The 55,342-nt window shown below is 71.2% G+C and carries 54 protein-coding genes and 1 riboswitch (2 of these 55 cut by a window edge); of the genes, 21 read left to right on the forward strand and 33 right to left on the reverse strand.

What is annotated here, in order from left to right:
- The 7 genes in view from IS481_RS16430 to IS481_RS16460 are tightly spaced (at most 38 nt apart) and all read right to left on the reverse strand, a layout consistent with a single transcriptional unit that may run on beyond the window.
- Positions 1-471, reverse strand: the 5' portion of a protein-coding gene (locus IS481_RS16430; RefSeq protein WP_104356247.1) for a LysE family translocator. 159 nt of this gene lie to the left of the window's left edge; the window shows 471 of its 630 coding nt (coding positions 1-471); the start codon lies at positions 469-471; its stop codon lies off the left edge, out of view.
- A gap of 38 nt (positions 472-509) precedes the next feature.
- The gene (locus IS481_RS16435) at positions 510-1,181 is read right to left on the reverse strand and encodes a VOC family protein (protein WP_104356248.1); all 672 of its coding nucleotides are present in this window, start codon (positions 1,179-1,181) and stop codon (positions 510-512) included.
- Positions 1,178-2,014 (reverse strand): PhzF family phenazine biosynthesis protein, encoded by an 837-nt coding sequence (locus IS481_RS16440; RefSeq protein WP_104356249.1) that lies wholly within the window; start codon positions 2,012-2,014, stop codon positions 1,178-1,180. Before IS481_RS16440 ends, IS481_RS16435 begins: the two co-directional genes overlap by 4 nt.
- Positions 2,011-3,198 (reverse strand): aminotransferase-like domain-containing protein, encoded by a 1,188-nt coding sequence (locus IS481_RS16445; protein WP_104356250.1) that lies wholly within the window; start codon positions 3,196-3,198, stop codon positions 2,011-2,013. The genes IS481_RS16440 and IS481_RS16445 overlap by 4 nt, the downstream gene beginning before the upstream one ends.
- Positions 3,195-3,524 (reverse strand): cupin domain-containing protein, encoded by a 330-nt coding sequence (locus IS481_RS16450; protein ID WP_104356251.1) that lies wholly within the window; start codon positions 3,522-3,524, stop codon positions 3,195-3,197. The genes IS481_RS16445 and IS481_RS16450 overlap by 4 nt, the downstream gene beginning before the upstream one ends.
- A complete protein-coding gene (locus tag IS481_RS16455) occupies positions 3,521-4,459 on the reverse strand; it encodes a DMT family transporter (RefSeq protein WP_104356252.1) in 939 nt (312 codons plus the stop codon). The genes IS481_RS16450 and IS481_RS16455 overlap by 4 nt, the downstream gene beginning before the upstream one ends.
- On the reverse strand, positions 4,456-5,070 hold the full coding sequence (locus IS481_RS16460) for a LysE family translocator (protein ID WP_104356253.1): 615 nt from the start codon (positions 5,068-5,070) through the stop codon (positions 4,456-4,458). Before IS481_RS16460 ends, IS481_RS16455 begins: the two co-directional genes overlap by 4 nt.
- A 98-nt stretch (positions 5,071-5,168) precedes the next feature.
- Between IS481_RS16460 and IS481_RS16465 the strand changes: the two genes are divergently transcribed.
- Together IS481_RS16465 and IS481_RS16470 are read left to right on the forward strand one after the other, a co-directional pair.
- The gene (locus IS481_RS16465) at positions 5,169-6,623 is read left to right on the forward strand and encodes an aminotransferase-like domain-containing protein (RefSeq protein ID WP_104356254.1); all 1,455 of its coding nucleotides are present in this window, start codon (positions 5,169-5,171) and stop codon (positions 6,621-6,623) included.
- 188 nt (positions 6,624-6,811) lie between these two features.
- Entirely contained in the window at positions 6,812-7,567 is a 756-nt protein-coding gene (locus IS481_RS16470; RefSeq protein WP_104356255.1) for a hypothetical protein, read from the forward strand.
- A gap of 12 nt (positions 7,568-7,579) precedes the next feature.
- On the opposite strand, the gene IS481_RS16475 is transcribed toward IS481_RS16470, so the two are convergent.
- The 6 genes from IS481_RS16475 to IS481_RS16500 all read right to left on the reverse strand — a co-directional run bounded on the left by IS481_RS16475 (position 7,580) and on the right by IS481_RS16500 (position 15,166).
- Entirely contained in the window at positions 7,580-9,457 is a 1,878-nt protein-coding gene (locus IS481_RS16475) for an ATP-binding cassette domain-containing protein (RefSeq protein WP_104356423.1), read from the reverse strand.
- Positions 9,458-9,869: 412 nt separating this feature from the next.
- A complete protein-coding gene (locus IS481_RS16480) occupies positions 9,870-10,682 on the reverse strand; it encodes an arylamine N-acetyltransferase family protein (RefSeq protein WP_104356256.1) in 813 nt (270 codons plus the stop codon).
- On the reverse strand, positions 10,679-11,635 hold the full coding sequence (gene gshB, locus IS481_RS16485) for a glutathione synthase (RefSeq protein ID WP_104356257.1): 957 nt from the start codon (positions 11,633-11,635) through the stop codon (positions 10,679-10,681). The genes IS481_RS16480 and gshB overlap by 4 nt, the downstream gene beginning before the upstream one ends.
- Entirely contained in the window at positions 11,632-12,819 is a 1,188-nt protein-coding gene (locus tag IS481_RS16490) for a benzoate/H(+) symporter BenE family transporter (protein ID WP_104356258.1), read from the reverse strand. Before IS481_RS16490 ends, gshB begins: the two co-directional genes overlap by 4 nt.
- Positions 12,820-12,918: 99 nt before the next feature.
- Complete coding sequence (gshA, locus tag IS481_RS16495; protein ID WP_104356259.1) at positions 12,919-14,214, reverse strand: glutamate--cysteine ligase; 1,296 nt, start codon at positions 14,212-14,214, stop codon at positions 12,919-12,921.
- Positions 14,215-14,443: 229 nt separating this feature from the next.
- A complete protein-coding gene (locus tag IS481_RS16500) occupies positions 14,444-15,166 on the reverse strand; it encodes a Crp/Fnr family transcriptional regulator (RefSeq protein ID WP_104356260.1) in 723 nt (240 codons plus the stop codon).
- Positions 15,167-15,234: 68 nt separating this feature from the next.
- Between IS481_RS16500 and IS481_RS16505 the strand changes: the two genes are divergently transcribed.
- Together IS481_RS16505 and IS481_RS16510 are read left to right on the forward strand one after the other, a co-directional pair.
- Positions 15,235-15,663: a cupin domain-containing protein gene (locus IS481_RS16505; RefSeq protein WP_165908668.1), complete on the forward strand. Its 429-nt coding sequence runs from the start codon at positions 15,235-15,237 to the stop codon at positions 15,661-15,663.
- Positions 15,653-16,087: a hypothetical protein gene (locus IS481_RS16510; protein WP_104356262.1), complete on the forward strand. Its 435-nt coding sequence runs from the start codon at positions 15,653-15,655 to the stop codon at positions 16,085-16,087. The genes IS481_RS16505 and IS481_RS16510 overlap by 11 nt, the downstream gene beginning before the upstream one ends.
- A gap of 54 nt (positions 16,088-16,141) precedes the next feature.
- Here IS481_RS16510 and IS481_RS16515 read toward each other — a convergent pair whose 3' ends face one another.
- From IS481_RS16515 to IS481_RS16525, 3 genes are read right to left on the reverse strand one after another with little or no spacing between them, the layout of a single operon-like run.
- Positions 16,142-17,518: an ammonium transporter gene (locus IS481_RS16515; protein ID WP_104356263.1), complete on the reverse strand. Its 1,377-nt coding sequence runs from the start codon at positions 17,516-17,518 to the stop codon at positions 16,142-16,144.
- Between the two features lie 23 nt (positions 17,519-17,541).
- The gene (locus IS481_RS16520; RefSeq protein ID WP_104356264.1) at positions 17,542-17,880 is read right to left on the reverse strand and encodes a P-II family nitrogen regulator; all 339 of its coding nucleotides are present in this window, start codon (positions 17,878-17,880) and stop codon (positions 17,542-17,544) included.
- A gap of 54 nt (positions 17,881-17,934) precedes the next feature.
- Complete coding sequence (locus tag IS481_RS16525; RefSeq protein WP_104356265.1) at positions 17,935-18,621, reverse strand: TorF family putative porin; 687 nt, start codon at positions 18,619-18,621, stop codon at positions 17,935-17,937.
- 335 nt (positions 18,622-18,956) lie between these two features.
- Between IS481_RS16525 and IS481_RS16530 the strand changes: the two genes are divergently transcribed.
- Positions 18,957-20,495, forward strand: a complete 1,539-nt coding sequence (locus IS481_RS16530) for a YifB family Mg chelatase-like AAA ATPase (RefSeq protein WP_104356266.1) — start codon at positions 18,957-18,959, stop codon at positions 20,493-20,495.
- 3 nt (positions 20,496-20,498) lie between these two features.
- Here the strand turns inward: IS481_RS16530 and IS481_RS16535 are convergent, their stop codons facing one another.
- The 4 genes from IS481_RS16535 to IS481_RS16550 form a co-directional block, all read right to left on the reverse strand.
- Complete coding sequence (locus IS481_RS16535) at positions 20,499-21,158, reverse strand: LysE family translocator (RefSeq protein ID WP_104356267.1); 660 nt, start codon at positions 21,156-21,158, stop codon at positions 20,499-20,501.
- A gap of 123 nt (positions 21,159-21,281) precedes the next feature.
- Positions 21,282-22,715, reverse strand: a complete 1,434-nt coding sequence (locus IS481_RS16540) for an efflux transporter outer membrane subunit (protein WP_198425435.1) — start codon at positions 22,713-22,715, stop codon at positions 21,282-21,284.
- A complete protein-coding gene (locus tag IS481_RS16545) occupies positions 22,712-25,855 on the reverse strand; it encodes an efflux RND transporter permease subunit (RefSeq protein ID WP_104356269.1) in 3,144 nt (1,047 codons plus the stop codon). The genes IS481_RS16540 and IS481_RS16545 overlap by 4 nt, the downstream gene beginning before the upstream one ends.
- Positions 25,856-25,872: 17 nt before the next feature.
- Positions 25,873-27,087: an efflux RND transporter periplasmic adaptor subunit gene (locus IS481_RS16550; protein WP_104356270.1), complete on the reverse strand. Its 1,215-nt coding sequence runs from the start codon at positions 27,085-27,087 to the stop codon at positions 25,873-25,875.
- Between the two features lie 143 nt (positions 27,088-27,230).
- Between IS481_RS16550 and IS481_RS16555 the strand changes: the two genes are divergently transcribed.
- Entirely contained in the window at positions 27,231-27,857 is a 627-nt protein-coding gene (locus tag IS481_RS16555; RefSeq protein WP_104356271.1) for a TetR family transcriptional regulator, read from the forward strand.
- Positions 27,858-27,876: 19 nt separating this feature from the next.
- On the opposite strand, the gene metH is transcribed toward IS481_RS16555, so the two are convergent.
- A complete protein-coding gene (metH, locus tag IS481_RS16560) occupies positions 27,877-30,615 on the reverse strand; it encodes a methionine synthase (RefSeq protein WP_104356424.1) in 2,739 nt (912 codons plus the stop codon).
- A 38-nt stretch (positions 30,616-30,653) separates the two neighbouring features.
- A riboswitch (S-adenosyl-L-homocysteine riboswitch) is annotated at positions 30,654-30,744 on the reverse strand.
- A gap of 254 nt (positions 30,745-30,998) precedes the next feature.
- Between metH and IS481_RS16565 the strand changes: the two genes are divergently transcribed.
- Complete coding sequence (locus IS481_RS16565; protein WP_104356272.1) at positions 30,999-31,670, forward strand: YiaD family glycine zipper/OmpA-like lipoprotein; 672 nt, start codon at positions 30,999-31,001, stop codon at positions 31,668-31,670.
- Positions 31,671-31,692: 22 nt separating this feature from the next.
- Positions 31,693-32,178 (forward strand): OmpA family protein, encoded by a 486-nt coding sequence (locus IS481_RS16570; RefSeq protein ID WP_165908669.1) that lies wholly within the window; start codon positions 31,693-31,695, stop codon positions 32,176-32,178.
- 50 nt (positions 32,179-32,228) lie between these two features.
- On the opposite strand, the gene IS481_RS16575 is transcribed toward IS481_RS16570, so the two are convergent.
- Complete coding sequence (locus IS481_RS16575) at positions 32,229-33,281, reverse strand: homocysteine S-methyltransferase family protein (protein ID WP_104356274.1); 1,053 nt, start codon at positions 33,279-33,281, stop codon at positions 32,229-32,231.
- A 98-nt stretch (positions 33,282-33,379) separates the two neighbouring features.
- On the opposite strand from IS481_RS16575, the gene IS481_RS16580 reads away from it, so the two are divergent.
- A complete protein-coding gene (locus IS481_RS16580; RefSeq protein ID WP_104356275.1) occupies positions 33,380-33,772 on the forward strand; it encodes a rhodanese-like domain-containing protein in 393 nt (130 codons plus the stop codon).
- A 31-nt stretch (positions 33,773-33,803) separates the two neighbouring features.
- Here IS481_RS16580 and IS481_RS16585 read toward each other — a convergent pair whose 3' ends face one another.
- The 3 genes from IS481_RS16585 to IS481_RS16595 form a co-directional block, all read right to left on the reverse strand.
- Positions 33,804-36,107, reverse strand: coding sequence for an ATP-binding protein (locus IS481_RS16585; protein WP_104356276.1), 2,304 nt, complete (start codon positions 36,105-36,107; stop codon positions 33,804-33,806).
- Positions 36,108-36,277: 170 nt separating this feature from the next.
- Positions 36,278-36,556, reverse strand: a complete 279-nt coding sequence (locus tag IS481_RS16590) for a BTH_I0359 family protein (RefSeq protein ID WP_104356277.1) — start codon at positions 36,554-36,556, stop codon at positions 36,278-36,280.
- 163 nt (positions 36,557-36,719) lie between these two features.
- Positions 36,720-37,520: a DUF3108 domain-containing protein gene (locus IS481_RS16595; RefSeq protein ID WP_104356278.1), complete on the reverse strand. Its 801-nt coding sequence runs from the start codon at positions 37,518-37,520 to the stop codon at positions 36,720-36,722.
- Between IS481_RS16595 and IS481_RS16600 the strand changes: the two genes are divergently transcribed.
- Positions 37,519-38,502 (forward strand): fumarylacetoacetate hydrolase family protein, encoded by a 984-nt coding sequence (locus IS481_RS16600; RefSeq protein ID WP_104356279.1) that lies wholly within the window; start codon positions 37,519-37,521, stop codon positions 38,500-38,502. The genes IS481_RS16595 and IS481_RS16600 overlap by 2 nt on opposite strands.
- Before the next feature lie 197 nt (positions 38,503-38,699).
- On the forward strand, positions 38,700-39,647 hold the full coding sequence (locus IS481_RS16605; RefSeq protein ID WP_104356280.1) for a porin: 948 nt from the start codon (positions 38,700-38,702) through the stop codon (positions 39,645-39,647).
- Between the two features lie 81 nt (positions 39,648-39,728).
- On the opposite strand, the gene IS481_RS16610 is transcribed toward IS481_RS16605, so the two are convergent.
- On the reverse strand, positions 39,729-40,619 hold the full coding sequence (locus IS481_RS16610) for a pirin family protein (RefSeq protein WP_104356281.1): 891 nt from the start codon (positions 40,617-40,619) through the stop codon (positions 39,729-39,731).
- A gap of 60 nt (positions 40,620-40,679) precedes the next feature.
- Between IS481_RS16610 and IS481_RS16615 the strand changes: the two genes are divergently transcribed.
- The 3 genes from IS481_RS16615 (at position 40,680) to IS481_RS16625 (ending at position 43,194) form a co-directional block, all read left to right on the forward strand.
- Positions 40,680-41,162, forward strand: coding sequence for a retropepsin-like aspartic protease family protein (locus tag IS481_RS16615; protein ID WP_104356282.1), 483 nt, complete (start codon positions 40,680-40,682; stop codon positions 41,160-41,162).
- Positions 41,163-41,228: 66 nt separating this feature from the next.
- Entirely contained in the window at positions 41,229-41,906 is a 678-nt protein-coding gene (locus IS481_RS16620; protein WP_104356283.1) for a PhaM family polyhydroxyalkanoate granule multifunctional regulatory protein, read from the forward strand.
- 52 nt (positions 41,907-41,958) lie between these two features.
- Positions 41,959-43,194: an FIST signal transduction protein gene (locus IS481_RS16625; RefSeq protein ID WP_104356284.1), complete on the forward strand. Its 1,236-nt coding sequence runs from the start codon at positions 41,959-41,961 to the stop codon at positions 43,192-43,194.
- 16 nt (positions 43,195-43,210) lie between these two features.
- On the opposite strand, the gene IS481_RS16630 is transcribed toward IS481_RS16625, so the two are convergent.
- Positions 43,211-43,861, reverse strand: a complete 651-nt coding sequence (locus tag IS481_RS16630; protein WP_104356285.1) for a hypothetical protein — start codon at positions 43,859-43,861, stop codon at positions 43,211-43,213.
- A gap of 102 nt (positions 43,862-43,963) precedes the next feature.
- Here IS481_RS16630 and IS481_RS16635 point away from each other — a divergent pair, with 102 nt between their 5' ends.
- The 7 genes from IS481_RS16635 (at position 43,964) to IS481_RS16665 (ending at position 49,656) form a co-directional block, all read left to right on the forward strand.
- Entirely contained in the window at positions 43,964-44,467 is a 504-nt protein-coding gene (locus tag IS481_RS16635) for a hypothetical protein (RefSeq protein ID WP_104356286.1), read from the forward strand.
- Positions 44,468-44,595: 128 nt separating this feature from the next.
- The gene (locus IS481_RS16640) at positions 44,596-46,131 is read left to right on the forward strand and encodes an FAD-linked oxidase C-terminal domain-containing protein (RefSeq protein ID WP_104356287.1); all 1,536 of its coding nucleotides are present in this window, start codon (positions 44,596-44,598) and stop codon (positions 46,129-46,131) included.
- Between the two features lie 123 nt (positions 46,132-46,254).
- Positions 46,255-47,346, forward strand: a complete 1,092-nt coding sequence (gene glcE / locus IS481_RS16645) for a glycolate oxidase subunit GlcE (RefSeq protein ID WP_104356288.1) — start codon at positions 46,255-46,257, stop codon at positions 47,344-47,346.
- Positions 47,347-47,351: 5 nt separating this feature from the next.
- Positions 47,352-48,593: a glycolate oxidase subunit GlcF gene (gene glcF / locus IS481_RS16650; RefSeq protein ID WP_104356289.1), complete on the forward strand. Its 1,242-nt coding sequence runs from the start codon at positions 47,352-47,354 to the stop codon at positions 48,591-48,593.
- A 123-nt stretch (positions 48,594-48,716) separates the two neighbouring features.
- Entirely contained in the window at positions 48,717-48,905 is a 189-nt protein-coding gene (locus tag IS481_RS16655; RefSeq protein WP_104356290.1) for a CsbD family protein, read from the forward strand.
- 13 nt (positions 48,906-48,918) lie between these two features.
- Positions 48,919-49,113, forward strand: a complete 195-nt coding sequence (locus IS481_RS16660) for a hypothetical protein (protein WP_132764735.1) — start codon at positions 48,919-48,921, stop codon at positions 49,111-49,113.
- Between the two features lie 24 nt (positions 49,114-49,137).
- A complete protein-coding gene (locus IS481_RS16665) occupies positions 49,138-49,656 on the forward strand; it encodes a pyridoxamine 5'-phosphate oxidase family protein (protein ID WP_104356292.1) in 519 nt (172 codons plus the stop codon).
- Between the two features lie 125 nt (positions 49,657-49,781).
- Here the strand turns inward: IS481_RS16665 and IS481_RS16670 are convergent, their stop codons facing one another.
- The 6 genes from IS481_RS16670 to IS481_RS16695 form a co-directional block, all read right to left on the reverse strand.
- Entirely contained in the window at positions 49,782-51,515 is a 1,734-nt protein-coding gene (locus tag IS481_RS16670; protein WP_104356293.1) for an ABC transporter substrate-binding protein, read from the reverse strand.
- 119 nt (positions 51,516-51,634) lie between these two features.
- Positions 51,635-51,943, reverse strand: coding sequence for a DUF2160 domain-containing protein (locus tag IS481_RS16675; RefSeq protein WP_104356294.1), 309 nt, complete (start codon positions 51,941-51,943; stop codon positions 51,635-51,637).
- Between the two features lie 16 nt (positions 51,944-51,959).
- On the reverse strand, positions 51,960-52,835 hold the full coding sequence (locus tag IS481_RS16680) for a carbohydrate ABC transporter permease (RefSeq protein WP_232529344.1): 876 nt from the start codon (positions 52,833-52,835) through the stop codon (positions 51,960-51,962).
- Entirely contained in the window at positions 52,828-53,712 is an 885-nt protein-coding gene (locus tag IS481_RS16685; RefSeq protein WP_104356295.1) for a carbohydrate ABC transporter permease, read from the reverse strand. Before IS481_RS16685 ends, IS481_RS16680 begins: the two co-directional genes overlap by 8 nt.
- A 31-nt stretch (positions 53,713-53,743) precedes the next feature.
- Positions 53,744-54,841: an ABC transporter ATP-binding protein gene (locus IS481_RS16690; protein ID WP_104356296.1), complete on the reverse strand. Its 1,098-nt coding sequence runs from the start codon at positions 54,839-54,841 to the stop codon at positions 53,744-53,746.
- Positions 54,842-54,845: 4 nt separating this feature from the next.
- Positions 54,846-55,342 carry the 3' end of an ABC transporter ATP-binding protein gene (locus tag IS481_RS16695; protein WP_104356297.1) on the reverse strand. The gene runs 571 nt beyond the window's last position, so only the last 497 of its 1,068 coding nucleotides appear in the window; the start codon falls outside the window, past its right edge — the gene reads right to left on this strand; the stop codon is at positions 54,846-54,848.

Here is a 55,342-nt window from a genome sequence, read left to right on the forward strand (position 1 = left end):
CTGCACGCCGCCCAGCAGGAAGCTCTGCAGCAGCACGTCGCCACGCTCGGGGTGCAGGAACTGCGGGAAGAACGAGAGGTAGAACACCGCCACCTTGGGGTTGAGCAGGTTGGTGAGCAGGCCCATGCGGAACAGCACCGCCGGCCGGTCGTGCGGCAGCTCGCGCGGCTCGAACGGCGAGCCGCCGCCGGGGCGCACGGCCTGCCAGGCCATCCACAACAGGTAGGCCGCACCGGCGAGCTTGATCACCTCGAAGGCGTAAGGCACGGCCAGCAGCACCGCGGTCAGCCCGAGCGCGGCCATGGTCAGGTGGAACAGGAAGCCCACCAGCACCCCGGCCAGCGACAGCAGGCCGGCCGCGCGTCCCTGGCACAGGGTGCGCGAGACGTTGTAGACCATGTTGGGTCCGGGCGTCAGCGCCAGCACGGCGGCCGCGAGTGCGAACAACCCGATTTCCTGCAGCGAGAACATGTCGTGGGTCCTCCGGTGTCGGTGCGGGGCGGATGGGCTCAGCCGAGGCCGGTCAGCACGACCTCGCCGCGCGGCGTGCTCAAGGTGGCGCGCAGCGCCGGCAGGCCCGAGCGCAGCTCGAAGCCCTGGGCATCGACCGCGTGCAGCGCCCGGCCCAGCACGGGCGAATCGCCGCCGCCCAACACCAGGGACCCGAGCGCGACGCCGCTGACAGGCAGGCGGTCGGCCGGGTGGGCGTCGCCCCACTGGATCAGCGTCGGCAGCGCCCCGCCCAGCAGCAGCGCGCCGTCGTCGCGCACCGTCAGGCGCCAGCGCAGCAGGCCGTGCGGGGTGTCGCGCTCGGCCGCGACGACCGGGCCCGGGTCCAGCCCGAGCCGCTGCCAGGCCGCAGCGGCCTGGGCCACGTCGTCCACGCGCGCCACCCAGTGCAGCAGCCGCGGCTGCTGCGCGAGCGCAGCCTGCACCTCGGGCTCGTCGAGGCCGAACCAGCGGCGCCGGCCGGGCGGCGGGGCCTGCGGGTCGATCGCGATCAGCTCCAGGTAGGCGTGCGACGAAGCGGCGGCGGCCAGCGCCAGCAGCCGGTTGTGCGTGCCCATGAAGGCGTGCCGGCCACCGGCTGCCGGGGTGACGCCGAGGTTCGCCTCGCACCAGGCCACGCCCTGCTCCAGCGAGGCGCAGCCGATCACGAGGTGGTCGAGCCGCGCGCTCACAGCGACAGGCTCCCGTCGATGCAGGTGCGGCAGGCACCGCCGACCCAGACGGTGTCGCCGTCGGCCTCGATGTGCACGCGCCCGGCGCGCTGCAGCCGGGTGCCCTGGGCGGCGACGTAGCGGCGCGGCGCCACGCCCGCGCCGATCAGCCACTGGGCCAGGCTGGCGTTGAGGCTGCCGGTGACCGGGTCCTCCGGGATGCCGTCGCCCGGCACGAAGGCGCGCACCTCGTACTGCGCCTCGCTGCCGGGCGGGTACGCGCCGATCGCGCCCACGAAGGCCAGCTTCGCCAGCGCGGAGAAGTCCGGCTCGATGGCCAGCACCTCGCGCGCCGAGGCCAGGTGCAGGGCTAGCCACTTCGGGCCGTTGTCCAGCCAGCGCGCAGCCAGCACCTGGGCAGCGTCCAGACCCAGCGCCGCGAGCACCTGGCGCAGCAGCGCCGGCTCGACCTCGCGCGCGGCCATCGGCGGCGCGGCAAAGGCCAGGCGCGCGCCGTCCTGCCTGATCGTCACCCGCCCGACGCCGCATTCCTGCACCGCCTGGCCAGGCGTCTGGGGACGGCCGCCCGCTTCCAGCCAGGCGTGGCAGCTGCCCAGCGTCGGGTGTCCGGCAAACGGCAGCTCGCTGCCAGGCGTGAAGATGCGCAGCCGGTAGTCGGCGCCGGGCTGCGTGGGCCGCAGCAGGAAGGTGGTCTCCGACAGGTTGGTCCAGCGCGCGAAGGCCTGCATCTGCGCGTCGCTCAGGTCGTCGGCACCGAACACCACGGCCACCGGGTTGCCCTTGAGGGCCTCGGTGGTGAAGACATCGACCTGCTTGAAGGCATGGCGGGTCATGGGGATCTCCTCGGGTCAGCGGTGGCACGCAGCACCTGCACCAGCGTCGCGATGCCGCGTTCGATCTGTTCCGGTGTCAGCGTCACGAAGGACAGCCGCAGCGTCCCGGGCTGCGGGTCGCGGGCGTAGAAGGCCGCGCCCGGCACGAAGGCGACGCCCGCCTCGACCGCATGCTCGAGCAGGGCCATCGCGTCCATGCCGTCGGGCAGGCGCATCCAGAAGAACATGCCGCCCACCGGGGTGTTCCAGCGGCAGCCCTCGGGCATGTGGCGTTCCAGCGCCGCGCGCATCGCGTCGCGCTGCGCCGCATAGCGGGCGCGCACCGCGGGCAGGTGCCGGTCGAGGAAGCCGTCGCGCACCACCTCGTGGACGATGCGCTGGTTGAACACCGGGGTGTGCAGGTCGGCCGCCTGCTTGGCCTGCAGCAGCTTGGGGTACAGCGCCTGCGGCGCGACCACGTAGCCCAGCCGCAGGCCGGGCGCCAGCACCTTGGAGAACGAGCCGAGGTAGATCGTCTGCTCCGGATCCCGCGCGACCAGCGGCGCGGGCGGCGGCGCGTCGAACCACAGGTCGCCGTAGGGGTTGTCCTCGACCAGCGGCAGGCCCAGGCGCTGCGCCTCGCGGGCCAGCGCGGCCCGCCGCGCTTCGCTCATGCAGCGGCCGCTCGGGTTCTGGTAGTTCGGCAGCACGTAGAAGAAGCGCGCACCGCGGGCACAGTCGCCCAGCGCCTCGGGCAGCGGCCCGTCGTCGTCCGAGGGCACCGGCACGAACTCGGGCTCGAACGGCGCGAAGGCCTGCAAGGCGCCGAGGTAGGTCGGCGTCTCGACCAGCACGCGGCTGCCCGCGTCGAGCAGCACCTTGCCGACCAGGTCCAGCCCCTGCTGCGAGCCGGCGGTGATCAGTACCTGGGAAGGCTGCACGCGCAGGCCGTGGCGGGCCAGGTGGTCGGCGACCCACTCGCGCAGCGGGCCGTAGCCTTCGCTGGCGGCGTACTGCAGGGCCTCGCGCGGTGCCTCGCGCAGCACCTTCTGCGTGGCGGCCTGCACCGCCTCGACCGGGAAGCTGTCGGGCGACGGCAGGCCGCCGGCCATCGAGAGGATGCCGGGGCGTTCGGTCACCTTCAGGATCTCGCGGATGATCGACGGGTTCATGCGCTCGGCGCGCCGAGCCAGGGTCCAGGTCACGCCATCTCTCCCTCGCCGCCCTCGGGTCCCCAGAAGACCACCCAGGTGACGAAATCGTCGGAAAAGGACTCGAAGCGGTGCTCGCGCCCGGCCGGCACGAACAGGCAGTCGCCCGGGCCGAATGCATGGCGCGTCTCGCCGTTGCGGAACACGCCGTGGCCGCTGACGACCAGGTACAGCTCGTCCTGCGCGTGCGGCTGCTGTGCATCGGTGCCGCGCGGCGCGTACACCTCCACGCGCATCGAGCCGTGCGCCAGCACCTGCCGGTAGCGCTCGCCGTGCCCGCCGGGCAGCTGCGCCAGCGCCTCGTGCAGGCTTGCCTTCATCGGCCGGCTCCCCGGGTGTCGACCGAGGCCCGCTTGCCGAGGAAGACGGTGGCGATCACCGCCAGGCCGAAGCCCAGCGTCAGCGCATCCAGCCGCTCGCCGAGCAGCGGCACCGCCGACACCATCGACAGGAAGGGCTGGAGCAGCTGTACCTGGCTGACGCGCACCGGCCCGCCCAGCGCCAGCCCCCGGTACCAGGCGAAGAAGCCCAGCCACATCGAGAACAGCGCCACGTACAGGAACCCCACCCAGGCCGAGGCCTGCACCGGCTGCGCCGGCGCGGTCAGCCCTGCGGCCGGCAGCGTGAACGGCAGCGACATCACCAGCACCCAGCAGATCACGCGCGGGGCCCCCAGCTGCGCGGTCACGCGCGCGCCGCAGACGTAGCCGAGCGCGGCCGACAGCACCGCGAGCACCAGCAGGCCGTCGGCCCACTGCACGTGCAGGCCGGCCTGCAGCGACGAGCCGGCCTTCAGCAGCGCGTAGGCGACCACCAGCGCCGTGCCGAGCACCGCGCAGGCCCAGAACGCCCAGGAGGGACGCTGCCGCCAGGCCACCGCCGCGACCACCGCGGTGACCAGCGGCAGCAGGCCCATGATGACCGCGGCGTGCACCGCCTCGACCTGGCGCAGCCCGAGCGCCAGGAACAGCGGAAAGCCCAGCACCGTGCCGGAGGCGGAGGCCGCCAGCCACCCCCACTGGCGCCCCTGCGGCCTGGGGCCCCGCACCCAGGCGAGGTAGCCCAGCGACAGCAGCCCGGCCAGCGCGGCACGCCCGAAGGTGACGAACCACGGCGACAGCTGCGGCGCCTCGGCCGGCCCGGTGGCCAGCCGCGTCATCGGCAGCGTCAGCGCGAAGATCGCCACGCCGAGCACGCCGAACCACAGCCCGCGCGTCTCGTCGGAGCCGGCCAGGCGCAAGGCGGCCGTGCTCATACCTTCACCATCCACAGGGCGGTGGCGGCGAGCACGACCGCCATCACGCGGTTGAAGACCAGCAGCCGCGCCCCCTGCGCGAGCCACTGTCGCAGCAGCGAGCCGACCAGCGCATAGGTGAAGTTGCTGGCGAAGGCGTACACCGCCATCACCGCCAGCACGATCACCAGGCGCTCGCCGGGGTTGGCCGCCGGCTGCCCGCCCTGGCTGACCACCCAGCCGCCGGTGAGCGCGAGCGCCAGCATCCAGGCCTTGATGTTGACGAACTGCAGCGCCACGCCCTGCAGGAAGCCGACGTTCAGGCGCGCACCGTCGGTCTGCGCCAGCACGCGCACCTGGCACAGCCGCCAGGCGAGGTACAGCATGTAGCCGATGCCGACGGCCTTGACCGCGCCGCGCAGCAGCGGCGCGGTGGTCACGACCGCCCCCAGCCCCAGCCCGCAGGCCAGCATCAGCACGGTCCAGCCGGCCGGCACCGCGAGGCAGAAGCGCAGCGCCGACTTCAGCCCGCCGTTGGCGGCCAGCGCGGTCGACAGGGTGGTGTTCGGCCCGGGGGTGAAGCTCATCACCGTCGCCAGGACCAGCAGGGCGAGGAATTCTTGCAGCGTCATTCCGGGCAGTCTATGCTTGCCGCCAATACACTGCCAATACAGTTAACCCTGCCACTTGGCACGCTGTATCGGTCCCCTTGCCAGCACAGAGGCCGCCCATGCTGACCCGCTCTCCTGCCGAGACGCTGACCGCCCAGCTGGCCCACCGCTTCGCCGAGCGCATCCGCAACCGGCTGCTGCCGCCCGGTTCGCGCCTGCCCTCGGTGCGCGAATGCGCGCGCCGGCATGGCGTCAGCCCCTACACCGTGGTGGCCGCCTACGACCAGCTGCTCGCCCAGGGCCTGATCGAGGCCCGCCGCAACCGCGGCTTCTTCGTGCGCGAATCGCGGGCCGAGATGGCCGAGCCTGCCGCGCCCGCGCCGGCCCGCCCGGCGCCCCGGCCCGGCGCGGACGGCCGCACCCAGCCCCCGGTCGACGCCGCGACCCTGATCCGCGGCATGTTCCGCCAGGTGCATGGCCTGGACGGCGTGACCAAGGCGGTGCCCGGCATGGGCGTGCTGCCGCCGGGCTGGCTGGAAGCGCCCTTCATGAGCACGGCGGTGCGGCGCGTCAGCGGCGCGACCAACCTGTTCTCGCTGTCGCTGCAGTACGGCGAGCCGGCGGGCGAACTGGTGTTGCGGCGGGCGCTGTCGCACAAGCTGGCCGCCCTGGAGATCGAGGCGGCGCCCGAGCAGATCGTCACCACGGTGGGCGCGACGCACGCGCTGGACATCATCTGCCGCACGCTGCTGCGCCCGGGCGATGCGGTGATGGTCGACGAGCCCGGCTGGGCCGTGGAGTTCGCGCGGCTGACGCTGATGGGCATGCGCATCCTGCCGGTGCCGCGCCGCGAGCACGGCCCGGACCTGGACGTGATGGCCCGCTACTGCGAGGCCTACGAGCCGGCGCAGCGGCCCAAGCTCTTCATCAGCGTGAGCGTGCTGCACAACCCGACCGGCCAGTGCCTGAGCCCGAGCAGCGCGCACCGGGTGCTGCAGCTGGCGCAGCAGTACGGCTTCCTGATCGTCGAGGACGACACCTACTCGCACCTCGCCCAGCAGCACGCGGTACGCATGTGCGCGCTCGACGGGCTGCGCCGCACGATCTACGTCAGCGGCTTCGCGAAGATCCTCGCGCCCAACTGGCGCGTGGGCTACCTGGCGGCCGCGCCCGACCTGGTCGAGCGCTTCATCGACACCAAGCTGCTGGGCACGCTGACCACGCCCTCGCTGTTCGAGCAGGCGCTGGCGCACTGCCTGGAGCAGGGGCAGATCCGCCGCCATGCGGAGCGCGTGCGTGCCCGGCTCGGCGCGGCGCGGGCACGCACCGTGCAGCTGGCCCTGCAGGCGGGCTGCCGCTTCGTCACCGAGCCGGCCGGGCTGTTCGGCTGGGTGGACACCGGGGTGGACACCGACCGGCTGGCGCAGGTGATGATGGACGACGGCTACCTGCTGGCCCCCGGCTCGCTGTTCCATGCCGTGCGCCGGCCCAGCTCGCTGATGCGCATCAACTTCGCGACCACCCAGGACGCAGGCTTCTGGCGCGATTTCGAACGGGCCCGGCGCCAGCTGTGACGGCCCCGGGCGTGAGAAAAGACCAGATCGCGGCAGATATCCCTCGTCCGGATGGGTTTGCGACTGTCTTTGCGGCGGGCGGTCAAGTAAAGTCACCAACACTTACCAATGCAAGGCTTGGTTGCCGCTGTGCGCGGCATGCTTTGCGCCTTCACCCGGCTGCAGTCCTCCGGGCCCCTGCCCCAGCCATGGACGAGACCACCATCCCCTTCGGCGAACCGGAACTGATGCGCGCCAGCGCCTTCCAGCATTACCTGGACGAGCTGGCGGGCACGGGTGCGGCTGCACCGGTGGGGCCGGCGTCGCTGAGCCCGTCGCTGCTGGCCGACCTGCAGCGCTTCGAGCACAGCCCCAACGGCACCGAGGTGGTGGAAGTGCTGGCCGCCTGCCTGCGCCATGCGCAAAGCGTGGTGGTGCACTGCCAGACCGAAGGCTACGTGGTGCCGATCACGGTGTTCCCGCGCCAGCGGCTCTACCACTGCCCGGCCGAGCCCGAGGTGTACCTGATGCAGCGCCTGGCCTACCTGAAGGTGCTGCGCATCGAGCCGGCCGTGCTGCGCCCGCCGGGCGACCCCGAAAGCGCCCTGGTCGCGCCGGCCGAGCACTACCACCCGATCGCCCCGCTGCTGTGGGCGATGGCGATCGACGGCGCGCGCCACGAGCTGCTGCCCGAGATCGCCGGCACCGCCTGCTACCGCACCGCCCCCGGCCTGGACCTGCAGGCGCTGCCGCTGAACAAGCTGCAGCGCGCGGTGATCCGCCACATGCGGCTGCAGCCGGTGTCGCTGCGCGAGCTGGCCGAGCTGCTGGGCAGCCGCGACGGCGCGGTGCGCCTGCTCAACGCGCTGTACCTGCAGTCGGGCCTGATCATCAGCCGCGCGTTGCCGGCCTCGACCGCCGACTCCTGGCTCGCGACGCTGGGCCTGCGCCGGCGCCACGGCTGAGCGCCGCGACGTTCAGCGCGAGGCGAGCGCCTCCCAGCGCTCGAGCGCGGCCATCAGTTCCTCCTCGATCTGCGCGTAGCGGGCCTGCACCTCGGCGAGGCGGCGCGGATCGCCCTTGTAGATCTCGCTGCCGCCCAGCAGCTCGCCGAGCTGCTTCTGCTCGGCCTCCAGCGCCTCGATGCGCGCGGGCAGTTCGTCCAGCTCGCGCTGCTCCTTGTACGACAGCTTCTTCGACGCGGGCCGGGGCGCTTCCGGCTTCGGGGCCGCGGGCGCCGGGGCCGGCGCCGGCGCGGCGCGCTCCTGCAGCGCGCGGCTGCGCTCGCTCTGCACGCGCCAGTCCTCGTAGCCGCCTTCGTACTCGCGCCAGAAGCCCGGGCGCTGGTCGCCTTCCCAGGCGATGGTGCTGGTCACCACGTTGTCGAGGAAACGGCGGTCGTGGCTGACCAGGAACACCGTGCCCTCGTAGTCCTGCAGCAGCTCCTCGAGCAGCTCCAGCGTGTCGATGTCCAGGTCGTTGGTCGGCTCGTCCAGCACCAGCACGTTGGCCGGCCGCGCGAACAGGCGCGCCAGCAGCAGGCGGTTGCGCTCGCCGCCGGAGAGCGTGCGCACCGGCGAGTTGGCGCGTGCGGGCGAGAACAGGAAGTCGCCCAGGTAGCTCATCACGTGCTTGCGCGAGCTGCCGATCTCGATCCACTCGCTGCCCGGGCTGATGGTGTCGGCCAGCGTCGCGTCGAGGTCCAGCGCCTCGCGCATCTGGTCGAAGTAGGCCACCTGCAGGTTGCTGCCGCGCCGCACGGTGCCGCTGTCGGGCTCGATCTCGCCGAGGATGAGCTTGAGCAGCGTGGTCTTGCCGGCGCCGTTGGGGCCGATCAGGCCGACCTTGTCGCCGCGCAGGAGGGTGGCGGAGAAGTCGCGCACCACCGGACGCCCGTCGTAGGACTTGCTGACGTGCTGCAGCTCGGCGACCAGCTTGCCGCTGCGCACGCCGGCATCGACGTCCAGCCTGACCCGCCCGAGCGCCTCGCGCCGTTCGGCACGCTGCTGGCGTAGCGCCTGCAGGCGCTTGACGCGGCTGACGCTGCGCGTGCGGCGCGCCTCCACGCCCTTGCGGATCCAGGCCTCCTCCTGCGCCAGCAGCTTGTCGGCCTTCGCGTTCTGCACCGCCTCGTCGGCCAGCTGCTGTTCCTTCAGCGTCTCGTAGGCGCTGAAGTTGCCGGGATAGCTGCGCAGCACGCCGCGGTCGAGCTCGACGATGCGCGTGGCCACCGCGTCGAGGAAGGCGCGGTCGTGGGTGACCAGCACCACGCTGCCGCGGAAGGCGCGCAGCAGCTCTTCCAGCCAGCCGATCGAGTCGAGGTCCAGGTGGTTGGTCGGCTCGTCGAGCAGCAGCACGTCGGGCTGGGCGACCAGCGCCTGCGCCAGCGCGACGCGCTTCTTCGTCCCGCCGGACAGGCGCTCGACCGGCTCGTCCGCGCGCAGGTGCAGGCGCTGCAGCGTCTCCTCGACGCGCTGCTCCCAGGTCCAGCCGTCCAGCGCCTCGATGCGGCTTTGCAGCGCGTCCAGGTCCTCGCCGGGGGCGTGCGCCTCGTAGCGCCGGCGCAGCTCGCGCACCTCGGCCAGCCCCTGGCCCACCGCGTCGAACACCGTGACGCCGGGCGCGAACTGCGGCTCCTGCGGCACGTAGGCGATGCGCAGGCCCTGCTGCAGCTGCAGGCTGCCGTCGTCGGGGCGTTCCAGCCCGGCCAGGATCTTCAGCAGCGACGACTTGCCGGTGCCGTTACGGCCGATCAGGCCGACGCGCTCGCCGGCTTCCAGCGAAAACGCCGCGCCGTCGAGCAGGGCCACGTGGCCGTAGGCCAGATGGGCATTCGAAAGGGTGATCAGGGACATCCCGGGATTGTGCGGCATGCCTCGCGGACCGCTGCGCCGCGGCGGCTCATCGCCAGCGGCCGTATGGGAATGCAACTGTCTCGCATGCGCTCAAGCAAGCGCACGCTTGCGTGAGCGGCGACATCGACGACCCGGACAACGCCCCGTACCCGGGCCAGGCTTGGCGGTGGAAGCAGCGGGCCGGCGGGGACGACAGGACGCTGCGGGCCGTCCTGCGCGACCACGGCAGCCGTCGCGACCCGACCGTCCATGACCCGGCGGACCACTGCAAGCGCTGCGACGCCCGGGCCTGGGACGCCCGCGTCGAGGCGGTGTCCGGCATGCCGCTGCGCGACGGCGCGGACCCGTTCAAGGCGAGCGGCCGAGCCCCTGGTCGTGGCGATGCCTCGGCCGCCCGCCGGCCCCGGCGGTTTCAGTGCGGGACGCCGCGGCGCCGCAGCGCGTCGCGCATCCCGCCATCCAGCGCCACGCCGAAGCGGGTCTCCAGCACCTCGAACAGCGCGTCGGCGCCGTCCAGCGTGCGGCGCTCGCTGGGCTGCCCCGGGCGGTGCACGCTGAAGGCGCGGTCGAGCAGGCCGTAGCGCACCGTCCCGTCCACGCGCGCGGCCAGCAGCTGCCGGACGAAGCGCGAGTCCGGGTGGTGGCACAGGTACCAGCAGGCCATCTCGTAGTCGGCGCGCTGCTGCGGCTGCAGGTCGAACTCGTACAGGGTCTGCCAGGCGCCGGCGACCAGCGCCTGCAGCACGTACCCGTCGCCCTGCACCAGCAGGCGGAACGGCTCGTGTGGCGTGGCCTGCACGACGCCGGGCTCCAGGCGCAGCACGCCGGTCAGCGTCAGCCCGCCGAAGCCCACGTCGACCAGGCGCGGGCCGTCGTCCAGGTCCACGCGCAGCAGCATGTGGGTGCGCGGCGGCGCGGGCGCCTCCGCCGCCCGGCCCCACCACACGCGCGCGGCCAGCCCGGTGACGCGGAAGCCGATCGCCTCCAGCACGGCCTGGAACAGCAGGTTGTGCTCGTAGCAGAAGCCGCCGCGGCCGCCCTGCACCAGCTTGCGCTGCAGGCTGTCCAGGTCCAGCGCGACCGGCCGGCCCAGCAGCGGGTCCAGGTTCTCGAACGGGATGCGGCCCGGGTGCCGCAGCGCCAGCTGCTGCAGCGTCTCGAGCGTCGGCGCCGCCGGCCCGTCGTGGCCGATGCGGCGGAAGTAGGCGGCCAGGTCCAGGCTCACCGCCGGCCCTGCTCCACCGTGCGCTCGAGCGCGTCGACGAACACCTGCGCGACGTCGAAGCCGGTCTGCTGCTGGATCTCCTGGAAGCAGGTCGGGCTGGTCACGTTGATCTCGGTGACGCGGTCGCCGATCACGTCCAGCCCGATCAGCAGCAGCCCGCGCGGGGCCAGCCGGGCGCCCACCTCGGCGGCGATCTCGCGGTCGCGCGGCGACAGCGGCTGGGCCACGCCCTTGCCGCCGGCGGCCAGGTTGCCGCGGATCTCGTTGCCCTGCGGGATGCGCGCCAGCACGTAGGGCACCGGCTCGCCGGCGATGATCAGCACGCGCTTGTCGCCGTGCACGATCTCGGGCACGTAGCGCTGCGCCATCAGGGTGCGCGTGCCCTGCTGGTTGAGCGTCTCGGTGATGCTGCCCAGGTTCAGCCCGTCGGGGCCGACGCGGAAGATGCCCAGGCCCCCCATGCCGTCCAGCGGCTTGAGGATGATGTCGCCGTGCAGGGCGTGGAAGCGGCGGATCTCCTGCGCATCGCGGCTGACCAGCGTCGGCGGCACCAGCTGCGGGAACTCCATCACCGCCAGCTTCTCGGGGTGGTCGCGCAGCGAGCGCGGGCTGTTGATCACGCGCGCGCCTTCGCGCTCGGCCTGCTCCAGCAGGTGGGTGGCGTAGAAGTACTCGCTGTCGAACGGCGGGTCCTTGCGCATCACCGCCGCGTCGAAATCGGCCAGCGCGACCAGATCGTCGGTGCCGGCGGTGTACCAGGCGTTCGGGTCGCCGGTCAGCTGGATCTCGCGCGCCGACGCCGTGACGCGTCCGCCGCTGTGCCAGCTGATCTGGCGCGGCTCGCACGCCCACAGCTCGTGGCCACGACGCGCGGCCTCGCGCATCATCGCGTAGGTGGTGTCCTTGTAGATCTTGAAGTGATCCAGCGGATCGGCAATGAAGAGGAATCTCATCGGGTCTTCGCAGGGGCGGCGAGGGGCCGGAACCGGTAGTGTTGCACCATGAGGGCGATCGCGCCGGCGACCACGCCCCAGAAGGCCGAACCGACCCCCCAGAGCGTCAGGCCCGACAGCGTGACGAGGAACGTGATCAGTGCCGGCTCGCGATGCTGTTCGTCCTTCACGGCAGCGGCCAGGCCCGCGCCGATGCTGCCCAGCAGCGCCAACCCGGCGATGGCGACGACCAGCTCGCGCGGGAAGGCCGCCAGCAGCCCGACCACGGCCCCGCCGACCAGGCCGACGGCGATGTAGAACACCCCGGCCATCACCGCCGCGGGATAGCGGCGCGCCGGGTCCTCGTGGGCCTCGCGGCTCATGCAGATAGACGCGGTGATCGCGGCAAGGTTCAACGCATAGGCCCCGAACGGCGCAAGCAGCAGGGTGGCCACGCCGGTGGTGCCGACCAGCGGCGAGATCGGCGTGGCGTAGCCCGCGGCGCGGATCGCCGCCACCCCGGGCAGGTTCTGCGAGGCCATCGTCACGACGAACAGCGGCAGCGCCACGCCGATGGCCGCCTGCAGCGTGAACCGGGGCGTGGTCCACACCGGCGCCGCCAGCGACCACTGCACCGCCGACCAGCGCAGCTCGCCGCCCAGCGAGGCGATCACGATGCCCACCAGCAGGACCCCCGGCACCGCGTAGCGCGGCCACCAGCGCCGCCCGCACAGGTAGGCGGCGAACATCGCCAGCACCAGCGGCAGCTTTGTCTGCATGGCGCCGAACGCATCCATCCCGAAACGCGCCAGCACGCCGGCCAGCAGCGCGGACGCAAGCGAGGTGGGAATGCGGTCCATCGCGCGCGCGAACCAGCCGGTGTAGCCGGCCACCGCGATCGCCGCGCCGCACAGCATGAAGGCGCCGATGGCCTCGGGCATCGAGGCGCTGGCGGTGGCCAGCACCGCCGCACCGGGCGTGGACCAGGCGGTCAACACCGGCTGCCGGTAGGCGAGCGACAGGCCCAGGCTGGTCAGGCCCATGCCGAGCCCGAGGGCCCAGATCCAGGAGGTCGTCTGGGCCGGCGTCGCGCCCAGCGCGGCGGCGGCCTGGAACACGATGGCGACCGAGCTGGTGAAGCCGACCAGCACGGCGACGAAGCCGGCCACGACGGCCGACAGGGACAGGTCACGGAAGAAGCGCATGGCGACGTGGCGGCTGGGCGCGAGGAAGCCGCAAGCTTAAGCCGCGCCGGCCGCCCGTGCTGGGGCGGGGGCACCGCGGGTGCGGCCCCGCCGCCCGGATCAGTCGTAGACCTCGGCGTCCGGGTCGGTGGCTTCCAGCTCGTAGCTGGCCGCCAGCATCGCCAGGCGGGCGATCACGCCGTACATGTAGAAGCGGTTCGGCGCGCTCGCCCCCGGCTTGGCGCCGGGCTTGGGCAGGTGGTTGGTCTCGGCGAAGGCCAGCGGCACGAAGCTCGCGCCCGGGGCGTTGAGGTTCTCGTCGATGCCGCGTTCGGCGTGCACGCGGTAGAAGCCGCCGACCACGTAGCGGTCGATCATGTAGACCACCGGCTCGGCCACGGCCTCGTTGATGCGCTCGTAGGTCGGCACGCCTTCCTGGATGATCACCTCGGAGACCGTCTGGCCGTCCTTGATGACGCTCATCTTGTTGCGCGTCTTGCGGTTCAGCTCGGCCAGCTCCTTGGCGTCGCGCACGGTCATGATGCCCATGCCGTAGGTGCCGGCATCGGCCTTGATGATCACGAACGGCTTTTCCTGGATGCCGTATTCCTTGTACTTGCGCCGGATCTTGGACAGCAGCGCATCGGCGTTGCTCTGCAGGCAGTCGATGCCCACGCTCTCGGCGAAGTTGACCTGGCCGCACTTGGCGAACATCGGGTTGATCAGCCAGGGGTCCATGCCGAGCAGCTTGGCGAACTTCTTGGCCACTTCCTCGTAGGCCTGGAAGTGGTTGGACTTGCGCCGCACCGCCCAGCCGGCGTGCAGCGGCGGCAGCAGGTACTGTTCGTGCAGGCCCTCGAGCACCGGCGGCAGGCCGGCCGAGAGGTCGTTGTTGAGCAGGATCGTGCAGGGGTCGAAGTCCTTCAGCCCCAGGCGGCGCTTGGAGCGCACCAGCGGCTCGACGGTCAGCGTGCTGCCGTCGGGCAGGGTCAGCGTGGTGGGCTCCTTGATGGTCTCGTCCAGCGTGCCCAGCCGCACGTTCAGGCCGGCCTGGTGGAAGATCTGCACCAGCCGCTGCACGTTCATCAGGTAGAAGGTGTTGCGGGTGTGCTTCTCGGGGATCAGCAGCAGGTTCTTGGCCTCGGGACAGATCTTCTCGATGGCCGCCATGGCCGCCTGCACCGCCAGCGGCAGCATCTCCTCGGTGAGGTTGTTGAAGCCGCCGGGGAACAGGTTGGTGTCGACCGGCGCGAGCTTGAAGCCCGCGTTGCGCACGTCCACCGAGCTGTAGAACGGCGGCGTGTGCTCCATCCATTCGAGCCGGAACCAGCGCTCGATGGCGGGCATGGACTCCAGGATGCGTTGCTCGAGTTCGTTGATCGGGCCGGTCAGCGCCGTGATGAGGTGAGGAACCATGGAATCGTGAGCCTCGGAGACGCCCGGCGGGCGGGCGGATTTCGGGTAGGTCGGGCGAACGATTCTAGGCAAATGGGGGTCCGACCGCCGCGCACAAGCCCCGCCGGCGCCCCGCGCGGCAGCGCCCGACCTCGCCTCCCGCCCCCCGCCATCGCATGCAAGTGATTGCTGCACATGGATTTTTCCCGATCCGACCGCAGCCGCAAACGCTGTCTTGCGGACCCCGGACCTAATCGAGCGAGGCGTCCAGCGCGAGCAGCCGCGGCAGGTCGAGCAGGCGCACCCGGCCCCGCCGGCATTCGACGAGCCGCTCGCGCTCCAGCGCCTGCATCAGCTCGTTCACGGTCTGGCGGCTCAGGGCCAGCATGGTGCCGAGCCGCTCCTGCGAGATCCGCAGGGTGTCCGCGGGCGGGGCATCGCGCTGCCCGTAGGCCCGTGCCAGCCCCACCAGGCAGCGGACGAGGCGCTCGCGCGCCGTGTGCAGGCCGGCATCCTCGACCACATCGAACATCACCCGCAGCTTGTGCACCGCCAGCTGCCCGATGTACTGCCAGTGCGCGGGGTGGGCGTCGAGCCAGCGCGTGATGGCCGCCAGGGGCACGTGCGCCAGCGTGGCGGGCGTGTCGGCCCAGGCGCGGTGGGTACGGGTGCCGCCATCGATGAGGGCCACCTCGCCGAACCAGTGCGGCGGCTCCGCGCGGCCCGCGACGAACTCCCGGCCCGCCGGGTTCACCGCCCCGAAGCAGATCGCGCCGTCGAGCATGCCGAACAGGCCGGTGTTGGCGTCGCCGCGATGGAACAGCACCTCGCCCGCGCGCAGCGAGACCACGCGCGCCTCGCGGCACAAGGCCTGTTGCAGCGGTGACGGCAGGTGGGCAAACCAGCGGCCCGAGGCCAGCACCTGCCGATGGGCGGGCGCCAGGCCCGCGGTGGACAACGACGTGGGCGGCATGACGGGAATCGGCGCTTGCGTCGGGTGGCCGACAGACGGGCGCGCCCGGGCGTCCGATGATCCCCGACATGACTTCCCTTTGCAATGCCAAGCCCTTCCCCGAGCCCTTCCCGGTGGCCGGCACCCTGCTCCATGCCGGCGACGCGGGCGATGTCACCCGGCTGCCCCCGCCGGTCACGCCGGCCGTGCTGGAGCACCTCGACGGACGCGTGCTCGGTGCCTACGTGGTGTCCACGCCCGACGACGCGCACTCCCACCTGTGGGAGATGCACCCCGCGGCGGACGAGGTGCTGTACCTGCTCGCGGGCGAACTGGAGGTGGAGCACGACGACGGGCAGGCCCGCGGCCGCACCCGCCTGCGCGCCCACGAAGGCCTGGTGATGCCGCGCGGGGTGTGGCACCGCCTGGTCGTGCGCCAGCCCGGCATGTTGTTGGCGCTGACCACGCCGCGCGGCACGCAGCTGCGCCCCCACGCCGCAGACGCCCATGCAGCGTGAGCGTGCGCGGCGGGTCGTCGTGTCGGCGCTGCTGGCCCTGGTGGTCTTCGGCAGCTGGGCGTACGCGGTGAACTTCCACGACCCCGGGCGCCGGCTGGTCGCCGCGCTTTCCCAGGGCCTGTTCAGCTTTGCCTTCTCGCTGGTGGTGATGTCGATCACCGAGGCCACCTATGCGCGGCTTGCCGGCCGGCGCTGGCAGGTGCCGCTGGCGGTCGCGGTCCCGGTGGGCACCAGCGTCGTCGGCGCCGCGCTGGTCCACCTGGCCGCACGCACGCCGTCGCCCGGGCTGACGCTGCTGGGCCCGGCCCTGGTGGGCGCCGCATACCAGACCGCCTACGTGCTGCACCTGCGGCGCCGCGACGACCGGTCGCGGGACGACATGCAAAAGGGCCTCCCGAAGGAGGCCCTGGAACGTGGCGGCTGACGGGCCGCCAGGCCGGGAAGCCGGGCCGGACGGCCCGGACCTCCGCGGTGCGCCTTACTTGCTGTAGGCCGTCTCGCCGTGCGAGGTGATGTCCAGGCCCTCGCGTTCGGCCTCTTCCGAGACCCGCAGCCCGACCAGCAGGTCCACGATCTTGTAGGCGATCACGGAGACCACGGCCGACCAGACGATGGTGATGAGCACGCCCTTGAGCTGGATCAGCAGCTGCGCGCCGATCGCGTAGTCTTCCGCACCCGTGCCGCCCAGGCCCGGCGCCGCGAAGACGCCGGTCAGGATGGCACCGACGATGCCGCCGACGCCGTGCACGCCGAACACGTCGAACGAGTCGTCCACGCCCAGCATGCGCTTCAGGCCGGTCACGCCCCACAGGCAGATCAGGCCGGCCGCCAGGCCGATCACGATGGCGCCCATCGGGCCGACGAAGCCGGCCGCCGGGGTCACGCCCACCAGGCCCGCCACCGCGCCGGAGGCCGCACCCAGCATCGAGGCCTTGCCCTTGGTCAGCGCTTCACCCACGCACCAGGCCAGGGTGGCGGCACCGGTGGCGACGATGGTGTTGACGAAGGCCAGCGCAGCGGTGCCGTTGGCAGCCAGCGCGGAACCCGCGTTGAAGCCGAACCAGCCCACCCACAGCAGCGAGGCACCGACCATGGTCAGGGTCAGCGAGTGCGGGGGCATCGCTTCCTTGCCGTAGCCCAGGCGCTTGCCGACCATGTAGGCACCGACCAGGGCCGCGATGCCGGCGTTGATGTGGATGACGGTGCCGCCGGCGAAGTCCAGCGCGCCGTCCTCGAACAGCAGGCCGCCCTCGGCCCACACCATGTGGGCGACCGGGATGTAGCAGAAGGTGAACCACAGCACCGAGAACAGCATCACCGCGGAGAAGCGGATGCGCTCGGCGAAGCCGCCCACGATCAGCGCGACGGTGATGGCCGCGAACGCCGACTGGAAGCCCGCGAACACGTACTCGGGGATGGTGCCCGACAGCGTGTCCGGCGTGATGCCACGCAGGAACACCTTCTCCAGCGTGCCGACGAACGAGCCGCCGCCCGCGAAGGCCAGGCTGTAGCCGTACAGCGACCACAGGACCGTGATCAGCGAGAAGATCACGAACACCTGCATCAGCACGGACAGCATGTTCTTCGCGCGGGTCAGGCCGCCGTAGAACAGGGCCAGGCCCGGGATGCTCATCATGATGACCAGCAGCGTGGAGGTCAGCATCCACGCGGTGTCGCCGGTGTCGAGCTTGGGTTCGGCTTCGGTCGGCGCGGCCTCGGGGGCAGCCGGCGCAGCGTCCGCCGGAGCGGCTTGCACCGCCTCGGTGACCGGGGCGGCAGCGTCTTGGGCCAGCGCCAGGTCGGTGAGCCCGAACAGGGCCGAGCCGAGCGCCAGGATAGCGAGCAGTTTCTTCATGATGATCTCTCTGTGCCTTGTCCTCAAAGGGCGTCCTTGCCCGTTTCTCCGGTGCGGATGCGCACCACCTGTTCGAGGTCGGAGACGAAGATCTTTCCGTCGCCGATCTTGCCGGTACGGGCCGAACTTTCGATGGCCTCGATGACGCGGTCGACGATCGCGTCGTCCACCGCCGCTTCGATCTTCACCTTGGGCAGGAAGTCGACCACGTATTCCGCGCCGCGGTACAGCTCGGTGTGGCCCTTCTGACGGCCGAAGCCCTTGACTTCGGTTACCGTGATGCCCTGAACGCCGATGCCGCTCAGGGCCTCACGCACTTCATCAAGCTTGAACGGCTTGACGATGGCGGTCACCATCTTCATGGGGTAGCTCCTTGTGTTGAGGCTTTGCCTGGTACGGGACTGGTGCCCCGCGCGTCACATCGCCTTGCTGATGGTCAGGATGAAACGGGTCTTGTTGATCGGGTCGTAGTCGCTCTTCTTGGTGCCGCCCACGACGTGGCCGCCCAGCGAGAAGCCCTGGCCCAGGTCGTAGGTCACGCCGAGCTTGTAGTCGGTGTAGTCGGGCATGCCGGCGTCGTTGAGCTCGTCGGTCAGCGCCGAGTAGCCCACCGCCGCGTTGAGCGTCAGCGACTCGATCAGCGGGTAGTCGAACGTCAGGTTCAGGTAGCCGGTGCCGCGGCCGTCCTCCGCGCCGAAGTACTTGCTCGAGACGGTGTGCGAGTACTTCAGGCCGAACGGGCCCCAGCTCAGGCCGGCGTACAGCTCGGTGGTGTTCAGGTCGGTGTCGCCCGGGTAGTAGTACTGCAGCAGGCCGACGTCGTAGCCGAAACCGTCGCCGAACTCGCCCTTGTAGCCGCCGTAGAAGTCCATCTCGATGCCGGCGTCGGTGAAGCCGATGCTCGAGTTCCAGTTGCCGAGGTAGAACCCTTGGTACTCGAAGTCGAAGCCGCCCTGCACGGCCGGATCGTTGTCGGTCTGGTCCTGCCCACGGAACTTGTAGTTGCTGGTCAGGCTGAAATTGGCGCTCACCTCTTGTGCCAGCGCGGGTCCCGCGACGAAGGCCGACACCAGGGCCAGGGCTGCGAGCGGTTTCTTCTTCATGTGAACTCTCCGTGGATCTGCGTTGAGGAAAAGGAGACGGCCGCTCTTCTGCACGATCCATGCCACGGCCGGAAACCTCCGGTAACCCCGCCGCACGCACCGCGCGGCGCCCTTTGGCGCGGCCGAAGGCGCACCAAACCCGTGCAGGAACCGCCTTCGCACCGCTGCGGTGCGCAACGGCTTGCCCGGCCCCGGGTCACGCCGCCGGCGGTGCATCAACCGGGTGCATGAGCGGGCCTGCGGCGAGTGCGGCGACAATGCGCGCTGCGCACGGGCGCGCCCAGACGCCCGGTGCAACGGGACCGCACAACGACACCCGAGGGAGGAACTCGTCCATGTCGCTTGCCGTGATCCGCAGCCGCGCCCTGGCCGGGCTGCAGGCACCGGAAGTCACCGTCGAGGTGCACCTGGCCAACGGCCTGCCCAGCTTCACGCTGGTCGGGCTGGCCGACACCGAGGTCAAGGAGGCGCGCGAACGCGTGCGCGCCTCGCTGCTCAACAGCGGGCTGGAGTTCCCGCACAACAAGCGCATCACGGTCAACCTGGCCCCGGCCGACCTGCCCAAGGAGTCCGGGCGCTTCGACCTGCCGATCGCGCTGGGCATCCTGGCCGCCAGCGGCCAGATCGACCCGGCGCGGCTGGCGCCCTATGAATTCGCCGGTGAGCTCTCGCTGGCCGGCGACCTGCGGCCGGTGCGCGGTGCGCTGGCCATGAGCCTGGCGCTGCACCGCCAGGGCGTGCCGCGGGCGCTGGTGCTGCCGCTGGACAGCGCCCGCGAGGCCTCGCTGGTGCAGCACGCCGAGGTCTACGGCGCGCGCCACCTGCTGGACGTGGTGCAGGCCCTGCTGCCGCCGGGCGAGGGCAGCACGGCGCCCGAGGCCGGCTGGGTGCGCATGCAGCCGCCTGCGGCGCAGCCCGCCCCCGCCTACCCCGACCTGCGCGACGTGAAGGGCCAGGCCGGCGCCAAGCGCGCGCTCGAGATCGCCGCGGCCGGCGGCCACAGCCTGCTGATGGTGGGGCCGCCCGGCACCGGCAAGTCCATGCTGGCGCAGCGCTTTGCCGGGTTGCTGCCGCCGCTGGACACCGAGGCGGCACTGGAATCGGCCGCGGTGCTCAGCCTGGCCGGGCTGTTCGCGCCGGAACGCTGGCGCCAGCGCGTGTTCCGGGCCCCGCACCACAGTGCCTCGCCGGTCGCGCTGGTGGGCGGCGGCTCGCCGCCGCGCCCGGGCGAGATCTCGCTGGCGCACCACGGCGTGCTGTTCCTCGACGAGCTGCCCGAGTTCGCGCGCCCGGCGCTGGAGGCGCTGCGCGAGCCGCTGGAAACCGGCCAGATCACGATCTCGCGCGCCGCGCGCCAGGCCGAGTTCCCGGCGCGCTTCCAGCTGATCGCCGCGATGAACCCCTGCCCCTGCGGCTACCTCGGCTCGCGCCTGCGGGCCTGCCGCTGCGGGCCGGATGCGGTGGCGCGCTACCAGGCGCGCCTGAGCGGCCCGCTGCTGGACCGCATCGACCTGCAGGTGGAGGTCACGGCCGTGCCGCCGGAAGCGCTGATGGCCGCGCCGGACGGCGAACCCAGCGCCGCGGTGGCCGCGCGCGTGGCGCGCGCCCGGGAACGCCAGCAGGCGCGCCAGGACTGCACCAACGCCCAGCTGGCCGGCGCGGCGCTCGACACCCACTGCACGATGGAGGCGCAGGCCGCCGGCTTCCTGCGCAACGCCGCCGCGCGGCTGGGCTGGTCCGGCCGCAGCCTGCACCGGGTGCTCAAGGTTGCGCGCACGATCGCCGACCTCGCCGGCAGCGAGCGCATCGACGTGCCGCACCTGGCCGAGGCGATCCAGCTGCGGCGGGCGCTGCCCGGCGCCGGGCCGGGGTGAGGGTCAGACCTTGGCGCGGGTGCCCGACAGCGCCGTCCACGCCCCCAGGCCGATGAACGCGGTGCCGGTGGCGTAGCGACCCCAGCGCCGCGCGCTGCCGATGCGGCGCAGCCGGCTGGCCAGCACGCTGGCCGTCAGCACGTAGAGCGCGTCGGTGGTCGCCGCCACCGCGACGAAGATCGCGCCGAGCAGCACGCTCTGGCCGAGCGGCGAGGCGGACGCGCTGGTGAACTGCGGCAGGAAGGCGGCGAAGAACAGCGCCGTCTTGGGGTTGAGCAGCGCCACGAGGAAGCCGTCGCGCAGCACCCGGCCGGTCGCCGCGGGCGGCACCTCCGCCGGCGCGTCCGCTTCGGCGATCGCCGACGACGCGCCGCGCAGCGCCTGCACGCCCAGGTAGACCAGGTAGGCCGCGCCGGCGTACTTGACCACCGTGAAGGCCAGCGACGAGACGGCGAACAGCGCGGCCAGCCCGATCGCCGCTCCCAGGGCGTTGCCCAGGTTGCCCAGCGCGACGCCCAGCACCGAGGCCAGGCCGGCGCGCCGGCCCTGCGCCAGCGTGCGGGTCAGCAGGTACACCACGGCCGGGCCGGGCGTGAGTGCCAGCACCAGGCTGGCGGCGAGGAAGGCGCCCAGCAGCGGCCAAGCGGGCAGCAGGTCGGTCATGGTCTTGCGGCTCCTTGCAACGGGTCGGCCCGGCACGCCGGCCGGGCCCCGGCGCCAGTCTGGATGAAAAAAGCCCCGCCGGCCAGACCGACGGGGCTTGCGGCGCAGGCGCCGTGTGCGGGTTCAGCGCGCCTCGGCCACCGCCTCGGGCGACCAGCCCCCGCCCAGCGCCTTGAACAGCTCGACGGTGGCTGCCAGCTGCGCCTGGCGGTTGCTCACGGTGCGCAGGCGCGCCGCATTGGCGCTGCGCTGCGCGTCGAGCAGCTCCAGGTAGGGTGAGTAGCCGGCGTCGTAGCGCTGCTGCGCCACGCGCAGCACCTCCAGCGAGGCACGCTCGCTGGCCTCGATGTCGGCCTGCGACTCGCGCGCCGCGCGCAGGTTGACCAGCGCATCCGAGACGTCCTTGAAGGCCGACTGCACCGCGCCCTGGTAGGCCGCGAGCGCCTCGCGCTGGCGCGCCTCGGCCTGCTCGGTCTGCGCCAGGCGCCGCCCGGCGTCGAAGATCGGCAGGGTCAGCCCGAAGCCGATCGACCAGATGCGCGAGCCGCTCTTGAGCACGTCCGACAGCTCGGCGCTCTCGCCGCCGGCCAGGCCGGTCAGCGACAGGGTCGGGAACAGTGCGGCCTTGGCCACCCCGATCTGCGCGTTGGCCGAGGCCAGCAGGGCTTCGGCCTGGCGCACGTCGGGACGGCGCTCCAGCAGCGTGGACGGCAGCCCCGGCGGCGGCGCAGGCGGCAACGGCAGGCCGCGCAGCGAGCCCTCGGCCAGTTCCAGTCCGGCCTGGCCGGTCAGCAGGCCCAGCTGCGACTCGGCGATCGCGCGCTGGCGTTGCAGCTCCTGCAGCTGCAGTGCGGCGTCGGCGCGCAGCGCCTCGGCCTGGTCGACGTCGATGCGCGCGCTGGTGCCGCCCTGCAGGCGCAGGCGCAGGATGCGCACCGATTCCTCGCGGGTCTTGAGCGTCTCGCGCGTCAGCGCGATCTGCTCGTCCAGCGCGCGCAGGTTGAAGTAGCTCTGCGCGACCAGGCCGGCGACGGTCTGCCGCACCACCTCGTGCGCGTAGCGCGTGGCCAGCGCCTGGGCGCGCGCCGCCTCGGAGGCGCGGCGCAGCCGGCCCCAGAAGTCCAGCTCGAACGCGGTCGACAGCGCGGCGCGGAAGTTGTTCGCCACGCCGCCGCCCGGGGCGGCGGTGGTGGTGCTGCTGCGCGCGCGCACCGCGCTGCCGCCCAGGTCCAGCGACGGCCACTGCAGCGCGCGCGCCTCGCGCAGCAGCGCCTCGGCCTGCTCGACGCGCGCCACCGCCTGCTGCAGGTCGGTGTTGCGCGCGAAGGCGGCGTCCATCAGCGCGTCGAGTTGCGGATCGCCGAACAGGCGCCACCACTGCGCATCCACCTCCTGCGGGCCGCCGGCGGCGGGCACCGCGGCGGCGTCGGCGCGGTACTGCGCCGGCAGGTCGACGTCCGGGCGCCGGTAGTCGGGCCCGACCGCGCAGCCCGCCAGCACGGCGGCGGCCAGCGCGGAAAGAGTCAGCTTGACCATGGTCCTCTTGTGATCGCTCATACCGGCACCTCCTCGGTGGCGCCGGGCGCATGGCTGTGCTGCGGCCGCGGCTTGCGCGCCAGCAGCGCGAAGAACAGCGGCACGAAGATCGGCGCGACGAAGGTGGCGACCAGCATGCCGCCGAACACGCCCGTGCCCATCGACTGGCGCGCCGCGGCACCGGCGCCGGTGGCGAACACCAGCGGCACCACGCCCAGCACGAAGGCCAGCGAGGTCATCACGATCGGGCGGAAGCGCAGGCGCGCGGCTTCCAGCGCCGCCTCGGCGGCCTTCTTGCCCTGCTCCATGCCCTGCATCGCGAACTCCGCGATCAGGATCGCGTTCTTCGCCGCCAGGCCGATCAGCACCACCAGGCCGATCTGGAAGTAGATGTCGTTCTCCATGCCGCGCAGCCACACCGCCAGCAGCGCGCCGGTCACCGCGAACGGCACGGCCAGCACGACCGCGAACGGCACGCCCCAGCGCTCGTACAGCGCCGACAGGATCAGGTAGACCATCACCAGCGCGAAGCCGAAGGCGAACACCGAGGCGCTGCCGGTGCGCTTCTCCTGGAAGGCCTGGCCGGTCCACTCGTAGCTGTAGCCCTGCGGCAGCACCTGGCGCGCCACCTCCTCGACGGCCTTGATCGCCTCGCCGGAGCTGTAGCCGGGCTTGGCGCTGCCCATCACCTTGGCGGCGACGTAGGAGTTGTAGCGCTCGATCTGCTCGGGGCCGATCACGCTGTCGACGCGGATCAGCGTCTTGAGCGGGACCATCTGGCCGGTGGTCTGCGAGCGCACGTACAGGCGTCCCAGGTCTTCCGGCTTCGAGCGGAACGGCGCGTCGGCCTGGATCGTGACGCGGTAGGTGCGGCCGGAACGGTTGAAGTCGTTCACGTACAGCGAGCCCATCTGCGCCTGCAGCGCCGCGAACACCTCGTTGACCGGCACGCCCAGCGCGAGCGCCTTCTCGCGGTCGACCTCGACGCGCAGCTGCGGCACGGTCGGGCGGTAGAAGGTCTGCACCTGGCCCAGCATCGGGTGCTGCATCAGCGCTGCCATGAAGTCCTGCGTGACCTGCGCGAGGCGCTGCGGGTCGCTGTCGCTGCGCGCCTGCACGTACACCTCGAAGCCGCCGGCCTGGCCCAGGCCCTGGATGCCCGGCGGGTTGAACGCGAAGGCGATGCCGTCCTTGAGCGCGAAGCCCATGCCGCTGACCTGCTGCGCGAGCTCCTGGGTCGACTGGGTGCGCTCGTCCCACGGCTTCATTGTCACGAAGATGGTCGCCGAGTTGCTCTTGGCGCCACCGCCGATCAGGTCGAAGCCGTTGATGATGAAGAAGCTGTCGATGGCATCGTTCTGCGCGTTCATCTGGCGCAGCTGCTCGGTGGTGCGCTCGGTGCGCTCCAGCGTCGCCCCGTCAGGCAGCACCACGGCCGACAGGATGAAGCCCTGGTCCTCCTCCGGCACGAAGCTGCCCGGCACGCGCCACAGCAGGTAGCTGGCCACGCCCAGCATCAACACGAAGCCCAGCAGCGCGACCAGCCGGCGCTTGAGCGCGAAGCTGACGCCGCCCAGGAAGCGCTTGGTCAGCCAGTCGAAGCCGCGGTTGAACGGCGCGAAGAACTTCTGGCCCCAGGTCACGCCGTCATGGTGCGGCTTGAGCAGCAGCGCGCACAGCGACGGCGTGAGCGTCAGCGCGACGATGCCCGACAGCACCACGGCGATCGCCACCGTCACCGCGAACTGGCGGTACAGCTGGCCGGCGATGCCGCCCATGAAGGCCACCGGGATGAACACGGCGCACAGCACCAGCACGATGCCGATCACCGCGCCCGAGACCTCGCGCATGGCCTCCACGGCCGCCGCGAACGGCGACATCTTCTCCTCGCGCATCAGTCGCTCGACGTTCTCCAGCACCACGATCGCGTCGTCCACCACGATGCCGATGGCCAGCACCATCGCGAACAGCGTCAGCGTGTTGATCGAGAAGCCGAACAGCCACAGGCCGGCGAAGGTGCCGATCAGCGACACCGGCACCGCCAGCATCGGGATCAGCGTCGCGCGCCAGGTCTGCAGGAACACGAACACCACCAGCAGCACGATGATCGCCGCCTCGATCACGGTGTGCATCACCTCGTTGATCGAGGCCGAGACGAAGCGGGTCGTGTCGTACGGGATGCGATAGTCGACGTCGTCCGGGAAGCGCTCGTTCCTGAGCTCGACCATCTTGGCCTTGACCGCGTCGGCCACGTCGAGCGCGTTGGCGCCGGACTGCAGGAACACGCCGATGGCGATCGCCGGCTGGCCGTTGACCGTGCTCGACTGGGCGTAGCTCTGCGCGCCCAGCTCGATGCGCGCGACGTCCTTCAGGCGCAGCACGCCGCCGCCCGCGGTGGAACGCAGCACGATCTCGCCGAACTCCTCCGGCTCGACCAGGCGGCCGCGCGCCGTGACGGTGTAGACCAGCTCCTGGCCCTTGGGCGCCGGATCCGCGCCGATCTTGCCGGCCGCGTACTGGGCGTTCTGAGCGTTGATCGCCGCGGCGATGTCCGAGGTGGTCACGCCCAGCTGGGCCATCTTGTCCGGCTGCAGCCACACGCGCATCGAGTAGTCGCGCGCGCCGAACACCAGCACTTCCGCCGCGCCGGGGATGCGCTTGAGCTCGTCGAGGATGTTCTGCGTCGCGTAGTTCGACAGGAACAGCTCGTCGCGCGTGCCGTTGGGCGAGGTCAGCGCGATCACGAGCAGGAAGTTCTCGCTGCGCTTGGCCACCACCACGCCGTTGCGGCGCACCTCGTCGGGCAGCCGGGGCGTGGCGAGCTGCACCCGGTTGTTGACGTTGAAGGTCGCCTTGTCGATGTCGGTGCCGACCTCGAAGGTGGCGGTGATCGTGAGCGAGCCGTCGGACGACGAGGTCGAGCTGAAGTACAGCAGGTTCTCGACGCCCGAGAGCTGCTCCTCGATCGGCGCGGCCACGGTCTTGGCCAGCGTCTCGGCCGAGGCGCCAGGGTAGTTGGCGGTGATCGTCACCGTCGGCGGCGCGATCTCGGGATACTGGGCGATCGGCAGGATCTTCAGCGCGACCAGGCCTGCCAGCACGATGATGATGGACAGGACGGCGGCGAAGATCGGCCGTTCGATGAAGAAGCGGGAGGACATGCGCGAGTCCCCTTCCCTTATTCAGAAGCCGCCGAGGCCGGCTCGGAGGCCGCGGGCGCGGCCGGTGCCGCCCCCTGCGCGACGACCGGCGCGCCCGGACGCAGCTTCATGAGGTTGTCGATGATGACCTGGTCGCCGGGCTTGAGGCCCTGGCGCACGATCCAGTCGGAACCGCTCCAGCCACCCAGCTCCACCGGCGTGGGCGTGGCCTTGCCGTCCACGATGGTCCACACCATGCGGCCCTGCTCGGACTGCACCACGGCCGACTGCGGCACGGTGAACGCCTCGGTCTCGCCGGCCACCACCTGCGCGCGCACGAACTGGCCGGGCAGGATCTTCAGCTGCGGGTTGGGGAACGAGGCGCGCAGCTGCACGGTGCCGGTCTGGGGGTCGACCGTGGAGCCGGCGAAGTTGAGCCGGCCGCCTTCCATCAGCAGCCTGCCTTCGCTGTCGAGCAGGCTGACCTTGGCCTCGCGCGCCGACTGCAGGCGCGACAGCTCGTTCTCGTTGAACGAGAAGCGCACCCAGATCGGGTCGGTCTGCGTGATGGTGGTCAGCAGGCCGTTGACGCCGGGCGTCACCAGGCTGCCCTCGGACTGCAGCGAGCGGCCGCTGATGCCCGAGATCGGTGCATGGACCACCGTGTACGACAGGTTCAGCTCGGCCTGGCGCACCTGGGCCTGGGCCTGGGCCACGGCGGCTTCGGCCAGGCGCAGCGCGGAGGTCGCGTCGTCGTATTCGCGCTGGCTGATGGCCTGCTGCTCGGCCAGCGGCTTGAGGCGCTGCTCCTCGCGGCGCGCCTGCTCCAGCTGCGCGGCCTGCTGCGCCAGCGTGGCCTTGGCCTGGGCGAGCGCGATCTCGAACGGCGCGCGCTCGATGTAGTACATCGGCGCGCCGGCCTTGACCCGCTCGCCTTCCTGGTAGACCTGGCGCTCGAGCAGGCCGCTGACGCGCGCCTGCACCTGCACTTCCTTGGAGCCTTCGGCGCGGCCGACGGCCTCCAGCGTCACCGGCACGGTCTGCAGCTGCACGGTGCGCACGCCGACCGGCATCGCCTGCGGCGCCCCCCCTGCCCCCGGCCCGCCCGGCCCCTGCGGCTGGGACGACCCCGGGCTGCATGCCACCAGCGCCAGTGCGGCGAGCGAGGCGAACACGAAGGACAGGCGCGGTGCCAGCGTGCGCGGCGCGTCAGGCGAGGCGGCCGCCACGGAAGAACGATACGGATGAGCCATGGATGAGCCTGGGCAGAGGAAAAAAGACGACAAAGCCGTCATCTGACGGCGATCAAGTGCGGTATCGGGATGCGGGTGCTGCAAGCGGGCTATGATACATACATTCCTGTATGTATGTTTGAGGTTCTTTTCAAGACGCCCCCATGGTTCGACGCACCAAGGAAGAAGCCGAGCAGACCCGCCGCAGCATCCTCGCTGCTGCGCGCAAGACGTTCCATGAGCAGGGCGTCGGCAACACCAGCCTGGAGCAGATCGCCCAGGCCGCGGGCCTGACCCGAGGGGCGATTTACTGGCACTTCGCGAACAAGGAGGAATTGTTCAAGGCAATGCGCCAGGAAGTCACGGTTCCCCTGGCAGACCGTATGGATTACACGCTGCTGTCGGACCCGTCCACCGAGCCGCTGGAGCGGGTGCGCAACTTCCTGGTGCAGTTCGCCGATCTCCTGAGCGACAACCCCTGCATGCGCGACACGATGGAGATCCTCAACTTCAAGTGCGAGTTCGTCGGCGAGATGCAGCGCGACCTGGCCGAGTATGCGCTCAACTGCGAGGAATGTGTCGCCAAGCTGCAACAGACCTACCAGGCCGCGCAGCGCGCCGGGCAGCTGCGTCCTGGCCTGTCGCCGCGCATCGCCGCCCTCGACACGCTGGTGTTCCTGACCGGCCTGCTGCGCCTGCGGCTGCTGGGCGTGCCGGGCCTGCAGACGCGCCGCGACACGCACGCATTGATCCGCGCGCACGTCGACAGCCGCCGCCCCGCCGCGGCCTGAGCGGCCCCGCCGCCCCGGCTCACAGCAGGCTCGACAGCGAGCGCTGCACCTCGGCTGCCGGCAGCCCGGTGCGGCGCGCCCAGTCCTCGATCTGGTCCGGCCCCACCTTGCCGACGTTGAAGTACGTCGCCTGCGGGTGGGCCAGGTAGAAGCCGCTGACGCTGGCCGCCGGCGTCATCGCCAGGCTCTCGGTCAGTCCCATGCCGATGTCCTCGCAGGCCAGCACGCGGAACAGCTCGCGCTTGACGCTGTGGTCCGGGCAGGCAGGATAACCGGGCGCCGGGCGGATGCCCTGGTACTTCTCGGCGATCAGCTCCTCGTTGCTCAGCGCCTCGTCCGGCGCGTAGCCCCAGAACTCGGTGCGCACGCGCTGGTGCATGCGCTCGGCCAGCGCCTCGGCGAGCCGGTCGGCCAGCGCCTTGAGCATGATGGCCGAATAGTCGTCGTGGTCGGCGAGGAAGGCCTGTTCCTTCTTCTCGACACCGATGCCGGCCGTCACCGCGAACAGGCCGACGTAGTCGTTGTTGAGCGGCGAGACGAAGTCGGCCAGGCACCGGTTGGGGCGCTTGACGCCGTCGATCACCGGACGCTCGCTCTGCATGCGCAGGCCGTGCCAGGTCATCAGCGGCTGGGTGCGCGCCTCGTCGGCGTAGATCAGGATGTCGTCGTCGTTGACCTGCTGCGCCGGGTACAGCCCGATCACGGCATGCGCGGTCAGCCAGCGGCCCTCGATCAGCCGCTTGAGCATGCGCTGGCCGTCGCTGTAGACGCGCCGCGCCGACTCGCCGACCACCTCGTCGGTCAGGATGTCCGGGAAGCGCCCGGCCAGGTCCCAGGTCTGGAAGAACGGGCCCCAGTCGATGTAGTGGGCCAGCTCCGCGAGGTCGTAGTTGCGGAACACGCGGCGGCCGATGAACTTCGGTGCCGGAGGCGTGTAGGCGCTCCAGTCGATCGGCGTCTTGTTCGCGCGCGCCTCGGCCAGGCTGACCAGCGGCGTCTGCTTCTTGTTCGCATGCAGCTGGCGCACGCGCTCGTAGTCGGCCTTCAGGTCCGCGATGAACTTCGCGGCCTTCCCGTCGGACAGCAGGTCCGAGCACACGCCCACGCTGCGCGAGGCATCGGGCACGTAGACGACGGGACCGTCGTAGTTCGGCGCGATCTTGACCGCGGTGTGCACGCGGCTGGTGGTCGCGCCGCCGATCAGCAGCGGGACCTGGCGGCTGCGGAAGTACTCGTCGCGCTGCATCTCGGCGGCGACGTGCTGCATCTCCTCGAGGCTGGGCGTGATCAGGCCCGACAGGCCGACGATGTCCGCGCCCTCTTCCTTCGCCTTGGCGAGGATGTCCTGGCACGGGACCATCACGCCCATGTTGACCACCTCGAAGTTGTTGCACTGGAGCACGACCGCGACGATGTTCTTGCCGATGTCGTGCACGTCGCCCTTCACGGTCGCGATCACGATCTTGCCCTTGGGCTTGACGTCGCCGCCGGCGGCCTGGAGCTGGCGCTTCTCTTCCTCGATGTAGGGGACGAGATGGGCCACCGCCTGCTTCATCACCCGCGCGGACTTGACCACCTGCGGCAGGAACATCTTGCCGGCGCCGAACAGGTCGCCGACGATGTTCATGCCGGCCATCAGCGGCCCCTCGATCACGTGCAGCGGGCGGCCGCCGCCCGCCTTGATCTTCTGCCAGGCCTCCTCGGTGTCCTCGACGATGAAGTCGGTGATGCCGTGCACCAGCGCATGGCTCAGGCGCGCCTCGACCGGCGCGTCGCGCCAGGCGAGCTTGGCGCTGTCGTCCTTGGCCGCGCCCTTGACCTGCTCGGCGATCTCCAGCAGCCGCTCGGTGGCATCGGGCCGGCGGTTGAGCACCACGTCCTCGACGCGCTCGCGCAGCTCGGGGTCCAGCTCGTCGTAGACGCCGATCATCCCGGCGTTGACGATACCCATGTCCAGCCCGGCCTGGATCGCGTGGTACAGGAACACCGTGTGGATCGCCTCGCGCACCGGCTCGTTGCCGCGGAAGCTGAAGCTCACGTTGGACACGCCGCCGCTGACCTTGGCGCCCGGCAGGTGCTGCTTGATCCAGCGCGTCGCGTTGATGAAGTCGACCGCGTAGTTGTTGTGCTCCTCGATGCCGGTGGCGATCGCGAAGATGTTGGGGTCGAAGATGATGTCCTCGGGCGGGAAGTCCACCTCGTCGACCAGGATGCGGTAGGCCCGCTCGCAGATCTGGATCTTGCGCTCGAAGGTGTCGGCCTGGCCCTGCTCGTCGAAGGCCATCACGACGGCCGCCGCGCCGTAGCGGCGGATCAGCCGGGCCTGGCGCTTGAACTCGGCCTCGCCTTCCTTGAGCGAGATCGAGTTGACGATGCCCTTGCCCTGGATGCACTTGAGGCCCGCCTCGATCACCTCCCACTTGGAGCTGTCGATCATGATCGGCACGCGCGCGATCTCGGGCTCGGAGGCGATCAGGTTCAGGAAGCGCATCATCGCGGCCTTGCTGTCGAGCATGGCCTCGTCCATGTTGACGTCGATGATCTGCGCACCGTTCTCGACCTGCTGGCGGGCGACCGACAGCGCCTCCTCGAACTGGCCGTTGAGGATCATGCGCGCGAACGCCTTGGAGCCGGTGACGTTGGTGCGCTCGCCGATGTTGATGAACAGGTGCCCTTCGCCGATGGTCACCGGCTCCAGGCCGGACAGGCGCATCGGGGGAACGGGACGGGTGGCAGCAGGGGCGGTGGTCTCGGTCATGGCCTCAAGCAGGTCGACGGCCACGGCTCACCCGTGGCGCGGGGTGAGCGTCGTTGCAAACGAATGGATCCAAGCCTGACGCCGGCGGTTTCTCGCGTCCCGCGCGGCGCTGCAACGCTCCTTGGAGAAGGCCGCCATTCTACGCCAGCCGCAGGCGCCGCCCCGGCACGCCCGCCGATGCTGCCGGCAGGCCGTGAACCGGGCGAGGATGCGGGTCTGTCACCTGCCATCGCACAACATGTGTGCACACACTTTCCGTCTTCGCGGCAACGGCATGCCCCGGCGCGAGCTTGTTACATTTCTCACGCAACGGCGCTTGCCCGCCGCCCTGGCTTGGGCTGCAATGAGTGCTCGCACTTCTAACGATGAGAAAAGGAGCTCGCATGAAAAACTCCATCGCCGCGATCGCCGCCCTGGCCGTGCTGGCCAGCGGTTGCGCGAACATGACGGAAACCCAGAGCAACACGGCCAAGGGCGCCGGCATCGGCGCTGCGGCCGGTGCGCTGATCGGCGTGGCGACGGCCGGAGGCAACAAGGGCAAGAGCGCCGCCACCGGGGCGGCCGCGGGCGCCGCGGTCGGCGCGCTGGGGGGCTACATCTGGTCCAAGCGCATGGAAGAGCAGAAGGCCCGGATGGAGCAGGCCACGCAGGGCACTGGCATCGACGTCGAGCGCACCGCCGACAACCGCATCAAGGTGCAGATCCCGAGCGACGCCGGCTTCGACGTCGGTCGCGCCACCGTGAAGCCGCAGCTGGCCCGGGTGCTCGACAGCTTCGCGCAGAGCATGCGCGACCACAGCGCCACCGTGATCAGCATCATCGGCCACACCGACAGCACCGGCACCGACGCGATCAACAACCCGCTGTCGCTGGACCGCGCCGCCGCCACGCGCGACTACCTGGTGGCCCGTGGCGTGGCCGCCTCGCGCATCGCGATCGACGGCCGCGGCAGCCGCGAGCCGGTCGCCTCCAACGACACCGAGGCCGGCCGGGCGCAGAACCGGCGCGTGGAGATCTACGTCGCCGAGCCCGAGAGCGTGGCGCAGAACCGCTGAAGGCGGGCCGGACGTGATGCGCATGGCCCTGTCCCGCGCGGCCTGGCTGCTGGCCGGCAGCGTGCTGCTGGCCGGCTGCGGCAGCACCGGCGGCTCGCTGTTCCCGGGCCTCGGCGGCGCGTCGCTGGACGCGCAGCGCCACCGCCTGGCGCGCGAGCTGGCCGGCACGCCGGTGGTGGTGGCCGCGGTCGACGACGGCTACCGCGTGGCGGTGCCGCTGAAGTACGCGTTCGATCCGCGCCGCTCGGCGGTCAAGCCGCCGCTGGCCGCGGTGCTGGACCGCGTCGCCCAGGGCGTGAAGGACGAGCCCGGTGCCCAGGTGCGCGTGACCGCCCCCGGGGACGGTCGCAGCAGCCCGATGCTGGCGCGCGACCGCGCCGAAAGCACGCGCGACTACCTGATCGCGCGCGGCGTGCCGCGCGAACGCTTCGCCGGCGTCGAGGCCGGCGCCGACGGCACGGACGTGGAGATCACGGTCTCGGCGCGCCGCGCCACCGCCGCACGCTAGCCTCGGCCACGCCCCGACCCAGCCCCGGCCCCGTCCGGGGCTTCGTCTTTTCAGGAGGTGGCCAGCAGGCCGGTGAACATCGCCTCGTGCCGGCAGCGCGGCTGGTAGCGGCTGACGCGCTTGGCGATCTCGGCGATGTGCTCGGGCGTGGTGCCGCAGCAGCCGCCGACGATGTTGAGGAACCCGGCCTTGGCGAAGTCCTCCATCAGCCCGGCGGTGATCGGCGGCGTCTCGTCGAAGCCGGTGTCGCTCATCGGGTTGGGCAGGCCGGCGTTCGGGTAGCAGCTGATGTAGGTGTCGCCGGCGATCTTCGACAGCTCCTCGATGTACGGGCGCATCAGCGCCGCGCCGAGCGCGCAGTTCAGGCCCACGGCCAGCGGCCGGGCATGGCGCACCGAATGCCAGAAGGCGCCCACCGTCTGCCCGGAGAGGATGCGCCCCGAGGCGTCGGTGACGGTGCCGGAGATGATCACCGGCAGGCGCTCGCCGGTGGCCTCGAACAGCTCGTCGATCGCGAAGATCGCCGCCTTGGCGTTGAGCGTGTCGAAGATGGTCTCGACCAGGAACAGGTCGGCGCCGCCTTCGAGCAGGCCCTCGGCCTGCTCGTAGTAGGCCTCCTTCAGCTCGTCGAAGGTGACGTTGCGCGCGCCCGGGTCGTTGACGTCGGGGCTGATGCTCGCGGTGCGCGGCGTCGGCCCGAAGGCGCCGGCGACGAAGCGCGGCTTGTCGGCCGTGGCGTACTTCTCGCAGGCCGTCCTGGCCAGGCGCGCCGCCTCGACGTTCATCTCGCGCGCCAGCTGCGGCAGGCCGTAGTCCTCCTGCGCGACGCGGGTGGCGCCGAAGGTGTTGGTCTCGATGATGTCCGCGCCGGCGTCCAGGTAGCGCTCGTGGATCTCGCGGATCACGTCCGGCCGCGTGAAGACCAGCAGCTCGTTGTTGCCCTTCAGGTCCTTGGGATGGCCCGCGAAGCGGCTGCCGCGGTAGTCGGCCTCGGACAGCTTGTAGCGCTGGATCATGGTGCCCATCGCACCGTCGAGCACGACGATGCGCTGCTGGAGGATCTCGGGCAGCTGCTGGGCACGGGTGTAGGGACGGGCGTTCATGCCGCGATTGTAGGCAGCGCCCCAAAGCCCCTGACGGCCGGCGTGTCGTGGCGTCCCGCCGTGGCGTGCGCCGCATGCAGGACAATCACGCCCGGCTTATGAAACACCTCACCCCCCGACAGGCCTGGGAACTGCTGCAGGCCCACCCGGACGTGCTGTTCGTCGACGTCCGCATGGAAATCGAATACCTGTACGTCGGTCACCCGCCCGGCATCGTGCACATCGCCTGGTACGAGTACCCGGACATGCAGCCGGTGCCGGAGCAGTTCGTGCAGCAGGTGCTGCGCGAGGCCGGCTCGCCCTCGCGCCCGGTGATGCTGCTGTGCCGCTCGGGCAACCGGTCGCTGGCCGCCGGCGAGGCGCTGGAGGCCGCCGGCTTCACCGACGTGATCAACGTGCTGCACGGCTTCGAGGGCGACCTCGACGAACACGCCCACCGCAACACGGTCAACGGCTGGCGCCACGACGGGCTGCCCTGGGCGCAGTTCTAGCGCCGATCCGTTCCCCGGGGACGCGCCCCGGTCAGTGCAGGAAGCCCATCCCGCGGGCCTGCCGCACCTGGGGCTTGACGCGATGCTCGGCCTCCAGCTGCGACAGGAACTCGTCCGGCTCGAAGGCCACGCCCAGGATGTCCACCTGGCGCTTGACGGCCGCGAAGTCGCCCGGCGTCAACGACTCCAGCTGGCGCAGCCGGTCGCGCTGCTCGGCAGTCAGCGCCGCGGCCTCGCCGGCCAGCGCCTCGACGACGAACATGCGCTCGCGCTGCTCGGCGGTCAGCGGCTTGAAGCGGATCTTGAACGTGAAGCGGCGCAGCGCCGCCTCGTCGAGCTCGTCGAACAGGTTGGTGGTGCAGATGAACACGCCGGCATAGCGCTCCATGCCCTGCAGCATCTCGTTGACCTCGCTGACCTCGTAGTTGCGCTCGGCCAGGCGGCGGCTGCGCAGGAAGCTGTCGGCCTCGTCGAGCAGCAGCACCGCGTGCTCGGCCTCGGCCTCCTCGAACATGCGCGCCATGTTCTGCTCGGTCTCGCCGACGTACTTGCTGACCAGGTCCGAGGCCTGGCGCACCATCAGCGGCTGCTGCAGCTCGCCGGCGATGTACTCGGCCAGCGCGGTCTTGCCGGTGCCGGGCGGCCCGTGGAAGCACAGCGTGCCGAAGCCCTTGCGGCGCAGCGCCTCGATGATGCGCGGCACCTCGAAGCGCGACTCGGTGTGGATCAGGCCCAGGTCGTAGCGCGTGACCACCGGGCGGGCGCCGCGCTCGCCGCCGGTGTTGCCCAGGGCCTTGTCCGCATTGGCGAGCTGGCGCTCGATCAACCGCTCCACGTCGGGCGTGCCGTCCCCGCCGGCCAGCTGGGCAAAGCGCACCGCGGTGCGGATCTGCGCCGGCGTCAGCGCCTTGCGCGCGGCCAGGCGGGCGACGAACTCCGGGCTCACCTTGGCGCCGCTCAAGGCCTTGGCGACCAGCGCCTCGCGCGCGCCGGGCGGCGGCGACTTCAGCTCCAGGTGGTACTGGAAGCGGCGCCGGAACGCCGGGTCGATCTGCTCGATGCGGTTGGTGACCCAGATCACCGGCACCGGGTTGCTCTCGAGCACCTGGTTGACCCAGGCCTTGCCGCTGACCGAGCCGTTGGGCATGCCGTCGCCGGCTTCCAGCCGCGCCATCAGCTGCGCGGTGTCGGTGTTGATCGGCGGGAACACGTCCTCGACCTCGTCGAACAGCAGCGCGACATTGGGGCTGCCCTTGAGGAACACATGGCTGATCTGCAGCGAGCGGTAGCGGTCGCGCCCGGACAGCGAGTTGCCGTCGCGGTCGGCGTACTCGACCTCGTACAGCTCCAGCCCGGCCGCCTGGGCCACCACCTTGGCCAGCTCGGTCTTGCCGGTGCCCGGCGGCCCGTAGAGCAGGATGTTGACCCCCGGTTCCTTGTGCGCCACCGCGTTGCGCAGCAGGGCCACCAGCACCTGCGCGTCCTCGGCCACGTACTGGAAGTCCTCCAGGGTCAGCTCGCTCGGCGCGGCCGGCCGGGTGAACACGGCCATCAGCTCGGTCTCGTCGCGGTACTCGCGCATCAGCACCGGCGGCAGCTGCTCGGAGACCTTCATCAGGTCGGCCAGGTCGGTGATGTTGTGCTCCGAGATCAGGTTCTCGATCATGCCGATGCGCTCGAGCCGCGAGCCGGCGCGCAGCGCCTCGCCGACGTCCTTCTCGTCGACGCCGGCCACCTCGGCCAGCACCGCGTAGGCCTCCTGGGCGTTGGCGACCTTGAACTCGACCAGCAGCCCGCGCAGCTCGCGCTGGTAACGCGCCAGCGTGCCGTACAGCAACAGCGCGCGCTCGGCCGGGTTGAGCTGCAGCCGGCTGGCCAGCGCGTCGATGTTCTTCTCGACCAGCGTCGATTCCTTCTTCAGGCTGCGCCCCAGCCATTCGCAGGTGGCCCCGAGGACGGCCAGCAGGTCCTTGGGCGCATCCTTGACGTATTCGTCGATGTAGAAGAACAGCGTGCCTTCCTCGTACGGCCCCTGCCAGGTGCCGTGCCGCTCCAGGAAGCGCGCATCGTCGAGCTTCTCGTGGCCCTTCCACAGCTCGTTGCCGGCGCAGCGGCGCGCCAGGAACTGGCGCAGCCGCGCCAGCACCGACACCGGCCAGACCAGGTGCCGGCCGGTCAGGGACAGGAGGCTGTTCCAGTCGCGCCGCACGTTGAAGCGCCCGCTGTGCCGCAAGGCGAGGGTCAGCACGAAATGCGAGCACATGCGGTCCAGCACCGGGGCGTCGGACAGGCCCGGCGACGCCACCACACGGGCCTCGGCATGGCGTTTGACCATAGCGCGCCTCCTCGTTCGGGGTTGCCTCTGGGCAGGCCCCGCGGCCGCGCGGGCTGCGGGGGGCTAGCCACCATACCCCAGCACGGGACGCAAGGGAAGGCAGGGAAAACAAAACGCCGGGGCGCTGCGGGCGGCCCGGCGTGCGAGGGACGGCAGCCGGACAGGTCAGGTCAGTGCAGCACGACCGGCTGCTGCATCAGCGAGGTGAAACGCTCGATGTAGGCGTCGATGTCCTCGACCGTGGGCGAGCCCTCGATCAGCGCCTCGACCCCCTGCTTGAAGCTCTCGGCCAGCGCGCCTTCGAGGTAGATCTCCTTGCGCTTGAACTTGTCGACGATCTCGTATCCGCCGCGCGTCAGGGCGGGGCCCTCCTCGCCGGCCTGCGGCGGGGCCGCCGGCACCTGGAACTCGACCACAGCAAAGTTCTCCGAGTTGTACAGCATTTGCATGGACTGGCTCCTTTCCTGAGAGGCCGCCGTGGCGGATGCCCGGAGGTCCTTCGATGCGGCGTACGTGGGTACGGTCTCGCAAGTTTCAAGCCACCGGCACCGTCAGGGCCTTCCCTGGCGGGTCGGCCGGAAGCGGGGCGACTTGAGCCCTGCGGCGGCAGGGTCAGGCGTCCAGCAGCAGTTCCAGGGGTTCGCCGTCGCGCTCGGTCATGCGCGCCCGCACCGGCAGGTGATGGCGCTGCGGGTCCAGCCAGACCTCGGCGACCGTGTCGCGGGGATCGGCCGACTCGCGCACCAGGTTCACGGCCTCGACGCTGCCGCCCGGCAGGCTGACCTGCTGCATCCCGCGCGAGCGCAGGGTCCAGACCTTGGCGTCGCCCTTGGCGCTGACCACCATCAGGCGCACCGCGGCGCCGGCGCGCACACGCTGCGGGTCGGCCTCGGCGATCGCGGGCAGCTGGATCATCCAGCTCAGGCGGTCCTGCACCCCCGGCACGACCGGCTGGGTGGTGGTGCGGCCGGTGAAGCTGATCCGCCCGGCCTCGCGGTCGAACACCGCGCTGCGCTCGGGGCGCCGCAGCCGCCGGTCGATGAAGCGCAGCGGCGCCAGCCCCGAGGCGTCGATCCGGCCCTCGCTGACCTGCGTCAGCACCGCGCCGAACAGCGCCACCTTCCCCTCCAGCCGCAGCCGGTAGGCCGAGCCTTGCGGCTGCCAGGCGATCTCGCCGGTGCCGCCCAGGAGGCCGCGCCGCAGCGTGTAGGCATGGGAAAACGGCGGCGGCACCCGGGTCGGGTAGACCTCGGGCCCCGACGACGCAGCCGCCCGCACCGGCAAGGCCAGGCCGGCGCAGCCGCCGGCCAGCAACCCCAGCAGCCGGCGCCGGGCGGGCGATGCCAGGCCCGCGGCCGGCGCCGCGCCCTCAATACAATCGCCAGCTCGCAGGAATTCCTCCGCCACGCACATGAAGCTTGCCACCTACAAGGACGGTTCGCGCGACGGCCATCTGGTCGTCGTCTCCAGGGACTTGAGCATGGCTCATTATGCGAGCGGGATCGCGACCCGGCTGCAACAGGTGCTGGACGACTGGAATTTCCTGTCGCCGCAGCTGCAGGACCTGTACGAGGCGCTGAACCACGGCAAGGCGCGGCACGCCTTCCCGTTCGACCCGGCGATGTGCATGGCGCCGCTGCCGCGCGCCTGCCAGTGGGTCGAGGCCGCGGCCTACCTGCCCTACCTGGAGCTGACGGCCCGGGCCCGCGGCGCGGAGCTGCCGGAGGGCAGCCGCCAGGTGCCCGCGATGCAGCACGGTGCCAGCGACGGCTTCCTCGGCCCCTGCGACGACATCGAGGCGCCCGGCGAGGCGACGGCCGTCGACCTGGGCGCGCAGCTCGCGGTGGTGACCGGCGACGTCGCGCGCGGCGTCTCGCCCGAGGAAGCGCTCGAAGGCGTGCGCCTGCTGATGCTGGCCAATGCCGTGACGCTGCCCGCGGTGGCCGACGCCGAGCGCGCGCGCAGCGCCGCCGTGCTGCAAGGCCGCCCGGCCACCGCGTTCGCCCCGGTGGCCGTCACGCCCGACGAGCTGGGCGCGGCCTGGCAGGGCGGGCGGGTGCACCTGACGCTGCAGGTCCAGTGCAACGGCAAGCGCTTCGGCCTGTGCGAGACCGGGCCGGAGATGCACTTCCACTTCGGCCAGCTGATCGCCCACCTGTGCCGGACACGGCCGGTGGCGGCCGGCACCATCGTCGGCAGCGGCCCGGTGGCCAACGCCGAGTCCTCGCGCGGCCACGCCTGCATCGCGACCCGGCGCGCCCAGGAGATCCTGCAGCACGGCGCGGCAAAGACCGAGTACCTGCGCCCCGGCGACTCGATCCTGATCGAGATGAAGGGCCCCGACGGGCAGAGCATGTTCGGCGCGATCGAGCAGGACGTCGCACCGCTGCAGTGAGCCAGCGCACCGCGCCGGTGCCTTCTCCGCCCGAGTGTTGTGTCCACGCGTCAGATTCGCCGTTTGACGCCGGTCAACTGGTGAATTTCACCAAGGGTCGCGTTGTTCCTTCTTACAATTTTCCGTCACGGCCCGACCGATGCCCCGTGCCTCGCGATGGCGCCGCGTCCCGTTCCCCCTATCAAGGAAACCACTACATGAAACGCATTGCTCTTGCGGCTGCCATCGCTGGCGCCTTCGCCGCTCCCGCCTTCGCGCAAAGCGACGTGACCATCTACGGTCGTCTGAACACCAGCATCGAGCGCCAGAAGGATGGCGACACCAAGGTCAGCGGTGTGTTCAACAACTCCTCGCGTATCGGCTTCATGGGTACCGAGGACCTGGGCGGCGGCCTGAAGGCCATCTTCCAGCTGGAGCACGGCTTCAACAGCGATGACGGCGCCGCCACCCACGGCAACGGCTTCTGGGCCCGTGAAAGCTGGGTCGGCCTGACCGGCAGCTTCGGTACCGTCCGCCTGGGCAACACCCCGAGCGCCACGTACTTCGCTTCGGCCGACTACGTCAGCCTGCACAACCACGACACGGGTTCGTCGGCCGACGCGCTGTATGCGTACGTCAACGAGCGCGACGCCAACAAGATCGCCTACAAGACGCCCAGCTACAACGGCCTGACCGCCGAAGTGCAGTTCACGCTGCGCGAGCAAGCCGGCAACAACAGCTGGGACCTGGCCGTCAACTATGACGAAGGCCCCCTGCACCTGGGCGGCGGCTACGTCAAGAGCGGCGAAGACAAGCTGTTCGTGATCCGTGGCCTGTACGAGATGGGTGACTTCACCTTCGGCGGCTACTACGAGCGTGACGACGTCGAGTTCCTGGGCAAGCGCAACAACTTCCGCCTGTCGGCCATGTACACCGTCGGTGCCTCCGAGTTCCACGCCAACGTCGGCATCGCCGGCGACTGGGACGACCTGGACGACTCCGGCGCCAAGCAGTTCACCCTGGCCTACAACTACAACCTGTCCAAGCGCACCAAGCTGTACGCCCTGTACACCCGCGTGAGCAACGACGACGCGGCGGCTTACAACGTCACCACCCCGGGCGACAACTTCAGCTCGTTCGGCGTCGGCATCCGCCACAACTTCTGATCTCCGCCCCCGCGGACACCGGAAGACGAACGGCCCCTGCGGGGGCCGTTTTTCGTTGGGGGCCCCGGGAACGACGTGACGTCAGGGATAGGGGATGAACCCGGTCTCCCCCGGCACCGGCGGGAAGGCCGCCGCATCCTGCCGGCTCCAGGCAGCGACCGCCTCGTCGATGCGTGCCTGGCGGCTGGAGACGAAGTTCCAGCGCATGTGGCGCGGCTGCTGCGGCGTGTTCTCGGCGCCCAGGTCCAGCGGCTCGCCGCCGACCAGCACCGCCTGGGCACGTTCCAGCGCCCGCAGGCGCACCGGGCGCGCAGGCAGCACCAGCATCTCGCCGGTGTCCACCGGCTCGCCGTCGACGCTGACCGAGCCGGACGCCACGTAGAGCGCCTGCTCGGGATGGTCGGGCGGCACCTCGATGCTGCTGCCGAACGGCATCTCGACCGCCACGTACAGCGTCGGGCCGGGCACCGGCACCGGCGAGCGCCGGCCGAAGGCTTCGCCCGCGATCACGCGCAGCTGCACGCCGTGCGCCTCGATCAGCGGCAGCTCGTCGGCCCCCACGTGCAGGAAGGACGGCGCCGCCTCCTCCTCGGCCAGCGGCAGTGCCACCCAGGTCTGGATGCCGTGCAGGCGGTGGCCGGCGGCACGCAGCTCGGCAGGCGTGCGCTCCGAATGCACGATGCCGCGCCCGGCGACCATCCAGTTGACCTCGCCCGGCAAGATCTCGCGCACGCTGCCCAGGCTGTCGCGGTGCAGGATGGCACCCTCGAACAGGTAGGTCACGGTCGCCAGCCCGATGTGCGGATGCGGTCGCACGTCCATCCCCTGGCCGGGCCCGAAGTCGGCCGGGCCGATGTGGTCGAAGAACACGAACGGCCCCACCGCGCGCGCCTCCGCCGCAGGCAGCAGGCGTCGCACCGTCAGGCCGTCGCCTAGCGACTTGAGGTGCGACTGGAGTCGGATCGGTCCCATGTCTGTCTGCTCCTGTGCGTGGCCTGATATGGTGCCTGAGTCCTGCGCCACCATTGCATCATGAGTGACTTCCCCCGCACCCTCAAGATCGTGACCGTCTGGGCGCTGCTCGGCCTGGTGGTCTTCCTCGGGTTCCGGGCACTCGAAGCACGCGAGCAGCGCACCCGCTTCGAGTGGCACGGCGACACCGTGACGCTGCGCCGCGCCGGCGACGGCCACTACCACTGGCCGGGCCGGGTCAACGGCGTGGCGGTCGACTTCCTCGTCGACACCGGCGCCACCCGCACCGCGCTGCCCCGCTCGCTCGCCCGCCAGGCGGGCTTGCAGGAATCGGGCCGGGTGATGTCGAGTACCGCCGGGGGCGTGGTCTCGGGCGCGCAGGCACGCGCCGACGTGAGCCTCGAAGGCGGCATCGAGGCGCGCCAGCTGCGCGTCGTGGTGCTGCCCGACCTGGAGCACGCCTTGCTCGGCATGGACGTGCTGGGGCGCCTGTCGCTGCAGCAGCGCGGCGACGTGCTGACGGTGGACCTGGGAGCGCGTTGATCCACCCGCTGGCCGCAGCCGCCGGCGCGACGCACAATCGGCCAGAACCGGACAAGGAGGCCTTCCATGAACGACCCGCTGCAAGGCATCGGCAAGCTGGTACCCGGCTTCGACTTCCTGCAGGACCTGGTCAAGAACGCCGGCACGGCGCTGCCCAGCTTCACCCAGTGGGTCGCGCCGACGCTGGACCCGGAAGAACTCGACAAGCGCATCGGCGAGCTGCGCGCGGTGCAGTTCTGGCTGGAACAGAACGCGCGCATGCTCGGCACCACCATCCAGGCGATGGAGGTGCAGCGCATGACGCTGTCGACCCTGCAGTCGATGAACGTGCCGCTCGAGACGCTGCGCGAATCGCTGCAGGTCAGGACGCCCGCCGCCGCACCGTCGCCCGCTCCCGAGCCCCCGCCGACGGCCAGGAAACGCGCGGCGCGCAAGGCCGCGCAGGCCCCGGCGCCGGCGGCCGAGCCCGGCGCCGCAGGCACCGGGCCGGTCGACCCGATGCAGTGGTGGAACGCCCTGACCCAGCAGTTCGGCACGCTCGCGGCCAACACGATGAACGAGGCGTTCAGGAACACTGCGACCGAGGCGGCCGGCAAGATGGCGACCGACCTGATGCAGCAGTCGATGCACGCCGCCGAAAGCGCGCTGCGCCAGACGCTGGAGCCTGAGGCCCCGGCCGCGGCCCGCAAGACGACGAGATCCGGCGCGCGCCCCCGCGGCGCGAAACCGCGCGGCAAGACCTGAGTCGCCACCCGACCATCGAGCACGGACGACGACGTCGCGGCACACTGCGCCCATGAACACCTTCCTGCACGCCCATGCGGCGCATCCCGACTGGCGCATGGCCCTGTCGATGGTCCTGCCGCAGCTCGATGCGCAGCGCGGCCGCCCGGGCGCGGTCGCCCAGCCGACACTCGGCTGGCTGTACCTGACCGACCACCTCGCCGCGCACGCCGACGCCCTGCTCGACGAGCTGCGCCGGCACTTTCCCGGCACCCACTGGGTCGGCAGCGTGGGCGTGGGCGTGATGGGCAGCGGCGTGGAGTACTTCGACGAGCCCGCCCTCAGCGTGATGCTGGGCGACCCGCCACGCGGCAGCTTCCAGGTGTTCTCGGGCGTGCAGCCGCTGCCGCCGGGCTTCGCCGCCCACACGGCGCTGGTGCACGCCGATCCGGCCACGCCGGACATGGACGAGCTGGTCGGCGAGCTGGCCGACCGGATGCAGGGCGGCTACCTGTTCGGCGGGCTGGCCGCGTCGCGCTCGCGCGCGCTGCATGTCGCCGACGGCGTGTGGGACGGCGGGCTGTCGGGCGTCGCGTTCGACGCCTCGGTGCCGCTGGTCTCGCGCGTCACCCAGGGCTGCCAGCCGGTCGGGCCGGCACGGCGCATCACCCAGGTCGAGCGCAACGTGGTGGCCACGCTGGACGACGAGCCGGCGCTGGACTGCCTACTGCGCGACCTGGCGCTGGACGGCGAGACCGACCCCCGCCAGGCCCTGCCACGCCTGCAGCGCACGCTGGTGGGCTTGAGTGACGCCGCGTCGCCCGCGATCTCGCGGGCCGGGCAGTTCGGCGTGGACACCCGGGTGCGCCACCTGATCGGCATCGACCCGCGCCAGCGCGGCATCGCGGTGGCCGACGAGCCGGCCGAAGGCATGCAGCTGGCGTTCTGCGCGCGCGACGCGCAGGCCGCGCGACGCGACCTGGTGCGCATCTGCGCGGAGATCCGCGAGGAGCTGGAACCCGAGGTGCTGCCGCCACCGGCACCTGTCCCGGCGCTGGCCCGCGGCCTCAGCCCGGAAGCTCCACGGCCGTGCGAGGCGGGCCGGCGCATCGTCGGTGCGGTGTACGTCAGCTGCGCCGGGCGCGGCGGCCCCCATTTCGGCGGGCCCTCGGCCGAGCTGCAGATCGTGCGCCACGCGCTGGGCGACGTGCCGCTGACCGGCTTCTTCGCTGGCGGCGAGATCGCCCACCGGCACCTGTACGGCTACACCGGGGTGCTGACCGTCCTCACCGATGGCCAGGCGGCCTGAGGCGCCAGCGGCACGGTCAGCCCAGGCGCCGGTGCTGCCACAGCCCCAAAAAGGCCAGCACGCCCAGGCCCAGCTCGAGGAACTCCTCCACCGAGGCCCGCAGGGCTTCCTGCGACGCAGTGAACGCAATGCCGTAGTCCTCCAGCAGCACGTTCTGCGAGCGGTCGACCACCTTGGCCACCGCCATCGTGGCGAAGAACACCACCACCGTCACGGCCACCGGATGGCGTGCGCGCAGCCCCTGCCACACCGGCTTCGCCCAGCGCAGCAGCAGGTAGAGCCCCGACGCGATGACGGGCAGCAGCACCGCCAGCGCGACCAGCTTGTGCTGCAGCGGCACCATCGGGCGCAGGTAATAGCTCACCTTCAGCACGCTGGCGCCGCTCCAGGCCTTGTGCAGGTCCAGCTCGCGCGCACCGAAGGCGCAGAACATGACGGTCAGGGCCAGCGCGAGCGCCACCGGCATGCTGCGCCGCCGCATGAACCACAGCGCGATGGCGGCCGCGAAGTACAGCAGGGCCGAAGGCATCTCGATCGGCCCGCCCTCGATCACCAGCGCCATGACCTGCTCCGCCGGCAACAGCGCCCAGACGAGCAGCGCGATGAGCAGGAACGCACCGGAAAACCACAGCGACAGGTACGGACGGGGACGGTCGACGGACGGCATGGGCGTCAGGGGATGGGAAGCTGCAAAAGGGTCACAGTGTAGTCCTGGCCGCCCGGGCCTGGCCCGGAGGAACCACGGCGGCCGTCCCCGGTCGAACCCTGCATGCGCCGCCCCGCCCTGCCCCTTCTCGCTGCCGCCTGGCTTGCCGCCGGCCTGGCCGGCCCCGCGCTGGCCGGCGCGATGCAGACCATCTACCAGCAGCGCCTGCCGGACGGCCGGGTGGTGCTGTCCGACCGGCCCGCCCCGGGCGCGGTGATCGAGCGCGACTGGGTATTCGAGCCCGAGGACCCGGCCCAGGCGGCGGCCCGGCGCGAGGCGGCCGAAGCCCGCCACCGCGCGACCGAGGAACGGGCCCGGCAGGCCGCCGTCGAGCGCGAACGCCTGCAGCACCAGCTGGAGCTGGAGCGGCTGCGGCGCGAGCAGCTGGCGCTGCAGATGGAGCTCGAACGCGAACGCCTGGCGCGGCCGGCGGACCCGCCGCCGGTGATCTGGGTGCCCGGCCCCCATCGCCCCTGGCTGCCCGGGGTGCGGCACCTGCCGCGCTCGCCCTGGGAGCCGGCACTCGTGCCCCCGGCGCCGCCCCGGCCCGCGCGGCTGGCGCCCTGACCGGGCCACCGCCGCGCCGCGATGGTGCAAACTTCAGCCAGCTCTCAGCTTCGGGGCGATACAGTTGCCCACCACCGAAGACCGCGCTCCGGCTGCCGTGGAGCGGCGGCCGACGAGGAGACCTCACGATGAATGCGCCCCTGCCGCCCGAAGCGGCCCAGGCGGCGGCCCACGGCGATGCCCAGGCTGCTGCCGAACACGAGCGCCGCGAACGCCAGCAGGCCGTCGTGGCCGCCCTGTCGGCCGTGCTGCCGGCCCACGCGCTGCTGTGGCGGCGCGAGGACACCACGCCGTACGAATGCGACGGGCTGACCGCCTACCGCGAGCAGCCCCTGGCCGTGGCCCTGCCGGAGACCGAGGAGCAGGTCGCCGCGGTGCTGCGCACCTGCCACCGGCTGCGCGTGCCGGTGGTCGCGCGCGGCGCCGGCACCGGGCTGTCCGGCGGCGCGCTGCCGCACCGCCTGGGCGTGACGCTGAGCCTGGCGAAGTTCAACCGCATCCTCAAGATCGATCCCTACGCGCGCACGGCGGTCGTGCAAAGCGGCGTGCGCAACCTGGCCATCAGCGAGGCCGCGGCCCCCTACGGGCTGTACTACGCGCCCGACCCGAGCAGCCAGATCGCCTGCACGATCGGCGGCAACGTGGCGGAGAATTCCGGCGGCGTGCACTGCCTGAAGTACGGCCTGACCGTGCACAACGTGCTGAAGGTGCGCGGCTACACGGTCGAAGGCGAGCCCATCGAGCTGGGCAGCGACGCGCTGGACGTGCCGGGGCTGGACCTGCTGGCGCTGTTCATCGGCAGCGAGGGCATGCTGGGCGTGGTCACCGAGGTGACCGTGAAGCTGATCCCCAAGCCCCAGCTGGCGCGCTGCATCATGGCCAGCTTCGACGACGTGCGCAAGGCCGGCGAGGCAGTGGCCAACGTGATCGCCGCCGGCATCATCCCGGCCGGGCTGGAGATGATGGACAAGCCGATGACCGCCGCGGTCGAGGACTTCGTCCATGCCGGCTACGACCTGGACGCCGAGGCCATCCTGCTGTGCGAGAGCGACGGCACGCCCGAGGAGGTGCAGGAGGAAATCGGCCGCATGGTCGACGTGCTGGTCGGCTCCGGCGCGACGCGCGTGGAGGTCAGCCGCGACGAGGCGCAGCGCCTGAAGTTCTGGAGCGGCCGCAAGAATGCGTTCCCGGCCAGCGGGCGCATCAGCCCGGACTACATGTGCATGGACTCGACCATCCCGCGCAAGAAGCTGGCCGACATCCTGACCGCGATCGCGCAGATGGAGCAGAAGTACGGCCTGCGCTGCGTGAACGTGTTCCACGCCGGCGACGGCAACCTGCACCCGCTGATCCTGTTCGACGCCAACGACCCCGACCAGCTGCGCCGCTGCGAGCTGTTCGGCGCCGAGATCCTGGAGACCAGCGTCGCGCTGGGCGGCACGGTCACCGGCGAGCACGGCGTGGGCGTCGAGAAGCTCAACTCCATGTGCGTGCAGTTCACGCCCGAGGAGCTGGCGCAGATGCGCGCGCTGAAACAGGCCTTCGATCCCCTGGAACTGCTCAACCCCGGCAAGGTGGTACCCACCCACAACCGCTGCGCCGAGTACGGGAAGATGGTGGTGCGCAAGGGATTGATGGCGTTTGCGGACCTGCCGCGCTTCTGAGGGCGGGATCTTGCACGTCACCGGACGCCACGCGCATCGACGGCTGCCGGCCCCTGCGGGCGCGGCCTGCCCGCACGCCCGGCCGGCAGGGTCCGGGCACGTCACTTTGAAGAAGGTCACCCCGTGAGCGACCCCATCCTGGATTCCCTGATCGACCAGACCCGCGCCGCCGCCGCGGACGGCCGCAAGCTGTCCATCCAGGCCGGCCGGACCAAGGCCTTCTACGGCCACCCCGTCGAAGGCGCCGAGCCGTTGGACGTGACCGGCTTCCGCGGCATCACCAGCTACGAGCCGACCGAGCTGGTGGTCACCGCGCGCTGCGGCACGCCGCTCGCGGAACTGGAGGCGGCGCTGGCCGAAAAGGGCCAGTGCCTGGCGTTCGAGCCGCCGCGCTACGCGCCGGGCGGCACGGTCGGCGGCATGGTGGCTGCCGGCCTGTCCGGCCCCGCGCGCGCGGCCGTCGGCGCGGTGCGCGACTTCGTGCTCGGCGCCACGCTGCTCAACGGCCGGGGCGAGGTGCTCGGCTTCGGCGGCCAGGTGATGAAGAACGTCGCGGGCTACGACGTCGCGCGCCTGCTGGCCGGCTCGCTGGGCACCCTGGGCGTGATCCTGGAGGTCTCGCTGAAGGTGCTGCCGGTGCCGCCGGCCACCGCCACGCTGCGCTTCGAGATGGACGAGGGCACGGCGATCCAGCGCCTCAACGAATGGGGCGGACGGCCCCTGCCGATCAACGCCAGCGCCTGGTGGGACGGCACGCTGGTGCTGCGCCTGTGCGGTGCGGCAGCGGCCGTCGAGGCGGCCGCCCGGTCGCTGGGCGGCGAACGCATCCCCGAGGTGCAGGCGCAGCCCTTCTGGCAGGGCCTGCGCGACCACACCGACGAATTCTTCATGAAGGCCAAGGCCGCGGTGGCGGCAGGCGGCAGCCTGTGGCGGCTGTCGGTGCCCTCGGTGGCAACGCCGCTGCAGCTGTCGGGCGAGCAGCTGATCGAATGGGGCGGCGCGCAGCGCTGGTGGTCCACGGCCACCCCGGCCCCGGTCGTGCGCGAGGCCGCGCGCCTGGCCGGCGGGCACGCCACGCTGTTCTACGGCAGCGACCCCGGCGTGGGCCGCTTCGCCCCGCTCGTCCCGCCGCTGGACCGCATCCACCGCGAACTGAAGAAGGCCTTCGACCCGGCGGGCGTGTTCAACCCCGGCCGCCTCTACCCGGAGTTCTGAACCGCATGCAGACCCACCTCGCCCCCGAATTCCAGGACACGCCCGAAGGCCGCGAGGCCGAGGCCATCCTGCGCAAGTGCGTGCACTGCGGCTTCTGCACCGCGACCTGCCCGACCTACCAGCTGCTCGGCGACGAACTCGACGGCCCGCGCGGGCGCATCTACCTGATCAAGCAGGTGCTCGAGGGCCAGCCGGCCGGACGCAGCACGCAGGAGCACCTGGACCGCTGCCTGACCTGCCGCAACTGCGAAACCACCTGCCCGTCGGGCGTGCAGTACGGCGCGCTGGTCGACATCGGGCGCCGCATCGTCGAGGAACGCGTGCCGCGCCCGGCCGGCGAGCGCTTCGTGCGCACGCTGCTCAAGGAAGGCCTGACCTCGCCGCTGTTCGGCCCCGCGATGAAGCTCGGCCAGGCGCTGCGGCCGCTGCTGCCCAAGGCGCTGAAGCACAAGGTTCCGCCGCGCGACCGCTCGGCGCGCGCGCACCAGTGGCCCACGCGCCCGCACGACCGCCAGGTGCTGCTGCTGACCGGCTGCGTGCAGCCGGCCATGATGCCCAACATCAACAGCGCGACCGCGCGCGTGCTCGATGCCGCCGGCATCCAGACCGTGGTGGCCGACGGTGCGGGCTGCTGCGGCGCGATCCGCACCCACCTCAACGACCACGAAGGCGGGCTGGCCGACATGCGCCGCAACATCGACGCCTGGTGGCCGCTGGTGGTGCGCGGCAAGGTGGAGGCCATCGTGATGAACGCCTCGGGCTGCGGCGTCACCGTCAAGGAGTACGCGCGCCACCTGCAGCACGACCCGGAGTACGCCGAGAAGGCCCGGCGCATCAGCGAACTGACCCGCGACCTGTCCGAGCTGCTGCCGGACCTGGTGCCCAGGCTCAAGCCGCGCCTGGCGGCGAAGGCGGCCGGCATGAAGCTCGCCTACCACCCGCCGTGCACGCTGCAGCACGGCCAGCAGCTGCGCGGCGGCGTCGAGGCCGGCCTGCGCGACCTGGGCTTCGAGGTCGAGCTGGCCACCGGCGAATCGCACCTGTGCTGCGGTTCGGCCGGCACCTACTCGGTACTGCAACCGGAGCTCGCCTACCGGCTGCGCGACCGCAAGCTGTCCCATCTCGAGCCGCTGCGCCCGCAGGCCATCGTCTCGGCCAACATCGGCTGCATCCAGCACCTGCAGACCGGCACCGCCACCCCGGTGCGCCACTGGGTGGAGGTGCTGGACGACGCGCTGGCCGCCTGAGTCAGCCCCCGCCTACACGCGCGCTCGCTCGCGGCCGACAGGCCGGCGATTCCCGTCGTCGCACAGTGGCATGAACGGGCCGGCATCCGGCCGGCCCGGTTCCCACCGACGAAAGGAATCGCCATGAACCGGGACCAGATCAAGGGCCGCATCACGCAGGCCAAGGGCAAGGCCAAGGAAGTCGCCGGCCGTGCCACCGGCGACGAACGGCTGGAAGCGAAGGGACGCGTGCAGAAGACCGCGGGCGACCTGCGCGGCGACTTCGGCGACGCGAAGGAACGCGTCAAGGATGCCTTCGACCGTCGGCATTGACCGGGAGCGCGCCGTGAGCCCCGCCCGCGCGTCCTGGCGCGCGCACACCGACCCGCCGGCACCGCCCGTGCCCCCGCCCCCCTCGCCGCCCATCGAGGTGCCGCCGCCCGGGCCCGACCCCGTGCCGCCGGAGATCGAGGACCCGCCGGCGCCGGAGCAGCCGGTGCCCGTGCACGAGCCGCCCGTCATGCCGCCGCCGATGCTGTGACGGCCTCTTACCCCGGAACCCGCCATGCCCCTGCCTCCCGATGCCTCCCCGCAGCAGCGCCTGTGGGCGCTCATCCACGACATCCGCCACGGCATGCTGACCGCGCGCCACCGCGACGGGCAGCTGCGCTCGCGCCCGATGACCACGCAGAACCGCACGCTGGACGACGGGCCCCCGGTGCTGTGGTTCTTCGTCGCGCTGGACAGTGCACCGGCGCTGGACCTGAAGGACGACGGCGAGGTCAACGTCGCCTACGCCGACCCGCAGCAGGACCGCTACGTCTCGATCGCAGGGCGAGCCCGCTTCGTCGACGACCCGCAACGCAAGCAGGCGCTGTGGTCGAAGGCCGACGCGGCCTGGTTCCGGCACGGGCCGGACGACCCCAACCTCGGCCTGCTCGCCGTCCAGGTCGACCATGCCGAGTATTGGGACGTCACCGCAAGCCGCATGGCCCAGCTGTTCACGATGGCGCGCGCGGCCGCGCTGGGCGAGCCGCCGCCCCGCCTCGGGGAGCACCACGAGGTGCCCACCCTGCCCCGGTGACGCGCGGCCAGGTCGGGCGAGAAAAAACCGCGCAGCGCCGGTGACGGCGATGCGCGGTGCAAAGCCCCGCCGGGGACGAGGTGCGGCGGGGCCGAGTCACACCCGGTTGGAAGCGCCGGAACGCCTCAGCGCTTGCGTCCTTCGCGCCAGGCCGCCAGCAGCTTGTCGTACGCGATGGTTTCGCCCTTGGGCTTTTCGTTGGCCAGCTTCTTCCACGGCGCGCCGGTGTCGCTCAGCCACTTCTCCGCCGGCTGCTTCTTGTTCAGCTTGGGCGGGCAGTTCTCCATGCCGGCGCGCTCGAGGCGGGCCATCACCTGGTCCATCTCCTCGGCCAGGTTGTCCATCGCCTGCTGCGGCGTGCGCTCGCCGGTGACGGCGGTGGCCACGTGCTTCCACCACAGCTGCGCGAGCTTCGGATAGTCGGGCACGTTGTTGCCGGTCGGCGTCCACGCCACCCGCGCGGGGCTGCGGTAGAACTCGACCAGGCCACCCAGCTTGGGTGCCATCTCGGTCATCGCTTGCGACTGGATGTCGCTTTCGCGGATCGGGGTCAGGCCGACGATGGTCTTCTTCAGCGACACCGTCTTGGAGGTCACGAACTGCGCATACAGCCAGGCCGCGGCCAGCCGGTTCGGGTCGTGGTTCTTGAAGAAGGTCCACGCACCCACGTCCTGGTAACCGTTCTGCATGCCGTCCTTCCAGTACGGGCCGTAGGGCGACGGGGCCATGCGCCACTTCGGCGTGCCGTCCGGGTTGACCACCGGCAGGCCCGGCTTGGTCATGTCGGCAGTGAAGGCGGTGTACCAGAAGATCTGCTGCGCGATCTGGCCTTGCGCGGGCACCGGGCCGGCCTCGCTGAAGGTCATGCCCATGGCTTCCTTGGGCGCGTACTTTTTCAGCCAGTCGACGTACTTGGTCAGCGCGTAGACCGCCGCCGGCGAGTTGGTCGCGCCGCCGCGCTGCACCGAGGCGCCCACCGGCGTGCACTTGTCGTCGGCCACGCGGATGCCCCACTCGTCCACCGGCAGGCCGTTCGGGATGCCGCGGTCGGCGGCGCCGGCCATCGACAGCCAGGCGTCGGTGAAGCGCCAGCCGAGCGACGGGTCCTTCTTTCCGTAGTCCATGTGGCCGTAGATCGGCTTTCCGTCGATGGTCTTCACGTCGTTGGTGAAGAACTCGGCGATGTCCTCGTAGGCCGACCAGTTCAGCGGCACGCCCAGCTCGTAGCCGTACTTGGCCTTGAACTTCTCCTTCAGGTCCGGACGCTCGAACAGGTCGGCGCGGAACCAGTACAGGTTGGCGAACTGCTGGTCCGGCAGCTGGTAGACCTTGCCGTCCGGCGCGGTGGTGAAGCTCAGCCCGATGAAGTCCTTCAGGTCCAGGCCCGGGTTGGTGAACTCCTTGCCGGGCCCGTTCATGTAGTCGGTCAGCGGCAGGATCTTGCCGTAGCGGTAGTGCGTGCCGATCAGGTCGGAGTCGGAGATCCAGCCGTCATAGATGGACTTGCCCGACTGCATCGACGTCTGCAGCTTCTCGACCACGTCGCCTTCCTGGATCAGGTCGTGGTTGACCTTGATGCCGGTGATCTCGGTGAACGCCCGGGCCAGGGTCTTGGACTCGTATTCGTGCGTGGTGATGGTCTCGGAGACGACCGAGATCTCCTTCACGCCCTTGGCCTGGAGCTTCTTGGCGGCCTCGATGAACCACTTCATCTCGGCCATCTGCTGCTCCTTGGAGAGCGTCGACGGCTGGAACTCGCTGTCGATCCACTTCTTCGCCTCGGCCTCGCCCGCCCAGGCAGCCTGGCCGATCGACAAGGCGATCGCCGCAAAGGCCACTACGCTCAAGCGCTGTTTCATCGCTGTCTCCTCTTCGAGATGTATGCCTTCCCGTGCGCATGACAGACACAGGCCGCGGGAAGCACCGGCCCGGATCCCTCGTCGATGCGCCCCGGCGGGCCGGGGCGATCCTCCATGCCCTAACCCTTGCGCATGATCAGTGCCAGCACCGCCATCGAGACCACGAAGCTAATCCACACCGAGGGCTCGTCCTCGAGCGAGAACCACTCCATCATCTTCTCGCCCAGGCCCACCCAGGCGAGGTTGATGTAGGCGGCGGTGAGCAGGCCGATGAACAGCCGGTCGCCGCGCGTCGTCGAGATCGGCAGGAACCCCTTGCGCAGCGTCGTCGGCGACCTGATCTCCCACACCGTCATGCCGACCAGCATCAGCGCGATGCAGATGAAGAAGACCGCCACCGGCGTCGTCCAGACCATCCAATCGAACATCGCAGTCCTCCGTGCCTCAGACGCGGCCCATCGCGAAGCCCTTGGCGATGTAGTGCCGCACGAACCAGATCACGATCGCCCCCGGCACGATGGTCAGCACGCCGGCGGCAGCCAGCAGCGCCCAGTCCATCCCCGAGGCCGACACCGTGCGCGTCATCGTCGCGACGATGGGCTTGGCGTTCACGCTGGTCAGCGTGCGCGCCAGCAGCAGCTCGACCCAGCTGAACATGAAGCAGAAGAACGCCGCCACGCCGACGCCGGCCTTGATCAGCGGCAGGAAGATCCTGAAGAAGAACCTCGGGAACGAGTAGCCGTCGATGTAGGCGGTCTCGTCGATCTCGCGCGGGATGCCGCTCATGAAGCCCTCCAGGATCCACACCGCCAGCGGCACGTTGAACACCAGGTGCGCGAGCGCCACCGCGATGTGCGTGTCCATCAGGCCGAGCGTCGTGTAGAGCTGGAAGAACGGCAGCAGGAACACCGCCGGCGGCGTCATGCGGTTGGTCAGCAGCCAGAAGAACACGTGCTTGTCGCCCAGGAAGCGGTAGCGCGAGAACGCGTAGGCCGCCGGCAGCGCGACGCAGACCGAGATCACCGTGTTGATGGCCACGTAGATCAGCGAGTTGATGTAGCCCGAGTACCACGCCGGGTCGGTGAAGATGGTGCGGTAGTTGTCCAGCGTGAACTCGTGCGGCCACAGCGTGAAGCCGCTGAGGATCTCGTGGTTGGTCTTGAACGACATGTTGACCATCCAGTAGATCGGCAGGATGGCGAACACGAGGTAGGCGACCAGGAACAGCGTGCGCTTGCGAAAGCGCGCGCCCGTCCCGGCGCGCTGTCGCGCCGTGCGTTGCGTGGCCGCGGGGGCGGCGGGTGCGGCGATCTCAGGCATGGCCGGCCTCCGTCGGGCTCTGCGTGCCCACGCGCTGCATCCAGTTGTAGAGGATGAAGCACAGCAGCAGGATGATGAGGAAGTAGATCAGCGAGAAGGCCGCGGCCGGTCCGAGGTCGAACTGGCCGACCGCCTTCTGCGTGAGGTACTGGCTGAGGAAGGTGGTGGCATTGCCGGGCCCGCCGCCGGTGAGCACGAAGGGCTCGGTGTAGATCATGAAGCTGTCCATGAAGCGCAGCAGCACCGCGATCATCAGCACCCCGCGCATCTTGGGCAGCTGGATGTAGCGGAACACCGCGAACTTGGACGCGCCGTCGATGCGCGCGGCCTGGTAGTAGGCATCCGGGATGGAGCGCAGCCCGGCGTAGGCCAGCAGCGCCACCAGCGGCGTCCAGTGCCACACGTCCATCACGAGCACGGTGACCCAGGCGTCGGTGGCGTTGCCGGTGTAGCTGTAGTCGATGCCGAGCTTCGCCATCACGTAGCCCAGCAAGCCGATGTCCGAGCGGCCGTAGATCTGCCAGATGGTGCCCACCACGTTCCACGGGATCAGCAGCGACAGCGCCACCAGCACCAGCACCGCCGAGGCCTTCCAGCCCTGCGCCGGCATCGACAGCGCCAGCGCGATGCCCAGCGGGATCTCCACCAGCAGCACCGCGCACGAGAAGGTCAGCTGGCGCCACAGCGCCGCGTGCAGCTCCTCGTCGCGCATCACCATCGCGAACCATTCGGTGCCGACGAACACGCGGCGCTCGGGCGAGATGATGTCCTGCACCGAGTAGTTCACCACCGTCATCAGCGGCAGCACGGCCGAGAAGGCCACGCAGATGACGACCGGCAGCACCAGCAGCCAGGCCTTCTGATTGATGGGTTTCATCGCTCGTCTCCTCCGTCGCGGCGCTGGCGCCTCAGGCGATGCGCACGTCGTTCTGGTAGAAGCAGGTGTGGTCGCCGACCACCGACCACCACATGGTCTCGCCGACGCGCGGCGGCGGCAGCTCCGGGTGCAGCCGCGCCTTCAGCGTCGCGGCCTGCCCGCCTTCGCCGACCTGCCCGGTCACGAGCCAGTGGGTGCCGATGTCCAGCACCTGCCTCACCTGCACCGGCAGCGCGCTCAGGTCACCGGCCGCCGCGGGCCGCACGTACTCGGGCCGCACGCCCAGCACCAGCTCCCGTGCCTGCGCGAGCGCCGAGGCGCGCTGCGGCGGCACGGCCAGGCGCAGCCGGCCGAACTCCAGGTGGCCGTCGACATGGCGCACCGGCAGGAAGTTCATGCCCGGCGAGCCGATGAAGTGGCCGACGAAGGTGTGCTCGGGCCGCTCGAACAGCTGGTCGGCGGTGCCGACCTGCACCGCCTTGCCGCGTGTCATCACCACCACCTCGTCGGCGAAGGTCAGCGCCTCGACCTGGTCGTGCGTGACGTAGATCAGCGTGAGCTTCAGCTCGTGGTGGATCTGCTTGAGCTTGCGCCGCAGCTGCCACTTCAGGTGCGGGTCGATCACCGTCAGCGGCTCGTCGAACAGCACCGCGGAGACGTCCTCGCGCACCAGCCCCCGGCCCAGCGAGATCTTCTGCTTGGCATCGGCCGACAGCCCGGCGGCGCGCTGGTCGAGCTGGCCGCTCAGTTCCAGCATTTCGGCGATCTGGCCGACGCGCTGGCGGATGCGCTCGGGCGGCACGCCCCGGTTGCGCAGCGGGAAGGCCAGGTTCTGCGCCACGGTCATCGTGTCGTAGATGACCGGGAACTGGAACACCTGGGCGATGTTGCGTTCCTGCGGCGTCAGCGCGGTGACGTCGCGTCCGTCGAAGCTGACGCTGCCATGCGAGGGCTGCAGCAGCCCGGAAATGATGTTGAGCAACGTGGTCTTGCCGCAGCCGGACGGCCCCAGCAGGGCGTAGGCCCCGCCGTCGCGGAAGCTCATCTTCAGCGGCAGCAGCGCGTAGTCCTCGTCGGTCTGGGGACGCGGCTTGTAGGAATGCGCGAGGTCGAGGTCGATGCGGGCCATGGCGTCACGCTCCCCGAGCCGGTGCCACCAGCAGCCGGCCGCCCTGGTCGAACACGTAGACCTGGCTCGGGTGCAGGTACAGCGTCAGCTGCGCGCCGAGCTCGAAGTAGTGCACGCCGGTCAGCTGCGCGACGAGTTCGCCGACCGCGGTGTCGACGTGCACGAAGGTGTCGGAGCCGGACATCTCCGCCAGCTCCACCCGCCCCGGCAGCGCGACGTCGCCCTCGCGCGGCTGCACGCGCAGCGCGCTGGCACGCACGCCCAGGGTCAGCTGGCGCGAGCCGCCTTCGGGCAGCGGCACCGCGACCTGCACGCCCGCCGGCAGCTGCACGCCCGCCGGCACGGCCTCGCCGGCGACCAGGTTCATCGGCGGATCGCTGAAGGCGCGCGCGACGCGGATCGACTGCGGGCGGTGGAATACCTCGGCCGTGGGGCCGTACTGCAGCAGCTCGCCGGCGTCCATCACGGCGGTGTAGCCACCCAGCAGCAGGGCCTCGGTCG

It is taken from the genome of Caldimonas thermodepolymerans, assembly GCF_015476235.1.
GTDB lineage: Bacteria > Pseudomonadota > Gammaproteobacteria > Burkholderiales > Burkholderiaceae_C > Caldimonas > Caldimonas thermodepolymerans.

Coding starts and splice junctions, on each gene's coding strand:
- IS481_RS16640 (WP_104356287.1), top strand. CDS start 44,596: ATGAATGCGCCCCTGCCGCCCGAAGCGGCCCAGGCGGCGGCCCACGGC.
- IS481_RS16465 (WP_104356254.1), top strand. CDS start 5,169: ATGCTGACCCGCTCTCCTGCCGAGACGCTGACCGCCCAGCTGGCCCAC.
- IS481_RS16545 (WP_104356269.1), bottom strand. CDS start 25,855: ATGTCCTCCCGCTTCTTCATCGAACGGCCGATCTTCGCCGCCGTCCTG.
- glcF (WP_104356289.1), top strand. CDS start 47,352: ATGCAGACCCACCTCGCCCCCGAATTCCAGGACACGCCCGAAGGCCGC.
- IS481_RS16525 (WP_104356265.1), bottom strand. CDS start 18,621: ATGAAGAAGAAACCGCTCGCAGCCCTGGCCCTGGTGTCGGCCTTCGTC.
- IS481_RS16670 (WP_104356293.1), bottom strand. CDS start 51,515: ATGAAACAGCGCTTGAGCGTAGTGGCCTTTGCGGCGATCGCCTTGTCG.
- IS481_RS16455 (WP_104356252.1), bottom strand. CDS start 4,459: ATGAGCACGGCCGCCTTGCGCCTGGCCGGCTCCGACGAGACGCGCGGG.
- IS481_RS16625 (WP_104356284.1), top strand. CDS start 41,959: ATGAACACCTTCCTGCACGCCCATGCGGCGCATCCCGACTGGCGCATG.
- gshA (WP_104356259.1), bottom strand. CDS start 14,214: ATGGTTCCTCACCTCATCACGGCGCTGACCGGCCCGATCAACGAACTC.
- IS481_RS16550 (WP_104356270.1), bottom strand. CDS start 27,087: ATGGCTCATCCGTATCGTTCTTCCGTGGCGGCCGCCTCGCCTGACGCG.
- IS481_RS16590 (WP_104356277.1), bottom strand. CDS start 36,556: ATGCAAATGCTGTACAACTCGGAGAACTTTGCTGTGGTCGAGTTCCAG.
- IS481_RS16655 (WP_104356290.1), top strand. CDS start 48,717: ATGAACCGGGACCAGATCAAGGGCCGCATCACGCAGGCCAAGGGCAAG.
- IS481_RS16475 (WP_104356423.1), bottom strand. CDS start 9,457: ATGTCCCTGATCACCCTTTCGAATGCCCATCTGGCCTACGGCCACGTG.
- IS481_RS16620 (WP_104356283.1), top strand. CDS start 41,229: ATGAACGACCCGCTGCAAGGCATCGGCAAGCTGGTACCCGGCTTCGAC.
- IS481_RS16505 (WP_165908668.1), top strand. CDS start 15,235: ATGACTTCCCTTTGCAATGCCAAGCCCTTCCCCGAGCCCTTCCCGGTG.
- gshB (WP_104356257.1), bottom strand. CDS start 11,635: ATGAGATTCCTCTTCATTGCCGATCCGCTGGATCACTTCAAGATCTAC.
- IS481_RS16600 (WP_104356279.1), top strand. CDS start 37,519: ATGAAGCTTGCCACCTACAAGGACGGTTCGCGCGACGGCCATCTGGTC.
- IS481_RS16595 (WP_104356278.1), bottom strand. CDS start 37,520: ATGTGCGTGGCGGAGGAATTCCTGCGAGCTGGCGATTGTATTGAGGGC.
- IS481_RS16610 (WP_104356281.1), bottom strand. CDS start 40,619: ATGGGACCGATCCGACTCCAGTCGCACCTCAAGTCGCTAGGCGACGGC.
- IS481_RS16580 (WP_104356275.1), top strand. CDS start 33,380: ATGAAACACCTCACCCCCCGACAGGCCTGGGAACTGCTGCAGGCCCAC.
- IS481_RS16440 (WP_104356249.1), bottom strand. CDS start 2,014: ATGACCCGCCATGCCTTCAAGCAGGTCGATGTCTTCACCACCGAGGCC.
- IS481_RS16450 (WP_104356251.1), bottom strand. CDS start 3,524: ATGAAGGCAAGCCTGCACGAGGCGCTGGCGCAGCTGCCCGGCGGGCAC.
- IS481_RS16510 (WP_104356262.1), top strand. CDS start 15,653: ATGCAGCGTGAGCGTGCGCGGCGGGTCGTCGTGTCGGCGCTGCTGGCC.
- IS481_RS16565 (WP_104356272.1), top strand. CDS start 30,999: ATGAAAAACTCCATCGCCGCGATCGCCGCCCTGGCCGTGCTGGCCAGC.
- IS481_RS16555 (WP_104356271.1), top strand. CDS start 27,231: ATGGTTCGACGCACCAAGGAAGAAGCCGAGCAGACCCGCCGCAGCATC.
- IS481_RS16515 (WP_104356263.1), bottom strand. CDS start 17,518: ATGAAGAAACTGCTCGCTATCCTGGCGCTCGGCTCGGCCCTGTTCGGG.
- IS481_RS16530 (WP_104356266.1), top strand. CDS start 18,957: ATGTCGCTTGCCGTGATCCGCAGCCGCGCCCTGGCCGGGCTGCAGGCA.
- metH (WP_104356424.1), bottom strand. CDS start 30,615: ATGACCGAGACCACCGCCCCTGCTGCCACCCGTCCCGTTCCCCCGATG.
- IS481_RS16520 (WP_104356264.1), bottom strand. CDS start 17,880: ATGAAGATGGTGACCGCCATCGTCAAGCCGTTCAAGCTTGATGAAGTG.
- IS481_RS16675 (WP_104356294.1), bottom strand. CDS start 51,943: ATGTTCGATTGGATGGTCTGGACGACGCCGGTGGCGGTCTTCTTCATC.
- IS481_RS16630 (WP_104356285.1), bottom strand. CDS start 43,861: ATGCCGTCCGTCGACCGTCCCCGTCCGTACCTGTCGCTGTGGTTTTCC.
- IS481_RS16680 (WP_232529344.1), bottom strand. CDS start 52,835: ATGCCTGAGATCGCCGCACCCGCCGCCCCCGCGGCCACGCAACGCACG.
- IS481_RS16585 (WP_104356276.1), bottom strand. CDS start 36,107: ATGGTCAAACGCCATGCCGAGGCCCGTGTGGTGGCGTCGCCGGGCCTG.
- IS481_RS16535 (WP_104356267.1), bottom strand. CDS start 21,158: ATGACCGACCTGCTGCCCGCTTGGCCGCTGCTGGGCGCCTTCCTCGCC.
- IS481_RS16490 (WP_104356258.1), bottom strand. CDS start 12,819: ATGCGCTTCTTCCGTGACCTGTCCCTGTCGGCCGTCGTGGCCGGCTTC.
- IS481_RS16635 (WP_104356286.1), top strand. CDS start 43,964: ATGCGCCGCCCCGCCCTGCCCCTTCTCGCTGCCGCCTGGCTTGCCGCC.
- IS481_RS16665 (WP_104356292.1), top strand. CDS start 49,138: ATGCCCCTGCCTCCCGATGCCTCCCCGCAGCAGCGCCTGTGGGCGCTC.
- IS481_RS16500 (WP_104356260.1), bottom strand. CDS start 15,166: ATGCCGCCCACGTCGTTGTCCACCGCGGGCCTGGCGCCCGCCCATCGG.
- IS481_RS16690 (WP_104356296.1), bottom strand. CDS start 54,841: ATGGCCCGCATCGACCTCGACCTCGCGCATTCCTACAAGCCGCGTCCC.
- IS481_RS16570 (WP_165908669.1), top strand. CDS start 31,693: ATGGCCCTGTCCCGCGCGGCCTGGCTGCTGGCCGGCAGCGTGCTGCTG.
- IS481_RS16460 (WP_104356253.1), bottom strand. CDS start 5,070: ATGACGCTGCAAGAATTCCTCGCCCTGCTGGTCCTGGCGACGGTGATG.
- IS481_RS16685 (WP_104356295.1), bottom strand. CDS start 53,712: ATGAAACCCATCAATCAGAAGGCCTGGCTGCTGGTGCTGCCGGTCGTC.
- IS481_RS16540 (WP_198425435.1), bottom strand. CDS start 22,715: ATGAGCGATCACAAGAGGACCATGGTCAAGCTGACTCTTTCCGCGCTG.
- IS481_RS16615 (WP_104356282.1), top strand. CDS start 40,680: ATGAGTGACTTCCCCCGCACCCTCAAGATCGTGACCGTCTGGGCGCTG.
- IS481_RS16470 (WP_104356255.1), top strand. CDS start 6,812: ATGGACGAGACCACCATCCCCTTCGGCGAACCGGAACTGATGCGCGCC.
- IS481_RS16605 (WP_104356280.1), top strand. CDS start 38,700: ATGAAACGCATTGCTCTTGCGGCTGCCATCGCTGGCGCCTTCGCCGCT.
- IS481_RS16575 (WP_104356274.1), bottom strand. CDS start 33,281: ATGAACGCCCGTCCCTACACCCGTGCCCAGCAGCTGCCCGAGATCCTC.